A 57,197-nucleotide genomic window follows, 5' to 3' on the forward strand; every position below is an offset into this window, starting at 1 on the left:
CCGTCCACCACCGCGCAAAAGGTCCGGGCCCGCCGTGGAGGCAGGGGGGATGCCCAGAGCCGGCCATGGATGGCCGGCGGCCGGAACTGGGAGCAGGATGCGCATATTCCGGCTGGGCATCCCCCCTGCGTCCGCGGCGGGCGGCGCAAGCCCCAACGGTGCGCAAGCCCCAACGGAGCGCAAGCCCCGACAGAGCGCAAGCCCCAACGGTGCGCAAGCCCCAACGGAGCGCAAGCCCCGACAGAGCGCAAGCCCCTCAGTCCGCCAACAACTCCCTGGCCATCACGATCGCATCCTCGCGCCGACCCTTGTCGGCCGGGTAATAGCGCGGGCGCCGGCCGATTTCGTTGAAGCCTTCGTCTTCGTACAGGGCGATGGCCGCCGGATTCGACGGTCGCACCTCCAGGAACACCCGGCAGGCGCCGCGCCCGCGCGCGGCCTCCACCATCGCGCGCAGCAGCCAGCGGCCATGGCCGCGCCCCTGGCGCGCCGGGTCGATGCAGATATTGAGCACGTGGGCCTCGTCGGCGGCCACGCTCAGCACGCCGTGGCCGATGAAGGCCCCGCCTTCAAGCAGCACCCAGGCCGGATAGCCCGCAAACAGGCAGTCGCGGAAGATGCCGATCGACCACGGATACGGATAGGCACGGAGCTCGACCACCATCACCGCATCGAGGTCTTCGATGCGCATCGGCCGCATGACCGGACGCTGCACCGCGTCGGCCACCACCACCGCGCTCATCCCGGCAAGGCCCCGCGGCGCAGCGCACGCAGCCGCGGCCACAGCGCGCGCTTGGCTGCGGGATCGGCACGCAGGGCGGCCAGCGGCGGCAGGCTGCGCAGCAGCTCGGCGGCGCCTTCGGAACCGGGCCCGCGCCCGGCCGCACGCAGCAGCGCATGGGCCAGCGGATCTTCAGGCACCAGGTCTTCCGCCCGCGGCGCGCGCGCGTAGACCTGGTGGCCGAGGGCCTCCAGCACGTCGCGCTGCCAGGGATCCCATGCCACCGCCTTCACTCCACGCGCGCGCCGCGGCGGCCGCGCAGGCGCCATAGCCACGTCACCGGGCCCGACAGCGCATAGAGGCCGAGCACCGTGAGCAGGGTTTTCGGCGGGTCGATCCACAGCGCGATCAGCGCCGCCACGATCAGCAGCGTCGAGAAGAACGGCACCCGGTCGGCACCGGGCCCGCTGCCGCTGCCCTTGAAGCTGGTGTAGCGGAACATGCTGACCATCAACAGGCCGCTCAGCACCGTCACCGCCAGCGCGACGTAGCGCATCGACTCACCGCTGAGATCGAGGCTGTGCATGGTCCACACCGAACTGGCCACGATGCCGGCGGCGGCCGGGCTGGCCAGGCCGATGAACCAGCGCTTGTCGACCGTCCCCACCTGGCTGTTGAAGCGCGCCAGGCGCAACGCGGCGCAGGCCGCGTACAGGAACGCCGCCAGCCAGCCGACCTTGCCCAGGGTGCTGCCGTCGAGCTTCATCGCCACCAGCGACCAGTGGTACATCACCAGCGCCGGGGCCATGCCGAAGCTCACCAGGTCGGCCAGCGAGTCGTACTGCATGCCGAAGTCGCTCTGGGTATTGGTCAGGCGCGCCACCCGGCCGTCCAGGCCGTCAAGGATCGCGGACACGAAAATCGCGATGCACGCCGCCTCGATCCGCCCCTGCGACGCGGCGATGATCGCGAAAAAGCCCGCGAACAGACCGCCCGTGGTGAACAGGTTCGGCAGCAGGTAGATGCCGCGGGCGCGGCGCGGCGGCAGGGGATTCGGGTCCATGGCCGCAAGTGTACCGCCGCCACGGCCCCTGCCGCGGCGCGCCGCCCGGTCACACAACCGCATTGCTCCGCTTGCGCCGGCGACGCCCCGGTGCTGCAATCGCGGGTCATCGCCCCCCAAGGCAGGAGTTCCACATGCACCGCATCGTCCTCGGCGCCATCCTGGTGATCGCCGCCAGCCCGGTCTTCGCCCAGCAGACCGCCGGCGAGGTCTTCCAGTGGAAGGACGCCAACGGCGTCACCCACTACTCGCAGACGCCGCCGGACAAGGGCAGCTACGAACACCGCCTGATCACCTCATCGGGCACCGCGGCGCCGACCACGTCGTCCGAACCGGTCGCCGCGGCCGAGAATTCCAACTGCACCGCCGCACGCGCCAACATCACCGCGCTGCAGGCCGAGGGCGACGTGATGCAGGACACCGACGGCGACGGCAAGCCCGACACCGTGCTCGACGCCGACCAGCGCGCCAGCCAGCTGGAGCTGGCCCAGGCCGCGATCAAGGCGTACTGCACGCCCTGACCGTCCCGGGCGCGCACCGACATGCAGACCCGCTGGGCCATCGTCGCCGGCCTCGCCGCCGGGATCGCGGTGGCCTGGTGGTTCTCGCGCGAGGCGCCCGAAGCCGCCGAGGCGCGACGCGAACGCGCCGACCAGGCGGCGGCGGCCAGCTACGAGGCCGCGCGCCCGGTGCTGTATCGCTGGACCGACGCCGCCGGCGTGGTGCAGGTGACCCAGGAGCCGCCGCCGCGCGGCCGGCGCTACGAGAAGGTCGACATCCAGCCCCGTGACGGCATCGAGGTCGACGGCCGCAGGCAGTAGGCCCGGCGGCGAAGGACACGGGTGGGCGGCGACGCGCGTGCTGCATGGCACAATCAGCGGCCAAGCCACCACACCGATGATGCCGCCGATGCGCCTGTCGCAGTTCCACCTCCACACCGAAAAGGAAACCCCGGCCGAAGCCGAGCTCATCAGCCACAAGCTGATGCTCAAGGCGGGGATGATCCGCAAGCTTGCCGCCGGCATCTACACCTGGTCGCCGCTGGGCCTGCGCGTACTGCGCCGGGTCGAGGCGGTGGTGCGCGAGGAAATGGACGCCGCCGGCGCGATCGAGATGCTGATGCCCTCGATCCAGCCGCGCGAGCTGTGGGAGGAAACCGGGCGCTGGGAGAAATTCGGCGGCCAGCTTTTGAAGATCCGCGACCGCAAGGACGCCGAGTACGCCTACGGCCCCACGCACGAGGAAGTCATCACCGATTTCGCGCGCCAGGAGCTGGCCAGCTACAAGCAGCTGCCGGTGACCTTCTACCAGGTGCAGGCCAAGTTCCGCGACGAGATCCGCCCGCGCTTCGGGGTGATGCGCGCGCGCGAGTTCCTGATGAAGGACGCCTATTCCTTCGACGTCGACGCCGAGGGCATGGCGGCTTCGTACGCGAAGATGCACGCGGCCTACACGCGCATCTTCACCCGCCTGGGACTGCGCTTCCGCGCGGTGCTGGCCGATACCGGTGCGATCGGCGGCGACGCCTCGCAGGAATTCCACGTGCTGGCCGACTCCGGCGAGGACCTGATCGCCTGGTCCGACACCGGCCGCGACGACGCCGCAGGCTATGCCGCCAACGTCGAGACCGCGCGCGCATCGGCACCCGGTCCGCGCCCGGCAGCGGCCGCGACGATGCGCGACATCGATACCCCGACGCAGAAGACCTGCGAGGCCGTGGCGGAGCTGATGGGCATCGCGCTTGCGCACACGGTGAAGTCGGTCGCGCTGATGGGCCACGATGCCGAAGGCCGCGACCAGTTCGTGCTGGCGCTGGTGCGCGGCGACCACGAGGCCAACGAGATCAAGCTGGCCAAGGTCGCCGGCCTGGGCGACTACCGCATGGCGACCGAAGCCGAAATCCTGGAGCACCTGGGCTGCGAGCCCGGCTTCCTGGGCCCGGTGGCGCCGGCGAAGCCCGTGCGCGTGGTCGCCGACGTCGAGGTCGCGGCGATGGCCGACTTCGTGGTTGGCGCCAACCGCCCCGGCCTGCATATCGCCGGGGTGAACTGGGGCCGCGACCTGCCCGAGCCGGACCTTGTCGCCGACATCCGCAGCGTGGTCGAAGGCGACCGCGCCGAGGACGGCGGCACCCTGCGCATCATGCGCGGCATCGAGGTCGGCCATATCTTCCAGCTCGGCGACAGATACGCCCGCGACATGGGCTGCACCGTGCTTGACGCGGCCGGCAAGGCCGCGGTGCCGATGATGGGCTGCTACGGCATCGGCGTGTCGCGCATCGTCGCCGCGGCGATCGAGCAGAACCATGATGCGGCCGGGATCCTGTGGCCCGAGGCGATGGCGCCGTGGACGGTCGCGGTGTGCATCATCAATCCGAAGAACGACCCGGCCGTGGCCGGGGCCGCCGCCGCGCTGCACGACGAACTCGCGGCCAAGGGCATCGACGTGGTGCTGGACGATCGCGGCCTGCGCCCGGGCCCGATGTTCGCCGACATGGAGCTGATCGGCATCCCGCACCGCGTGGTGGTTTCCGCGCGCGGCCTGGAGGCCGGCACCTTCGAATACCGCGCGCGCAATTCGGCGGAGTCGGAAAACCTGGACCGCGACGCGCTGCTGGCCCGCCTGGCACCCTGAGGCCGCGAACTCCGGCAGAATCATCGCGGGCCTGCGCACGGGCATTCCCCGGATTATCAATACAGCCACGCGAAATAATGGCCGCGACACGTCGCGCCGATTATGATCATTGATTCGCCGCATCCCGGCACCGCCCCGCAAGATAATCGGAGACAGCATGGCAATCGACCTGAACACCCTCTCGGCGAAGGAACTCGACTCGCTGATCAACAAGGCGAAGAAGCGCAAGACCACGCTGAAGAAGCGCAAGCCGATCACCACCGTGCGTGCGCGCCTGAAGGCTGCCGCGACCGCCGAGGGCTACACGATCGAGGAGCTGTTCGGAACCGCATCCGGCGCGGCCGCCGCCGGCACGCGCGCGGCGAAGTCGACCCGCACGCCGCGCAAGACCGGCATCAAGGTGGCGCCGAAGTACCGCAATCCGGCCCAGCCGGAGCAGACCTGGACCGGCCGCGGCAAGCAGCCGCGCTGGCTGGCCGAGCAGGTGGCACAGGGGAAGACGCGCGAGGATTTCCTGATCGCGAAGTGAGGGTTTCCCGCGGGCTTGCCCCGATCCCCCGCTGCGCGGGGACTTCCCCCGCCTGCGGGGAATATGCCCAAGGGGCAGATGGGGGCAACGCGCGGGAGTGTCCCCTTACAGGCTCCGCCGCGCCGGCAGCAGCAGGTTGCCGAAGATCAGCCCGGCCACGATCGCCAGCAGGATATTGACCACCGCCAGCGCCGCGGTCTGGCCGACGACCAGGTCCTGCTGCTGCACCGACGTGATCAGCGTGCGCACGCTGGAGCTTCCGGGCACCATCAGGATGATGCCCGGCACCCGGACCACAGCGCCCGGGCGGTTGGCCCACTGCGCATAGCCGTTGCCCGCGGCGGTGATCACCAGCGCCGAGATGAAGATCCCCACCTCGCTGCCCCAGGCCTGCCCGGCAAAACGCGACACCAGGTAGCCGGTGGCCGCCGCTGCGGCCACCAGCAGGTAGTCGCGGGTCTTGGCGCGGAACAGCACCGCGAACGCGAACGAGGCCAGCCCCAGCGCGCACCATTCCACCCAGTCCGGCTGCGGCCGCCAGGCGCGCACCTGCGGTTCGATGCCAACCATGCCCGCGGCCCCCAGCGCCACCATGGTGCCCACGGTGAGCATCAGCATCGTCGCCACGGCGCCGGAAAAGCGCGCAGTGCCGGACATCAGGTGCTGGCTGGTCAGTTCATTGACGGCGTTGGTCAGCGCCAGGCCCGGCATCAGCACGATCAGCGCTGAAATGATCACGGTATTGAGGTTGAGCGGCGCCACGTAGGCCGCCACCAGGATGGTGATCGACGCGGCCACCATCGCGCTGATCGCATCGCCGGCTTCGCGCAGCCGAGGCCGCGTGCGCGCGGCCACCTGCAGCAGCCCGATGACCAGGCCGACCATCGCCGTGGTGGCGATATCCAGCCACGGCAGGCGCAGCAGGCCGCCAACGCCGGTGGCGACCATGCCGAATCCCAGCACCTGCATCAGGTTCTGGCGCCCGCTCAGCGGCCGATCCAGGGCGCGCAGCGCGGCGTGCCCCTCGCCCAGGCCCACGTTGCCGGCAACCACGTCCTCGACGATGGAGTCGACGTCGCAGAGCCGGCCGAGGTCGTTCTCGCCGGGCGCCATCCGGATCACGCGCGTGGTGTCGCTGTCGCCGGGCGGACGCATCGGGTCACTGAAGGACAGCACCATGCCGGTGGGGTTGGTCCATGGCTCGCACTCCAGGCCGAGCTTCTCCGCCACCATCTCCAGCGACGCTTCCAGGCGCGGGCCGGTAGTGCCATAGGCATGCAGGTGCTCGGCCAGTTCGACCATGAAGGCGATGCGGGGAGCGTAGGCTTCCTGGGGGATCGGGCGTGACATGTGCAAAGGATGGCACGCGCGCAGCGCTTCGTGTTCGGTATCCTCGCGTGCAGTCCTTACCGACAATCAGCCTGTCCGCCCGATGCCCGCCGCTACCGCCAGCCCACCGACGCTCGCCCTCGAGGGCGACACCCTGCGCCTGTCGGGCGGCTGGACGCTCGACAATGCCGGGGCGGTATCCGCGGCACTGGGTGGCGCGCCCGACGGCGCGGTGACCGTGGATGCCACCGGCATCGAGCGCCTCGACACCATGGGCGTGCTGCTGCTGCTGCGCTTCGCGCACCGGCGCGGCCTGGCGGACGATGCGCTGGGATTCCGCGAGGACCACCTGGCCCTGGTCGCCGCGATCGAGGACGTGGCCGACGACCGCCCGAAGAAGCGTCGCGAGTACGGCGTCGCGGCGGCGCTCGCGCGCCTGGGCGAAACCATGCATCACAACGGCCGCGAGATCGTGGCGCTGGTGAGCTTCTTCGGCGAAAGCCTGGCCAAGATCGGGCGCATCGTGCGCCAGCCGCGGCGCCTGCGCCTCACGTCCACCGTGCACCACATGGAGCAGGTGGGGCTGGACGCGATGCCGCTGGTCGCGCTGCTCTCGTTCATGGTCGGCGCGGTGATCGCCTTCCTCGGCGCCACCATCCTGGCCGACTTCGGCGCCTCGATGTTCGTGGTGGAGCTGGTCGGCTTCGCCTTCCTGCGCGAATTCGGCGTGCTGCTGACCGCGATCCTGCTGGCCGGCCGCACCGCCAGCGCGTTCACCGCGCAGATCGGGGTCATGGTCAGCCGCGAGGAGGTCGATGCGATCCGCGCCCTCGGCCTGGACCCGATCGAGCTGCTGGTGATCCCGCGGCTGCTCGCGCTGCTGCTGATGCTGCCGCTGCTGACCTTCATCGCCATGGTCTCCGGCCTGCTGGGCGGCATGGCGGTGGCCGCGTTCGAGGTCGGCATCCCGCCGCAGGCCTTCATCGTGCGGCTGCAGGACACCATCGAGCTGCGGCACTTCTTCGTCGGCATGTCGAAGGCGCCGGTGTTCGCGCTGGTGATCGGACTGATCGGCTGCCTCGAGGGCCTGCAGGTGGAGGGCACCGCACAGTCACTGGGCGAGCGCACCACGTCCAGCGTGGTGCAGACGATCTCTCTGGTGATCCTGCTCGATGCGGCAGCCGCGATCTGGTTCATGCAGGTGGGCTGGTGAGCGCCGACGACGCCATCGTCCGCGTGCGCGGACTGGTCAACCGCTTCGGTGCGCAGGTGGTGCATGACGGCCTCGACCTGGACGTGCGCCAGGGCGAGATCATCGGCGTGGTCGGCGGTTCGGGCAGCGGAAAATCGGTGCTGATGCGTTCGATCATCGGTCTGCGCACGCCCAACGCCGGCACGATCGAAGTGCTCGGTGTCGATGCCCGCGCCGACAACGCCACCAGCCGGCTGCATATCGAACGCAACACCGGCGTGCTGTTCCAGGATGGCGCGCTGTTCTCTTCGCTGAGCGTGGGCGAGAACGTCGAGGTGCCGCTGAAGGAGCACCATCCCGGGCTGGCCGACGGCCTGCGCCGCGAGCTGGCCCTGCTCAAGGTCAAGCTCTCGGGGCTGCCGGCGGACGCGATCGACAAGCTGCCCTCCCAGCTCTCCGGCGGCATGCGCAAGCGCGCCGGGCTGGCGCGGGCGCTGGCGCTGGACCCGCCGCTGCTGTTCCTGGATGAACCCACCGCGGGGCTCGACCCGATCGGCGCCGCGGCCTTCGACAATCTGATCCTCACCCTGCGCCAGGCCCTCGGGCTGACGGTGTTCATCATCACCCACGACCTGGACACGCTGTACGCTATTTGCGACCGCGTCGCGGTGATCGCCGACCGCAAAGTGGTGGCCACCGGCAAAATCGGGGACATCGAACGCCTCGACCACCCCTGGGTGCAGGAATACTTCAATGGCCCCCGCGGCCGAGCGGCACGAGAGGCGGGCCAACGCGCCGCCGTGGAACCCTGATCGATGGAAACCAAGGCCAACTACGTCCTCATCGGCGCCTTCACCCTGGCGGTGGCAGTGGCCATGCTGCTGTTCGGGCTGTGGGCGGCGAAATATTCCAGCGACCGCAACTGGCAGGCCTACCACGTCGTGTTCGACGAGCCGGTCACGGGCCTGACCGAAGGCGGCACGGTGCAGTACAACGGCATCGCGGTGGGCACGGTGGACTCGCTTTCGCTGGCGCCGCAGGATCCCCGCCGCGTGGTGGCGCGGATCCGGGTCAATGCCGAGGTTCCGGTGAAGGTCGACACGCGCGCCAAGATGTCGATCGCCGGGCTCACCAGCGCGCCCTTCATCCAGCTCACCGGCGGCAGCCCGGAAGCACCGCGGCTGTTGCCGCAGGACAAGGATGACGTCCCGGTGATCCTGACCGAGGCCTCGGCGCTGCAGAACATCGCCGACACCGCCAACCGCCTGGTGGCGCGCCTGGACCAGGTGCTGAGCGAAGAGAACGTGGAGCGCATCGCCAACACGCTCGAGCACATCGAAGGCATGACCGGCGCGGTCGCCGGCCAGCGCGAAGACCTGGCCGCGCTGATCACCAACACCCGCGTGGCCAGCGAGAAGCTGATCGAGGCCGTGGAGACCTCCAACCGCGCCATGTCCGGGATCGACCGCGAGCTGGTCCAGAAGCTGCCGGGCATGGTCGCGCAGCTGGAATCCACGCTGGCACGGGTCGACTCCGCCGCAGGCAGCGCCGACGCGATCCTGGGCGAGAACCGCAACGCCATCAACAGCTTTGCCAACGACGGCCTGGCCCAGCTCGGACCCACGCTCGGCGAGCTGCGCTCGCTGGTGCGCGACCTGCGCCGGATCAGCGACCGCTTCGATTCCAACCCCGCGCGCTACCTGCTTGGCCGCGACGCACCGAAGGAGTTCGAACCCGAATGAAGCCGACCACCCTCCTTGCCCGCGGCGCCATCGTTGCCGCGGCGCTGGCACTGGGCGCCTGCTCCATCCTCGGCGGCGGCGAGCGCGAACGCGGCGCGATCTTCGCGCCCGACCCGCGGGTCGCGGCCGACCCGTCGTGGCCACGCGTGGACTGGCAGCTTTCAATCAATCCGCCAACGGCGGCGCGCACCGTCGACACCTTCCGCATCGCGGTGCGGCCCACGCCGGGCGAGCTCCAGGTGTACGGCGGCGCCAGCTGGGCGCGCGCGCCTTCGGACATGGTCGAGGAAGTGATCCTGCGCACGCTGGAAGATTCCGGGCACGCCCCCGGCGTCGCACGCCGCGGCAGCGGCATCGCCCCCGACTACCGGCTGCTGCTGGACCTGCGCCGCTTCGAGGCCGACTATGCCGGCCGCGCCGTTCCCAGCGCGACCATCGAACTGCACGCAAAGCTGCTGCATGCGCGCGCGCAGGGCATCACCGCAGCCCGCACCTTCACCATTGCCGAGCCCGCGGCCACCACCGACGTGGCCAGCGTGGCCGAAGCCTACACCCGCGCACTGGAAGCCCTGGGCCGCGACGTCGCCGCCTGGACCCTCGAAGCCGGCGAAGCCCACGAAAACACGCTCCCCCAGTAGGAGCAGCTACAGCTGCGACCGGGATATCCGGATACAACCGGGATATCCGGATTCAACCGGAATATCCGAATATGCGACCGCGATATCCGGATATGCCAGCGATCGCAGCTATAGCTGCTCCTACAGGAGGGCCTGCCACAGGCCCGGGTTTGCCGCCTGCGCGCGCAGCCGCGACAATCCGTGCATCACCACACGGGCCGCCCGCATGAATCCGCAAGCAGATCCCAATGCCACCGTCGAGGTGCCCGAGCCCGAGCGCGACGTCATGGAGTACGACGTCGTCACCGTTGGCGCCGGCCCCGCGGGCCTGGCGTTCGCGATCCGGCTCAAGCAGGTCAACCCGGACATCTCGGTCTGCGTGATCGAGAAGTCGAGCACCATCGGCGCCCACATCCTGTCGGGCGCGGTGATCGAGCCCGGTCCGCTGGACGCGCTGCTCCCCGGCTGGCGCGACAACCCGCCACCGGTCTGCATTCCGGCCGCCGATGACGAGCTCTGGTACCTGACGAAGGATGGCGGCCGCAAGTTCCCGATCGTGCCGCCCGGCATGCGCAACCACGGCAACTTCATCGTCAGCCTGGGCGCCATGTGCGCCTGGCTCGCGCCGCAGGCGGAAGCCCTGGGCGTGGAGATCTACCCGGGCTTTGCCGCCGCGCAGACCCTGCACGCCGACGATGGCAAGGTCATCGGCGTGCGCATCGGCGACATGGGCGTTGCCCGCGACGGCTCGGAGAAGCCCGGCTATACCGCCGGCATCGACATCCACGCGAAAGTCACCGTGCTCGCCGAGGGCGCGCGCGGCCACCTGACCAAGCGCCTGGTGAAGCGCTTCAGGCTCGATGCCGACAGCGATCCGCAGGCCTATTCGATCGGCATCAAGGAGCTCTGGCAGCTGCCGGCCGGGCGTGCGAAGCCCGGGAAGATCGTGCACTCGCTCGGTTGGCCGGCCGACAACGCGACCTACGGCGGCAGCTTCCTGTACCACCTGGACAACGACCAGGTCGCGCTGGGCTACGTCAGCGGCCTCGACTACAGCGACCCCGATTTCAAGCCATGGGAAGCCTTCCAGCAATGGAAGAACCATCCGACGGTGAAGCCGCTGCTCGAGGGCGGCAATATCCTCTCCGCCGGCGCGCGCGCCATCGTCACCGGAGGCTGGCAGTCGCTGCCGAAGGTCGAGATGCCCGGCGCATTGCTGATCGGCGACACCGCAGGACTCCTCAACGTGCCCAAGATCAAGGGCACCCACCAGGCGATCCGCAGCGGCATGCTGGCCGCCGAACACCTGGCCGCGGGCGAGCTGGCGCCGGAAGGCTATGACGCCAAGCTGCGCGACTCCGACGCCATGCGCGAGCTGCGCGCCGTGCGCAACATCAAGCCCGGCTTCAAGAAAGGGCTCTGGTTCGGACTGGCCAACGCCGCGCTGGAGACCGCCGTCGGTGGCCATACGCCGTGGACGCTCAAGGTCACCCCGGACTGGTCATCGCTCGACAAGCTCGGCACCCGCGTGCAGCCCGAGCGCGACTGGGGACAGCGCGAACTGGCACCGCGCGACCGCCTGGCCGGCGTCTACTTCGCCGCCACCGAGCACGACGAAGACCAGCCGGTGCACCTGCTGGTGCACGACACCGAAGTCTGCGTGACCCGATGCACGGTGGAGTACGGGAATCCCTGCACGCGCTTCTGCCCGGCCGGCGTGTACGAGATCGTGGACGATCCCGAGGGCCCCGCGGGCACCGGCAAGCGGCTGCAGGTCAACGCCGCCAACTGCGTGCACTGCAAGACCTGCGACATCAAGGATCCCTACGAGATCATCACCTGGGTGACGCCGGAGGGTGGCTCGGGGCCGAACTACCAGAATCTCTGAGCTCAGCGCGCGGGCTCTGCCTGGCGCGGGCCGGCGGCCTCGGCCAGGTCCGGGTGGCTGGCGCGGAACCGCGGCGAAAACAGGTTCAGGCGATGCTCCACCAGCATCGCCATCAGCGCGATGCGCGTCGCCTCGGGGCGGACGCAGATATCGATGCCGACCGCGCATGGATCCGGCGGCGTGCGGGGATCGCGGGCCACCGCCGCCATGTCGCGCGCCATCACCACATAGGCCGCGCGATACCCGGGCAGTCGCTCCCAGGCATGGACCGCCAGCGCCGCCTGGGCCGCCAGCAACAGCAGCGCCACGCAGGCGGCGACCGCGGCACCGCGCACGCTGCGCAGGGCCCCGGGCGCCAGCGCCATCAGCAGCAGCGCCACGATGCCGAGCTGGTAGAAAACCGCGTAGCGTCCCTGCTCCAGGAATTCCGCGCCGCGCACGAACACCCGGCCGTAAAGTATTCCGGCAACCATGGCGTAGAACAGCAGCATCAGCGCCACCGCGACGAACCAGGTGGCGCCGGGGCGCAGGCGTAGCGCCCGCCACCAGAACCAGCCGTGTGCGATGGCCACCAGCACCGCCAGCGCGATGCGCGCCGCCTCCCATCCGTCGCCGAACGCCGTGCGCAGCGTTGCCGCAGGCACCAGGCCCATGGTGAGCGGAGTCACCAGCCACTGCCAGGCATCCCGCCATTGCGCGGCCAGGCCTGTCACGCGCTCGGCCAGGCCGACGTTGAAGTCAGGATTGGTGGTGCCCCTGATTTCGCCGAATGCCATGTAGATGCCGCGGCACACAAGCAGCACCAGCGCCATGAGGACGACGACCCGTATCGCGTCGCGCATGCGCCCTTCCCGCGCACCCGCGAAAAGCAGCGCCGGCGCGACCGCCGCGACCAGCAGCACCGCCGAGTCGTCGCCGACGATGCCTGCGGCCGCCGCCGCCAGCAGCATCGGCCAGGCGGTGCGGTCGCGGTAGGCAAGCCACGCGGCCGCGAGCGTCGCGAAGCACAGCAGATAGAAGGCGTGCGCCATGGTGACCATGGGGTAGACGTAGACATCCGCCGTGGCCGGCGACACCTGGACGGCGACGATGGCGGCCAGCAGCAGCGCTGCGGCGCAAGGACCCATGGCATGCGTCGCGGCCTGGCGCCGGTCCCGGAGCACGATCGCGCACAGCAGCAGCCAGCCGCCTGCCGCGCAGGCCAGGCCGAACCAGGACTCGAGCCGGAAATCCAGGCCGAACCAGCGCGCATTGGCCAGCATCAACAGCTTGTTGAGGGGCTGGGCATGGTCGACGCCGGCGCGCTTGACCAGGAAATCGCCGAAGCCCGCGCCCTCTTCCAGCGCCACGCGCAGGAAGGTGTCGATGAAGGTCCAGTTGTCCGAATACACCAGCGGGTTCGCCATCCGGCCGGCGAACGCGAACGCGTTTACAAGCATCGCCAGTGCGAGCATCCAGGGCAGCGCGCACAGGATCCGGCCTGGCCGGGAAACGGGAGCTGGACTCGGCGCCATGATTTTCGCGTCATGCGTCCTTCGGCCCGGGAGTATAGCGGCGCGCCACGACCCGGGCATGTCCAAGGCTCCCGCGTTGCGGCACTATTGCAGGCATGCCCGGACCCTTCCGCCAACCGACGCTCAGCATCGTCTCACCCGTCTACGGTTGCGCAGGCTGCCTGGAGGAACTGGTGGAACGCAGCAAGCGCGCGTTTGCCGCATCCGAGCATCTCGAGATCCTGCTGGTCGACGACGGCAGTCCGGACGATGCATGGCAGCGGATCGATGAACTCGCACGCCTGCATCCCGAAGTGCGCGGCCTGCGCCTGTCGCGCAACTTCGGCCAGCACGCCGCGATCTACGCCGGCCTTGAACATGCGCGCGGCGCGCATGTGGTGGTCATGGACTGCGACCTGCAGGACCAGCCCGAGGAGATCCCGGCGCTGCTGGCGCGCGCGCGCGCCGGCACCGACGTCATCCATGCGCAGCGCAGCGCGCGACGCGACGGAATCGGCAAACGCCTCAGTTCATGGTGCTTCTACCGTGTCCTCGCGTGGCTGACCGGCGTCCCCCAGGACCACCGCGTGGCCAATTTCGGCGTGTATTCGCGCCGCGTGGTCGAGCTGCTGCTGTCCATGCCCGAGAGCGACCGCTGCTTTCCGCTGATGGTGCGCTGGACCGGCCTGCCTTCGGAATCGGTTCCCGTCGCCCATGCCGCACGCGGGCACGGGCGCAGTGCCTACAGCCTGCGCAAGGCCGCGCGACTTGCCCTGGGCGTGGCGCTCTCGCATTCGGACAAGCCGCTGCGCCTCGTGGTGAAGGCGGGCATGGCGGTGTCGCTGTTCGCGTTCGGCGTGGTGCTGGCAGCAGTCTACTTCTGGGCCAGCGGCCGCACCGGCGTTGCCGGCTACACCAGCATCATCGCGTCGATCTGGCTGCTGTGCGGCATCCTGATGTTCTGCGTGGGCGTGGTGGGCATGTACGTGGGCCAGGTGTTCAAGGACGGCAAGCGTCGCCCCGCGTTCGTGGTGGAGCGCGAGCTCAACCCGCCGCAGCCCGGCGATGCTTGAGCAGTCCACGCTCGCGCGTTCGGCGCTCGACAGCGCGCGCTTCGGCCTGGAGGTCTGGCGTGCCGCGCGGCTCGACGGCTCCCCGCTTGCCGAACTGCTCGACAGCACCGCCGACGTTGCCATCTACCGCCTGCCGGTGGGCACTTCAGCCCCTGTCCGCGCGCTGGTGGCGCACGGCTTCGACGTCATCGATGCCGGCGTGCTGGTCTATTACACGCTCGACCTCACCGGCTGCATGCCACGGCCGGTGATGAACCGCGACGTCACGATCTCGCTCGCCTCCGAGGATGACGACGAAACCCTGGGCATCCTGGTCGAGGACAGCTTTCGCGACTATGCCAGCCACTACCTCGCCAATCCGCTGTTCGCGCGCCCGCTCGCGCTGGCCGGCTATCGCGAGTGGGCGATGCGCCACCGCAGCGACGGACGCACCACCACCTGGATCGCGCGTCGCGACGGCCGCGCCATCGCATTCGCCAGCTGCGAGGCGGACCCGCAGGCCGGTATCGCGAACGGCAGCATCTATGGGGTCCTGGGCTCTGAATCCGGCGGCGGCCTGTTCTCCGACCTGATCCGCCACACGCAGGCCCACTACCAGCGGCTTGGCTTCCGCGAGATGCGCATGTCCACCAAGGTCGACAACTTCGCGGTGCAGAAGGTGTGGGGTCGCGAGGGCTTCCACCTGTATGCCGCCTTCGACACGCTGCACGTCAACGCCATGCTTGGCGCCGCGGCTCGACCCGTGGCCACGCGGCGCTATGCGCCGGGCGCGGCGGCCACGGCTACGGACGGACAGCTGTCCGGGGCGGAGTTCGCGGCGCTCGCGTCGCAGGCCGCAGGCACAGCGCTGGTGCCGGTTTCGCAGTCGACCCTGCAGTTGGCAGGCATCAGTCCCGCAAGCGGCCATGTGCTCACCGTGCGCGCAGGCTGGCCGTCGACCGAGGGCACCCTGCGGGCGAACGCTTGGCTGCACGACGAGCATGGTCGCGCCTGTGCGTTCTCCCAGGCCTGGTGCGCGGCAGGATGAGCACGCGCGGCGGTGGTTTCGATACCGCGTACTTTCCCAGGCTGGCCGCGCTTGAGGCCGGCAACTTCTGGTTCCGGGCGCGCAACCGCCTGCTGCTGCGGCTGCTGGACCGCCACGGTGGCAGCGTGCGCGACTACCTGGAGGTGGGCTGCGGCACCGGCTTCGTGCTCTCGGCGGTCGCCGCCCGCTTCCCGGGATGGCAGGTCACGGGCAGCGAGTACCTTCCCGGCAGCCTGCAGTTCGCGGGCCAGCGCGTGCCCCGGGCCGGGCTGCTGCGCTTGGATGCCCGCGCCCTGCCCTTCACCGCGGCCTTCGATGCCATCGGCGCCTACGACGTGCTCGAACACATCGACGACGACCTGCTTGCGCTGCGCAGCCTGCGCCAGGCGCTTCGGCCCGGCGGCATCGTGGTCCTCAGCGTTCCGCAGCACCCGTGGCTGTGGAGCAGGCAGGACGATGCCGCGCACCACGTGCGTCGTTACGCCCGCGGCGAACTCGAGGGCAAGCTGCGCGAGACCGGCTTCGAACCCGCGTGGAGCAGCAGCTTCACCGCGCTGCTGCTTCCGCTGATGGCGCTTTCCCGGCTGCGCCCGCAGCGCGCGGACGCGGAGCACGATGCATTGGCCGAACTCGCCCTGCCGCGCCCGCTGGATGCCGCCTTCGAGTGCGTGATGCGCGCAGAAGAAGCCCTTCATGCCATCGGTCTGCGCTTCCCGGCGGGCGGCAGCCGGGTGGTGGTCGCACGCCGCGGAGAACCCCGATGATCCCGTTCAACCGCCCCTGCATGACCGGCGACGAGCTCGCCAACATCGCCGCGGCGCACTCCGCCGGCCACCTGTCCGGCGATGGCGCCTTCACCCGTCGCTGCCACGCGTGGCTGGAGCGCGAGACCGGCGCGGCACGGGCGCTGCTGACCCATTCCTGCACGGCCGCGCTGGAGATGTCCGCGCTGCTGGCCGATGTCGGTCCGGGCGACGAAGTGATCATGCCGTCCTACACCTTCGTCTCCACCGCCAACGCCTTCGCGCTCCGTGGCGCGACGCCGGTATTCGTCGACGTGCGCGAAGACACGCTCAACCTCGATGAAACCCTGGTCGAAGCCGCGGTGACGGCGCGCACGCGCGCGATCTGCGTGGTGCACTACGCCGGAGTGGCCTGCGAGATGGACGCCATCCTCGACATCGCCGCGCGCCACGGCCTGCTGGTGGTGGAGGATGCAGCCCAGGCGCTGATGTCGCGCTATCGCGGCCGGCCACTGGGCAGCCTGGGGGCGCTCGGTACCTTCAGCTTCCACGAAACCAAGAACGTGATGTGCGGCGAGGGCGGCGCGCTTCTCGTCAACGACCCGGCGCTGGCCGGGCGCGCCGAGATCATCCGCGAGAAGGGCACCAACCGCGGCCGGTTCCACCGTGGCGAAGTCGACAAATACACCTGGTGCGGCCTCGGTTCGTCCTATCTTCCCGGCGAGGTCACCGCCGCCTTCCTTGCCGCCCAGCTCGACCACGCCCGCGAGCTCACCGATGGCCGCCTCGCGCTGTGGCGGCGCTACCACGACTGGGCCGATTCGCACGAGCGCGCCGGGCGCGTACGCCGCCCCGTGGTGCCCGAGCACTGCGAGCACAACGCGCACATGTACTACCTGCTGGCGCCCGACGCCGCGGCGCGCGGCCGGATCCTGGAATCGCTGCGCGCCGACGGCGTGCTCTCGGTGTTCCACTACGTACCGCTGCACTCGTCTCCCGCGGGCGCGCGCCTCGGCCGGGCGCACGGTGGGCTCGAAGTCACCGACGACATCGCCGCGCGGCTCTTCCGGTTGCCAATGTGGATCGGCCTGGATCCACACATGGACCACGTGCTGGAAGCCGCCGACCGCGCCCTGCGCATGCTGGGCTGACGCGTGGTGATGGCGCCGCCCGGGGTTGCCCCATCGACCGGCAAGCGCGCGTGGCTGCGCGAGATCCTGGTCCTGGCGCTGGTCGCGCTGGCGGTGTTCGCGATCGCGCGCGTGCACTACGCCGGCCAGACGCTTGCCCGCGGCCCCGACCAGGCCGACATGCTGCTGGCGTTCTTCAACGAAGCCAGTCACGCCATCGAGGAGGAAGGCCTGCTCGCGGCGATGTATACCGAGCGCGTGCGTGCCGGCGAGTCGAACTGGTCGAACCCGAACTACCACATGCTCTACCCGCTGTACTTCAACTGGGCGGGCGCGGATGCCTCGCCGGAGGCGACCCTCGACCGGCTCAACTTCATCATCATGCTGCACCTCGCGCTGCTTGGCGCAGGTACGTACGCGCTGGCCCGGGCGCTGGGCGTTCGCCCGGTGCCGGCCGTGGTGGTGGCACTGGCGATCCCCTGGTTCCCGGCGGTGCGCGCCGCCGCCGGCTGGCCCCACATCATCGCCGGCATGGCGTGGGTCCCCTGGCTGCTGGCGGCGCAGGTCCGCCTGTACCGGGGATCGGGCTGGCGCCGGCAGGCACCGGTGGCGCTGCTGCTGGCGCTGGCCGCCATCCTGCTGGTGTACGCGCATCCGGCGCAGAACCTGGTGCTCGCGGCCTGGGCCTCGGGCTGGACATGGGTGCTGGTGGGCGCGCAAGCGGCAGCCGCGCGCGACGCCAGGGCGCTGCGCGCGCTGGCCGCGACCAGCGCCTGGATCGCGGCGGCGGCGGCGGTCGTGTTCGCCGCCAGCTGGCCCTACCTGTCCGAAATCCTGGCCTTCCACGGTCGCTCCATCCGCTGGCTGGGCGAGGCCGGGGGCCACGTCATCGGCCACCAGCCGGTACCCGTGGCCGCGCTGCGGCACCACGCGCTGGCCCCCTCCGACGCCAACCTGCTGCTGTCGTTCGAGTACCGGCGTGGCATCGGCAATGCCTATCTCGGCGCCGCGGTGATGGTGGCGGCGCTGTGCGTGTTCGCTCGCCACCTGCCGGCAACGCCCGCCATCCGCTGCGCACGCGCGATGCTCGTCTGCGGCCTGTTTGCGGTGGCATCCTGCTTCGCGCCGCTGGCGCCACTGCTGGCGACGCTGCCGCTGGCCAACCTGGTGCGAGAACTCATCTGGTGGTCCTGCCTGGCCGTAGTGCTGCTGCTGCCGGTGGCGGCACTGGGCCTGCAGTCCCTGCGCGAGCGCGCCCCGCCCGCGCCCGCACGCGACGGCTGGGCCTGGCTCGCGGCGCTGGCCCTGGCGGCCGCGGGGGCAGCCATCGTGGCCTCCGGCACGACCTACCGGCTCGGCGCCCTGGTGGCGCTGCTGCTGGCGTTCGCCGCGCTGGCCTGGTGCATGCGTGGCCGCCGTGGCGGCCAGGTCCCGTTCGTGTTCGCCTGCTCGCTGCTGTTCTTCGCCACCGTCTGGGCACCATTCCGGCACAACATCGCGTTCGCGTACCACGACGCGATGCTGTTCCATCCCGACCGCGTCCAGGCGCATGCCGATGCCGCAGCCCTCGCGTCGCGGCTTGGCGGACTGGACCAATACCGCTTCCTCCTGGGCTCCGGCGTCGAGAACGCCCACCTGCTCACGCACGCCTGGACCGTGCATGGCTTCCGTTCGATCCACGGTGGCATCGGCCCCGCGGAATACACCAAATACCAGCTGCTTTCACAGGCCAATCCCGCCGTGTCGGCGCTGTTCGGCGTCCGCTGGTCGCTCTGGCCGGAAGATGTTGCGCGGCCGGGCGATGAGTTGCTGCGCCCGGGCCTGGTGCTGCGTACCGATCCGCAGGCACTGCCGCGGCTGTTTTTCCTGTCCTCGGGCGTCGAGGTTGTGGGCTCGCCGATCGCGGAGCTACGGCGCCTGGGCAGCGCGTCACCGCTGCGCGCGATGGTCCGTGCCGGCGACCTGCCCGCTGGATTCGACGCGGATGCACATGCCGGCAACGGACGACTGGACGGCGAAGTCACGATCAGCCGGAACGACCGCACGCTGCTGGAGGCGACGGTCCAGGTCCCGGGCCAGGGCCTGTTGATCCTCAACGAGGACCCCGCCGCCCGCTGGCACGCCACCCTCGACGGCCGGCCGGTGGCGATGTTTCGCGTCAACGGCTACCAGTCCGCGATCGCCATACCCGGCGCCGGTCTTAATTCAGTGCGCATCGAGCGCCCTGCGCGGCTGCTGGGGGGCGCCGGCCGCGTGCCGGCGGACTAGCGCGCGGCGCCTGGCCCGCGCGCCGCCGCGCAGATCTCGCGCGCGGTCACCAGCCGGCCGCTGCCGTCGGGCTCAAACGCGAGCACGGGCAGTCCTTCCATCGCACAGGCCTGCAGAGGCGGCGCAACCGAAAGCCGCAGGTCGTGGCGCGCCCTGCCACCCCCGACAGGATTCTGGTAGCAGGGCGTGGGCCCCGGCGCGAACACCACCCAGCGCTGGTCGAAGCCGCGCTTGCGGTGCAGGAACAGGGTGCCATTGCCGCACCAGGGCGATGGCCCTTCGAAGCCATGCAGCCCGACAAGCGCCGCATCCCCGAGCTCCGCACGAACCGATTCGAGCAGTTCGAGCATGCGCCTGTTGACGGATTCGCCCGCCGCATAGCGCTGGGCAAGCGAAAGGCGTGCATCGTGGTGGGCCCATGCCGCCAACAGCGCGACCAGGAGTGCGGCCACGAAGGGCACGGCACGGCCATGCCGGCGTCCGCCGGCCCGCGACCACTGCCAGTACCCCAGCGCGACCGCAAGCATCGCCGCCATCCACGGCAGCCACGCATAGGCGCGATACCCGGGCATGTTGTTTGGAATCAGCGCGTACGGCAGCGCCAGCGCCAGCACGGTAGCGGCGAACCAGAGCACCCGCAGCCTCAGGGCCGGGACGAGGCACAGCGCCGCGCACGCAGCGGCCGACAGCAGCGTGGCCACACCGGTGTAACCGATGAACAGCTTGCGCAGCGCACCCAGCAGCGCCGCCGGAGCCAGCTCCACCGCGTACGACGCGCTGCTGGTGTCCGGCGAGAACAGCCCGGCGACGAAGGGATTGCGATCGTATGCGCTCCAGGCCATCGAGCCGCAGGTGATCGCGACGAACAGCAGCGACAGCACCAACCGCGCGCGCACTGCCAGGCGGCCCCGTCGCGCGTCGCCCGCATCGCCCGCGCCGCCCGCGTCGCCCGCGTCGCGATCCAGCATCCACAGCAGGACCAGCAGCAGCAGCGGAGGCAGCAGGAAGTCCTCCTTGGCGAACGCACTGGCCAGATAGGCCAGCGCGGCGAGCAGGCAGGGCCACAGCCTGCCGCCACGCCAGCCGCGCCACAGCAGCAACAGGCTGGCCAGACCGAAGCCGTGCGACACGAGGTTGGTCATCAGCCCGAGGTACTTGCCGTGCTCGAAGGCGCCGGCATGGCTGAACAGCACCACGCCGCACACCGCTGCCGGCAGCATGCCGATGCCGACGCCGAACACCTCGCGCAGGAGCAGCAGCACCAGCCACGCGACCATCACGGTGGACGCGGCGAGGATCACGTAGCTCGCCACCTGGCCGCAGGCCGCCGCCAGGAAAATGATGTTGGTCGACACCGGGCGCTTCCAGTTCCAGCCCATGTCGGCAAGCGAGCCGGCCAGGAAGGAGAAGTCGTCGGGGTAGTAGGGGAACGGGCTGTTGGGCGTCAGTCCGAATGCGAACGCCAAGTACGCCGCGGCCAGCACCAGCAGCAGCCAGCCCGCGTGCAGGCCCTGCGCGGCATGCGTGCCGATGTCCACCTTCCCCTGTCGCATCGTGTCCTCGCCGTCGGCCGGCCCCGGCGGATCATAGCTTGCAACCTGGTCGTGGCCCTGGCCGTGCTGGCCCCGGGGGCATCCAATGGGGTTCTGGCAGAATGCGGGATCACCGTTCCGGCATGACGCATGCAAGTCGAACCCGTTCCGCTCAACTCGCTGGCCCGCCATGTCGCACCGCTGCGCGCCAGGCTTCTTGCCGCGATGGAGTCGGTCCTGGACAGCGGCCACTATGTACTCGGTGCCGGCGTGGAAGCATTCGAAACCGGGTTCGCGGAGTACTGTGGCACCGCGCACTGCGTTGGCGTGGCCAACGGCAGCGATGCGCTGGAGCTGGCCTTGAAGGCGACGGGTGTCGGCCAGGGCGACCGCGTGGCGATGGCGGCCAACGCCGCGATGTACGCAGCCACTGCCGCCCTGGCCTGCGGGGCGGAACCGGTGTTCGTCGATGTCGGCGAAGACGCGACGCTGGACCCGGCCGCACTCGAACGCGCCTGCGACGAAAGCCACCCGGTGCGCGCGGTCGTGGTCACGCATCTTTACGGTCGCCTTGCGCAGATGGACCCGGTCATGGCGACCTGCAATGCACGCGGCATCGCCCTGGTCGAGGATTGCGCGCAGGCCCACGGCGCGCGCGCGCGCGACGGCCGCCGGGCCGGCGCATTCGGCAACGCAGCGGCCTTCAGCTTCTACCCCACCAAGAACCTCGGCGCCCTCGGCGATGCCGGTGCGGTGACCAGCCGCGACCCCGCGGTCGCGTCGCGCGTGCGTGCGCTGCGGCAGTACGGCTGGGAGCGCAAGTACGTCAACGCCGCCAGCGGCGGCCGCAACAGTCGCCTCGACGAACTGCAGGCGCGGGTGCTTTCGGAAAAGCTGCCGCTGCTGGACGGCTGGAACCTGCGCCGGCGCGAGATCGCCAACCGGTATTCGAATGGCATCCGCAATCAGGGGATCACGGTGCCCGGGCCAGCTGGCGAGGAGCATGTCGCACACCTCTACGTCGTGTACTGCGAAGCTCGCGACCGGCTCCGTGCACATCTCGCGGCGGCCGGCATCGCCAGCGACGTGCACTACCCCCTGCCCGACCACCGGCAACCCTGCTTCGGCGCACGACATGCCAAGCTGTCGCTGCCGGTCACCGAGCGCCACGCGCGCACGGCACTGTCCCTGCCCTGCTTTCCCGAACTGACCGATCGCGAGGTCGAAAGGGTGATCGACGCATGCAACCGCTTCTGATCCCGGCGCTGAGCGTGGTCGTGCCGGTGTACGGCAACGCCCGCTCGATCCCGCGACTGCTGCAGGCGCTGGCCGGGCTGGCACGCGAGGTGGACGGCGGCTTCGAAGCGGTATTCGTGGTCGATGGCAGCCCGGACGACAGCCACGCCCTGTTGCGCGAAGCGCTTCCCGGCGCCGGTTTCAACGCACAGCTGGTCGAGCTGACGCGCAATTTCGGCGCGTTCCCGGCGATCCGCGTTGGCCTTGAGCGCGCGCGCGGACGCGTCATCGCGGTGATGGCCGCCGACCTCCAGGAACCGCCGGAGCTTGCGTCCTGCTTCCTGGAAGCGCTGCGCGACGGCCAGGCGGATGTCGGGTTCGGCATTCGCGACGGCCGCGAGGACCCGGCGGCTTCCCGGCTCATGTCGACCCTGTTCTGGTCCCTCTACCGCCGCCTGGTCATGCCCGACATCCCCCGCGGCGGCGTCGACATCTTCGCCGTGACCTCTGATTTCCGTGACCGCCTGCTGACGCTGCAGGAGTCGAACACGAGCCTTTTGGCACAGCTGTTCTGGCTCGGTGGCCGCCGCGTGTTCCTGCCCTATTCGCGCCTGCGCCGCGAGCATGGCCGCAGCGCCTGGACCCTGCGCAAGAAGCTCCGCTATTTCTCCGACAGCGTGTTCGCCTTCAGCGACCTGCCGGTCCGGATCCTGTTTATGACCGGCGCCCTGGCCCTGGTCACGGCCGTGCTGCTGGCGGTGGTGGTGCTGATAGCCCGCGTTTCCGGATGGGTCACCGTGCCCGGCTATGCGGCAACGGTGTTCACCATCCTGTTCTTCGGCGCCATCAACACCCTGGGTCTGGGCGTGGTCGGAAGCTATGCCTGGCGCGCGTTCGAAAACACCAAGGCACGTCCGCTGGCCCTGGTGCACTCCGAGGAAACATTCGAGGGCGATGATTGATGGACCATTTCGTACATCCCAACGCGCTGTGCGAAAGCGATGACATCGGCGCCGGAACCCGGATATGGGCCTTTGCCCACGTGCTCCCAGGCGCGCGCATCGGGCGCGACTGCAACGTCTGCGACGGCGTGTTCATCGAGGGCGACGTGATCGTTGGCGACCGCAGCACCATCAAGTGCGGCGTGCAGCTCTGGGACGGCGTGCGCCTTGGCGACGACGTCTTCGTCGGCCCCAACGCCACCTTCAGCAACGACCCGTTCCCGCGCAGCCGCAAGCGCCCGGAGCGCTACAGCGAGACCGTGGTCGAGGATGGCGCGTCGATCGGCGCCAATGCCACCCTGCTCCCGGGCCTGCGCATCGGCCGCGGAGCAATGATCGGCGCCGGCGCGGTGATCACGCGTTCGGTGCCGGCGAACGCGATCGTGGTTGGCAACCCGGCGCGCATCGTGGGCTATGTCTCCGATGTCGACGGCGGCCGTATCGATGCGCAGGCCGACGATGCCGGCACTGCGGCGGCCAAGGACTCCAGAGCCGACTCCCGCGACGCGGGTGGGCATCAGGCCTCGCCCGGGAATGCCGGCCCTGGCGTCCAGCACGGCGACGGCGGTGCGCGCCTGCACCGCATGCCGCGCTTCATCGATCTGCGTGGTTCCCTGTCGGTGGGCGAGTTCAACGTCGACCTGCCCTTCGCGCCGCAGCGCTATTTCCTGGTGTTCGGCGTGCCATCGCGCGAAACGCGGGGTGAGCACGCACACCGCGAATGCCACCAGTTCCTGGTCTGCACGCACGGCTCGGTGCGGGTGCTGGCCGACGACGGCCACTACCGTCGCGAATTCCTGCTTGATTCGCCCGACAGCGGCCTGCACCTGCCGCCGATGACCTGGGGCACGCAGTTCCAGTACTCGCCCGACGCCGTGCTGCTGGTGTTTGCTTCCCAGGCCTATGACGCCGCCGACTACATCCGCGACTACGACGAGTTCCTTGCGCTGGTCGCGGCCCGCCGGCCATGAATGGCATGCTTTCCGCGCTGCGCGGCAACGGCGGCACCGCCGTCCTGCTGCGGTTCGTGGCCGTCGGCGCGGTCAATACGTTTTCGTGCCTGGTGGTGTACTGGCTGTTTCTGCCGTGGCTGCCGCCGCAGGGCGCCTATGCGGCCAGCTTCGTCTTCGGCGTCTGCTTCGGCTACCTGCTGCACAGCCGCTATGCGTTTCGCGCCCAGCGCAGCTGGCGCAGCTTCGCGGCGTGGCCGCTGGTCTGCCTGGCCGGCTGGGCCGTGGGCGCGGGCGTGCTGGAACTCGCCATCGGCCCGCTTGGCATCGATCCGCGCGTGGCACCGCTGCTGTCGGTAGCGGCCAGCGTCCCGGTCACCTTCCTGCTCGGACGCCGCGTGATGGGCCCCCGCGCCGCCCGCGGTTGAGCGCCCGCGCCGCCGCATTCGCACACGCGTCCGCCGCCGGCTAAAATCACGGGGTTCCGCCCTTTCTCCCCCAAGGACTCACCGCAACGATGAAGATCCTCGTCGGCTACAAGCGAGTGGTGGACTACAACGTCCGCATCCAGGTCAAGCCGGACGGCTCCGGCGTGGTCACCGACGGCGTCAAGCTGTCGGCCAATCCCTTCGATGAAATCGCCCTGGAAGAGGCCCTGCGCCTGCGCGACAAGGGCATCGCCACCGAGGTCGTGGTCGCCACGATTGCTCCTGCCGACGCCCAGGCCCACCTGCGCAACGGCCTGGCCATGGGCGCCAACCGGGCCATCCACGTCGTGACCGAGGCAGGCCAGGACGTGCAGCCGCTGGCCGCCGCGCGCGCCCTGCTGAAGCTGGTCGAGAAGGAATCGCCGGACATCGTGATCCTCGGCAAGCAGGCGATCGACGACGACGCCAACCAGACCGGGCAGATGCTGGCCACCCTCTGGGGCCGCCCGCAGGCGACGTTTGCCTCCAAGCTCGAGGTTGCCGACGGCAAGGCCACGGTCACCCGCGAGGTCGATGCCGGCCTGGAGACGCTGGAAATCGACCTGCCGGCGGTGGTCACCACCGACCTGCGCCTCAACGAGCCGCGCTTCATCAAGCTGCCCGACATCATGAAGGCCAAGTCCAAGCCGATGGAGTCGATCGCCTGGGCTGACCTCGGCGTGGAAGAAAGCCAGGGGCTCAAGACCACGCAGCACGCCGCGCCCGCGAAGCGCAGCAAGGGCGTGATGGTGAAGGACGCGGCCGAACTCGTTGCCGCACTCAAGGACAAGGGGTTGCTCTGATGGCCAAGGTTCTCATCGTCGCCGAACACGCCGACGGCAAGCTCAACGGTTCCACCGCCAAGTGCGTGTCCGCCGCGCAGGCGCTCTCGCCGGAAGCCATCGACATCGTGGTGCTCGCCGCCGACCCCGCCGCGGTCGCCGCCGAGGCCGCGCAGATCGCCGGCGTCAGCCGCGTGCTCACCGTCGCCAATGATGCCAACGCCAACGCCATCGCCCAGGTGCTGGCGCCGCAGATTGCGAAGCTGGCCGAAGGCTACAGCCACGTCTTCGGTCCCAGCTCCACCTTCGGCAAGGATCTGATGCCCTGCGTGGCCGCCTTGCTCGGCGTGCCGCAGGTGTCGGACCTGATGTCGGTTGAGGGCGAGCACAGCTTCAAGCGCCCGATCTACGCCGGCAACGCCATCGTCACCGTCGAGGCGCCCGCCGACCAGACCGTGGTTGCGACGGTGCGCACGGCCTCGTGGAAGGAAGCCGGCAAGGGCGGCAGCGCCGCGGTCGAGGCTGCGAGCGTCGAGGCTGCGCTACCGACGCACACCCGCTTCGTCGGCCTGGCCGCGGGCAGCTCCGACCGCCCCGACCTGCAGAGCGCCAGGCGCGTGGTCTCCGGCGGCCGCGGCGTGGGCTCGGCGGAGAACTTCGACGTCATCTACAAGTTCGCCGACAAGCTGGGCGCCGCCGTGGGCGCCTCGCGCGCCGCGGTCGACGCCGGCTACTGCCCCAACGAGATGCAGGTCGGCCAGACCGGCAAGATCATCGCCCCGGAGCTGTACGTCGCGATCGGCATCAGCGGCGCGATCCAACACCTCACCGGCATCAAGGACGCGGGCACGATCGTTGCGATCAACAAGGATGCTGATGCCGCGATCTTCGAGATCGCCGACATCGGGCTGGTCGGCGACCTGTTCCAAGTGCTGCCGGAGCTTGAAAAGGCGCTTTAGGGTCGCGCTGGGCGGCGGCTCTCCGCACTATTCGCGGCGGCATCCTCGGACGCCGCCGCTTTTTTTCCTGGGTCAGGGACCAACCAGGTCGAACTGCCAGGAGCCGTCGATTCCGGTGCGCCCCAGCGCCGTCGCACGATTGGTGAGGTAGGTCTGGAGTTGGCCTGCGCCGTCGAGCACGTGCACTTCAGTCGTGGGCCCGCCGTTCTTCCTGATCACATACAGATCAAGCCTGCCGTCACCATCGTAGTCGCCGAGCTTGAAGTCCCAGTCGTCCAGGTGTCCGGTACGGCCCAGGGGGGTCGAGCGCTGCAACAGGAAACGCTGGAACCGGTTCGCGCCGTCGAGGATGTGGACCTCGGTGCGCCCGGCAGTGCCATTCCTGCGGATGCCCCAAAGGTCGGGCACGCCATCCCCGTTGTAATCGCCCACTTCGAACTTCCACGCCAGGTCGCTGCCGGTATTGGCTTGCGCGGTCGCGGTCTGGAGAAGGAACGAGCGATACCTGTTGGCGCCGTTGAGCACGTGTACTTCGGTGCGTCCCGACGAACCGACCTTCTTGATGGCATAGAGGTCCAGGATGCCGTCGTTGTTGTAATCCGCGAGATCGAACATCCATGTATTGCCCAGGTTCGCCCCGATCAACGTGGGAACCTGGAGAAGATAGTTGGAATAGTTCGTTGCGCCGTTCAGGACATGGACCTCTGTATAGCCCGAAGAGCCGAACTTCTTGATGGCATACAGATCGACAATGCCGTCGCGGTTGTAGTCTCCGGTACGAAATGCCCAGGCATAACCACTTCCGCTCTTGCCAAGCGCGGTCGGCAAGTTTCTGGTGAAGCTGGAATAGTGAGCGATTCCGCCCAGAATATGCACCTCGGTGCTGTTGGTACCATTGCGCCGGATCGCGAACAGGTTCGGCCGCAACGGTGAGGGAGCGACGACCGAGTTACGAAACCCCGCGATGATCGGAGTCGTCGCCCTCAAGCTCCTCGCATTGTCGGTCTCGTTCGCGACCCCGCACGGGCGGCCGCCGCAATAGGTCGACTGCGGGTTGGAGAACACGCGCCACGCGGCCTGCCCCGCGTCGCCGTACGCCATCACGGTATAGAAATTGCCGCCCGCAGCCGTGGTCTTGAGGCCGAACGACCAAGGGTAGCGCCCGTAAGTGGTGGCTTTTTTCTCTTCGTCCCAGGCGGCCTCTTCGTCGTGCTGGGAGCCCAGATTGTGGCCGATCTCGTGGACCAGGGTCTCGTCGCGGCAATAGTGGCCGTTGTCCGGTGCCTGCATGCCATTGGAGTCGCTGATCACCGAGTAGCCGAACCTCTCATGGCCCTGGACGATCGCGGACTGATCGCCACCGATGAGCCATGCGATACCGCAGCTTCCATGGTCACTGTCGCGGAAGCGGCGGACCAGTGACACGAGGTCCGCGCCGTGCGTTTCCCGCGCGTTCCGCAGAGGCTGCAGGGAGGCCGGGATCGATACGTTGCTGGTGCCGTCGCTGCCCGTGAGTTGCTCCAGAGCGGTCTTGTTAGCGCCGGTATCCGTGTAGTTGACCTGCAGGGTACTCACCAGGCGCAGGCTCACCGCTACATTGCTGTTGATGAAGGCCTGGTTGCCCACGGTGATGATGTGGTTCAACCGGGTTTGCACCTGCGATGCGCCGCCGAGCATGCTGACCACGCCGGGTGTGTAGCCCAGGAGTACGTCGATGGTGGTGTCGGCTGCTGCGGCTGCCAGCATCGATGCCGGGGCGGCGGCGGCCAGCTCCGTGGCGGTAGCCGCCATCGCCTGTACTTCCGGGGAATCGGGCAACCGCGGAGGCACGCGGAAGTCCGGCGGAGCCAAGCCCTGCCGTATCCGCTGCTGAAGTGGCGAGAGCATGTCGCTCGCGGTGCTGGCCATCCATGTCTGGCCGGCGTTGGTGGTCACGCGCAGGGTGTCGTCCTCGCCATAAGGCAGCACGCCGAACACCGCCTTCTCGCCAAACGTCAGGATGCCCTCGATTCCGTGCTCGTCGCGCCCGATCCAGCTCCAGTCGCCGCTGGGATGCTCGACATGGCGCTGGTATTCCAGCTGTACCGGGCGGCCGTCCGGGCCCGTGAGGCGCAGCGTACCGGTGCCGATTGCATCCAGTGCATGCGCCTCGCTCACCCGTACCGGGTAGAAGGTATGCGCGCCGCGGCGCTGGATCGAACGCACGCTGTCATAGCCGACCAGTTCGCCGCGATCCGCGTATCCGGCAATCGCGTCGGCGTCGCGACCAGTCCGCAGCGCCAGCAAGGGATCGTGCATGTCAGCCATGGCGGCGCCACCGGTATCCGCGTTGGCGCTTGCGTCGATGCTGGACCCGGCAGCCGCCTCACCGATGCTTCCAGCCTCGGTGGACGACTCGGGAGCGCAGGCGGCCAGCAAGGCGACGGCCAACACGGTCAGGATGGGCGGTAAGCGAGAGATCATGGGGCCGCTCCGGGAACAGGAATTCCAAGAGTACCTCTGTCCGGGACCGCGTGCAGCGACCGTTGCCCGCTGGAGCGGCGCCCGTCACGCTGCGCAGGACGGAACGCCGAACCCGTCTCCCTTCGAAGGCCTGCCTGGCTCAGCCGGCTGTGGTGAACCCGACGCCGGTCCGCTCGCGCAGCTCCGCTTCCGTAATCCCTTCCGCGGTCTCGACCAGCACCAGTCCTTCCGGGGTGACGTCGAACACTGCCATCTCGGTGATGATCCGACTGACCACGCCCACGCCGGTCAGCGGCAGCGTGCACTCCGGCAGGATCTTGGGTTCGCCCTTCTTCGTGCAGTGCTCCATCAGCACCACCACGCGCTTGACCCCGGCCACCAGGTCCATGGCGCCACCCATGCCCTTGACCATCTTGCCGGGCACCATCCAGTTGGCGAGGTCGCCCTTGTCGGTGACCTCCATCGCGCCAAGGATCGCCAGGTCGATGTGGCCACCGCGGATCATCGCGAAGCTGTCATGGCTGCCGAAATAGCTCGCGCCCGCGCGCGCGGTAACGGTCTGCTTGCCGGCATTGATCAGGTCCGCGTCCAGCTCGTCTTCGGTCGGGAACGGGCCGATGCCGAGGAGGCCGTTCTCGCTCTGCAGCCAGACGTCCACGCCGTCGGGGATGTGGTTGGCCACCATGGTTGGCAGGCCGATGCCGAGGTTGACATACATGCCGTCGGCGAGCTCGCGCGCGGCGCGCGCCGCCATCTGGTCGCGGTTCCAGGCCATTACTTGTCTCCTTCGCGCACGGTGCGCTGCTCGATGCGCTTCTCGGGCGAAGCGTTGACAACGATGCGGTCGACGTAGATGCCAGGCAGATGGACGTGGTCAGGATCGATATCCCCCATCTCCACCAGTTCTTCGACTTCGGCCACGCAGACCTTGCCGGCCATGGCGCAGGCAGGGTTGAAGTTGCGTGCGGTCTTGCGAAACACCAGGTTGCCGGCCTTGTCGGCCTTCCATGCCTTGACCAGCGCCACGTCGGCGACCAGGGCGGTTTCCATCACATAATTCTTCCCGTCGAACTCGCGGGTTTCCTTGCCCTCGGCAACCACGGTGCCGTAACCGGTGGCGGTGAAGAACGCCGGGATCCCGGCACCACCGGCGCGCAGGCGCTCGGCCAGCGTGCCCTGCGGATTGAATTCAAGGTCGAGCTCGCCGCCCAGGAACTGGCGTTCGAACTCCTTGTTCTCCCCCACATAGGACGAAATCATCTTGCGGATCTGCCGGGTTTCCAGCAGCTGCCCGAGGCCGAAGCCATCAACCCCGGCGTTATTGGAGATCGCCGTGAGATCCTTCACGCCCGAATCGCGCAGCGCGGCGATCAATGCTTCGGGGATTCCGCAAAGGCCGAACCCGCCCACGGCGAGTGTCTGACCATCGGCGATCACTCCTGCCAAGGCGGCCGCTGCGTCCGGAAAGCACTTTCCGTCCGGCTTGGATGCTGATGCTGATCCAGTCAAGGTTTGCTCCGGGGAACCTGTGTGAGGGCACGATGGTACTTCGGACACCTCGTCGGCTGCACTGCCCATTGGTGCTAGGGTCCCCGTCGGATCGCCTACCTGAAAGGCTCACGCTAGAATGTCGGCCTGCGCCCGACCCGGCTGTTCCGCCGCCGTGACCTGCCTGCCACTACCGGACAGCACATGCCACCCCTGTCATCATCGACTGCGGATCGCCAACCGCACGCCGCCCTCGACCGCAACAGCCGACGGGTGAAGGCTGAAAAAATCGTCGCGATCATCGGCAGGGACAGGTTCAGGCAGGCGCGCCGCGTACTCGAGGTGGGCTCGGGCTCAGGCGTCATCGTCCACCAGCTTGCCGAGATCAGCGGTCACGGATGCGAAGTGCATGGCGTCGACGTCCACGATAGCCGGGTGGAGTCCTCCGGTTACGAATTCACCCTCGTGGACGGCACCGCGCTTCCGTTTGCCGATGGATACTTCGATGTGGTCGTCAGCAATCATGTCATCGAGCACGTCGGTGATCGGGACGCCCAACTTCATCACCTGCAGGAGATCCGCCGGGTGCTGGCGCCCGGTGGAATTGCCTATCTCGCCGCTCCCAACAAATGGCGACTGATCGAGCCGCATTTCAAGCTGCCGCTACTTTCCTGGTTGCCACGGCCGCTGGCTGACCGCTACGTGCGAGCGACTGGCAAAGGCGTCCATTACGACTGTGACCCGCCAAGCCATGCGCGAGCGCAGCAGCTTTTTGCACAGGCAGGTTTCATCGTGTCGGGATGCACGCTCCAGGCCGTGCGCGAGACGCTGCGCATCGAACTCCCGCCTGCCCTGTCCAGGATCGCGCTGCGGTTCGCGGCCGATTGGGTTGCGCGGCCCCTGATGCCGCTGATGCCCACCTACGTGTTCCTGCTGCAGACGTCGGCGGCTGCCCCGCCTGCGGCGTAATAAGCCACTCTCCCAGACGCAGACGCCCGACTGTCATGTATCTATATTTTTCGACCACGATGTATCCGCGCAACGCCAGCGATTTCCGAGGGGTGTTCATGCGCAACGTCCTGTTCGCCCTGGCACGCACGCCCGGCGTTCGCGTGGTCGCATTCACCCCACCAGGAGAGCTTCCTCCAAGGGTCGTGCAGGCAGCAACCGCGGAAGAAAGCGAATGGCTGGGCAGCTTGGTCGAGGCAGGCGGTATTTCACACGCGATGCGCAGCGGCGGCGTGCGCGCCCTCTTGGCTCCCGTGCGAATGCTGAAGATGCTGGCGCAAGGTTTCCGCCGCCATCCGGAGGTCGATGCGTACCACATCAATTGGCTGCAATCGGCCATCCCGCTACCGAGCGACGGCAAGCCGGCGCTGGTCACCGTGCTGGGCAACGACCTTCGGCTTCTGCGTCTGCCCACGGTCGCCTGGTGGATACGCCGTGCGCTACGCGGACGCCCGGCGGCGATCTGTCCCAATGCCCAATGGATGGTCGAGCCGCTGCAGCGGGCGTTCGGCGATATCGCGTACGTGGAAGCGGTGTCGTTCGGCATCGACCCGCACTGGTTCGGGATCCGCCGGGAGCCGCCTAGCGACGCACCGCAGCGTTGGCTCGCAGTTTCACGGTTGACCGTTGAGAAGCTTGGTCCCTTGTTCGAATGGTCCGCGCCCATGTTCGCCGACGGCCAACGCGAACTGCACCTGTACGGGCCAATGGAACAGGAGGTCGAGATTCCATCGTGGGTCCACTACCACGGACCTGCCGCACCGTCCCAGCTCGCGGAGGAGGTGTTTCCCCATGCCACCGGACTGTTGACTCTCAGTCGGCATGCAGAAGGCAGGCCGCAAGTGATGCTTGAGGCGATGGCGGCCGGGTTGCCGATCATTGCGTCCCGGACGGAAGCACATTCCAGCCTCGTCGACGACGGCGTGACCGGCATGCTCGTCGAGGACGAGGCTGGATTCGCTGCGGCGCTGCATGCGCTGGAGGATCCGGAACGCAACCACGACGCTGGGGCTGCCGCGCGCGCGCGCGTTGCCTGCGATCCCGGCACCTGGGATGACTGCATCGGTCGATACCGGACTATCTACGCGCGCTTGGGCGTGGCGGGCGATGGCAATGATTGATGCTCGTCCCGTACTTGTTCTGGGCGCCGGCGGTTTTGTCGGCCACGCACTGTGCACGGCACTCGCAGCAGCCGGCACGCGGGTGATAGCCCTTGGCGGAGGACGCTCCCCGCCCGGATCGGGCATCACCCACCACCCGGGCCGGGTCGATCCCTCCGATGGTTTTGCAGAGCTTCTCGACTCCGCCGGCTCCATCGTCCATTGCGCGACCGCAAGCACGCCGGGAAGCACGGCCGGCGCTCCCCTGCGTGAACTCGAGGGCAACCTGAGGCTCACCGTCCGTATGCTGGAACTGTTGCATGCACGACCCAGACCTCTGCTCTACTTGTCTTCCGGCGGTTCGCTCTACGCAGAGGGTGAAACGCCCGCGCACGAGGCGTCACAGGTGCGCCCGCGCTCATACCATGGTGCGGGCAAGCTCGCAGCCGAAAGTTTCATTGGTGCGTGGAGCGCCCAGACCGGTGCGAGCGCCGTCATCCTGCGACCGTCCAACATCTACGGCCCTGGCCAGTCGGGACGCGCCGGCTTCGCGATCATTCCCACGGCGTTCGATCGCATTCTACGCGACGAGTCGTTGGCCATCTGGGGTGATGGCAGCGCGCGTCGCGACTATCTCTACATCGAAGACCTGATGCGACTGTGCATGATGGTGCTTTCGCGCCCGATGCGCGAAGGCGTGACTATCCTCAACGCAAGCGCAGGCGCAAGCACGCCACTCAACAAGCTCCTCGAAATCATCGAATCCGTCACCGGTGGCGCCTTGCGTCGTGAATACCAGCCATCGCGCGCCGTCGATGCGCCAGCGATCGATATGGATGCGTCGCTGGCAGATCGGCTTTACGGATGGCGCCATTGCCACAGCCTGGCTGACGGGCTGGCCAAGACATGGGCGTGGTATCGCACGGAGCACGGGGCATCGTGACCCGTCTCCGGCAACTCACCGGCAGTGCCGATCCGTGTTGAAGAAGGGGCTCAAAGCCGCTGGCATCGTCCTGGCCATCGCCGCACTGGCGTACTTCGGGCGCCATGCCTGGCGGACGCTGGAGGGCCAGGATCTGTCCGTACTGACGGAAGGACCCGGACTAGCGGGCATGTTGCTGCTTGTGTTGCTTTACACGGCGTCGCTTGCCACTACCTCGGCTGCGTGGCTCTGGCAGTTGCGGGCGCTGGGGCAGCCGGCCAGCTATGCATGGACGACAAGCGTCCTCGCCGTGACACAGTTTGGGAAATACCTGCCGGGTAACGTCGGGCAGCACATCGGCCGCGTCGGTCTTGCGGTTGGTGCAGGCGTCCGCCTGTCCGCAGCGTTGTTGACCTTGGGCTACGAACTGCTCATCGCGATCGTCGCGGCCGCGCACCTGGGCGCGGCGGCCGTCCTTCTATGGCCGCCCGCGGCTTTTGCCGGAGCCTCTTGGCTGAACTACCGCTGGCCTCTCCTGGTGACTGTCACCTTGGGCGCGTTGGCCGGGTTGCTGCTTGCACCGCGGCTGGTAGTCTTGCTGTTGCGTATGCGCAGCCCGGCATCCCCGGCCGTTGAGGCCTCTTCGTTTCGGCTGGACCTACGTGCAATCGCGGGCAGCTACGTAATGTACCTCAGCAGCCTGTTGGCGATCGGGCTTGGGCTGTGGGTCCTGGCGCTGGCCCTTCTTCCCGGAGACGTCGCGATGCCCACGCCGCTGTTCTTCGTTGGCGCGTTCGCGGTCTCGTGGATCGCAGGTTTCGTGGTACCCGGTGCTCCGGCCGGCCTTGGCGTGCGGGAGCTGGTACTGACCGCATGGCTGGGTGATGCCCTTCCCGCGACTACGGTGGTGGTACTGGTGCTGGCGCTGCGGGTAGCAACCACGATCGGCGATGCGATCAACTTCGGATGGGGATCCTGGGCACTGGCAAGAAGACGCACGGACCCGATGCGCGAGCGCGGTTGAGCAAGATACCGGCCCTCCAGGCATGTCACTCCACAGGAGTGTCCGGCTTCACACGCTGACGCCGGGCCAACAGCACGCTTAGTATCCCGATCCCGAAAAAGGTCACTGCCAGTCCTGCCCATAGCCGGGGCGGCACGTAGCGGAATTCAACCTCGGTGCGGCCCACCGGAACCGCCACGGCTGGCATAACCCCGTCGACGAGCTGAAACGCAACACGTTCGCCGTCTACGCTCGCCTCCCAGCCTCTCTGGTATTGCATCGGGACGACCAGGTGCCCTGCACGCGTCGACTCCACATCGACACGAAAACGCGAAGGGCGATAATCAACCAGCCGCGCCTTGCCACCCTCCAGACTATCCAGGATGTTACCCAGGTCGGATGTCCAGTACGGGCCGCTCAGGCATCCGGAATTGCGCAGCGCCACGACTGTGCGTCCCTCCGCAAGCACCTCCGTCGACCCGTCAGGCGGCCCCAGCACCGTGTACGTCAAGCTCCCCGGGAACTCCCGATCGCCGACACGGACATGCCCGGGGGCGTCCTGGAGCCGCCATGCCGTAAGCCTGCGGTTGCGTGGACCCGGGTGATATACCATCGCGAACTCGTGCGAACCCGCAGCCAGCGTGACCGGCCCGAAGAGAAACGACGCCATGGCATTGTCCACGACGTCTGCCGCGGGCTTCTCGACCCGAGATACGACCTGGCCACCGGTTCGCAGGGTTCCCTCAATGGTGCCGTCCAGATCACGTGCGTGATAGGTCGCCAACCTGACCTGCACCGCTGCAACGATGGCGTCGGCACCCAGGGTGAAAGGCTGAACCACTTCGGTGCCGTTGATCGGTGCCAGAGCGGCCGGGCTTCCTTGCACCTCTTCAAGGATCTTGACGCGGCCATCGCTTCCGGTCGGAAACAGTGCATAGCAAAGACCCGTGATGTCGGCCAGCTCGCCGTCAAGCCGGAACCCGGAAGCGGAAATGGCCGTCGCGGTTGGCGAGGTGAACGGCTCGTCCGCCATCCCCGCCAGGACCGCTTGCAGGGCGGGTGAGCGCAGTGCGTGCGCATACCATTCGCCCAGGCCCACGGCACCAAGCGTTCCGGAGATCAGAAAGAGCCTGCTGTCCTGCGCGACATATTCGAACGGACCGGCTGCCTGCCGCACGGCTTCGATCTGGGGACTGTGCGGATAGAAGAGATGGGCCGGAACCGGTCCGTTGTAGCGGCGGAAGCGCTCCCCCAGGTCCCATGCCTGTCCCAGGCACGCAGCAATCCCCACAGCCACTGCGAGTCCTCGCCAACGAACACGTCGCAAAATACGGTCCAATGCGACCGCTGCCAACAGGATGATCCCCAGGTCGAGCAACAGGATCGCCCGCGTCCAGAGGTTGTTCGACAACACCGGCAAGTGCCCGCCGATCTCGCGTGGGAGAAGGCCAAACACGAGCATTCCCCCGGTGGCGAGGCAAATCGCACCGGTGATTGCGATCGGATTACGCCGGCGTCGTACCAGCGTGATCAGCCCCAGAACCGCCAACGGCAGAGCCAGGATCCCCACGTACATGCTCGTCTCGACGTCGAGGTTGTCGCGGCCCCAAGGCAGACCGAGCAACCGTCCATGCTTCGCCAACGTGAGGCTGCTGCCGTAGGAGCGCCCCCCCAGGTCGATCGCCTGCAACTGCGATGCCAGCGTGAAAATGGGTATCGCCACCAAGGTCAGTCCGAGCGCCAGGCCTCCTGGCACCGCGAGCATGCGTCCGATCCGTCGGCCGGTTGTTTGACTGGGCAGCATAGCCACGGAATGAACCAGGGCAGCGCCCAGCCCGATGGCGACCACGAAGGGGAAACCGCCCAGGAACATCATCGCCGTCGCCACCGCAATTCCGACCAGCGCTCGTGTCGTGCCTGTTGCCATGTACCGGTCTACGGCAAGCAGCAGCCATGGGATCCAGACAGCGGTATGCGTATGCGGCCAGTACAACCAGGCGGTCATGAAACCGCATGCGATGAAACTGAAGCCGGCGAACAGCGCGGCGTAACGATCGCAATGGCGCCCCACAAGCAGATGCATGCCCAGGCCGCCCCACGCCAGCGTGAGCAACATGCACAGGTAAAATCCAATGGCAGGATCGGAGCTGGCCGCGAAGGCGGCAAATCCGATCGTGAGATGTGCATTGGCAGGGTTGAGGATCTGAGCATTCCCGCCCGCTACCAGAGGATTCCACAGTGGCAACTCTCCTCGCCGGAGTTGGCGACGCGCTTCCAGCCAGTTCGGCAGCTGTGCGTCGAGTACGTCCGAGCGCGCACCGTGCCGGACCTGCACGTCTTCAGTGCCCGTCTGCCAGCCTGCATAGCTCCCCAACAGGTCGAAGGGGCCCACCGTCTCCCCGCGAAGAGGGTTTGCGCCCAGCAGGAGGGCCACGATAACGAGGTAGGCCAGCGCCCAGCCGGCCAGGCGCAGCCGGCGGCGCCGTCGATCGGACACCTCGGCCTGACCGGAATGCATGCCAACCTTTCCCGCTGCCACGCCACTCATGGCGCGATCCCGACTGTTGCCCGCAAGTCGCAATAGGTTCCAGTGCGTGGCTCTGTCAGTACGACAAGTTCATAACGGCCCGGGGGAAGGCCACCGATGCGCACGGATACATTGAACCCCGAGTTCGCCAATGCCTTGCTTCCAAGCACGCTCGCGACGTCGGGCCGCGAGCCGTTGGCTGAGAACGTTACCGCATGGCTGGAGCCCTCGCCGCGAAACACCAGCACCGGCGAAGCCGGAACGCGCCTTTTTGCATCACCAACCCAACCGCTGAAAAGCACACCGGCCCCTCGACCAAGAGTGACTTCACGCTCACCGCGGCCATTGATTGCATCCAGCGCACAGACGCCCCCTTCGACTGCGCCTTCGACTTCGGTGTAAGCAGAGGTTGCGACGTAGTCGAGAGCCATGTTCACCACCGATTGGGAGCCGCGCGCGACATCCGGGATTGCATTGCTCGGTATCGATTCGGGGGCATCCTCCTGGCAGGCCGCCAACGTACACATAGCGATTCCAGCAGTAGCGAGAAGAGAGTGCAGGGACATCTGCTGGTCCAGAGATGAGTGAAAACACCTGCATGATAGAATCGCCGCCGGTCCAGTGGCCACCCATGTCCGCAGACCTTTGCTGGTGACAACGTGGCACGGTGGGCGCACTAGGCGCTTGCAGGCCTTCTCCGCGCGTTTACCTTATATAGACCCCCATGAAGCTGATCATCCAGATCCCTTGCCTCAACGAGACCGGAACCTTGGCGATCGCCATCGAGGCGCTGCCGAGTGAGGTCGTCGGCTTCGACACGGTGGAATGGCTGGTCATCGATGACGGCTCGACGGACGGTACCTCCGAACTCGCACGCCAGCTCGGGGTCCACCACGTCGTACGCCATCCGGTCAACCGCGGTCTGGCCGAGGCCTTCATGACCGGGATGGATGCATGCCTGTCGCTCGGCGCCGACGTCATCGTCAACACAGACGCCGACAATCAGTACGAGGCGCGTGATATTCCCAGGCTGACCGCGCCGATCCTAGCCGGCGAGGCGGACATGGTTATTGGTGCTCGGCCCATCAGCGAGACCGAGCATTTCTCCTGGATCAAGAAACAGTTGCAACACCTTGGCAGCTGGGCCGTGCGCGTGGCAAGCAAGACCGACGTCGCCGATGCGCCCAGCGGCTTCCGCGCGATCTCGCGCGATACGGCGATGCGGCTCAACGTGTTCAACCCCTACACCTATACGCTGGAGACGATCATTCAGGCCGGGCAGAGCAACCTGCGCGTGGTATCGGTGCCGGTGCGCACCAACGCGGACCTGCGTCCATCGCGGCTCGTGAAGAGCATCTCCAGCTATGTGCGACGCTCTCTGGTGACGATTTTCCGGGTGTTCGTCACCTATCGTCCGCTGTTCTTCTTCTTCTGGATGGCCACGCTGCTGGCCGTGCCGGGCGTGCTGATCGGGCTGAGGTTCATCTATCACTACGTGAATAACCAAGGCAGCGGTTACATCCAGTCGCTGATCCTGGCGTCGCTCCTGCTCACCCTCTCGGCGCTAGCCGGCATGTGCGGACTGCTGGCGGACCTGATCGCCACAAACCGCAAACTGCAGGAACGGGTTCGCGTGGAGTTGCTGCGGACCCGACTTGCGAAGGGAGACCCCGTCGTGTCCGCCACCCGGCCTCGTGCACCGGCGAATTAGGTCTAAGGCCTAGCTGTGATCTCTCAGTAGGTTGTTCATCCGGGGCATCTCTGGAAGATGGGGGTTACGAGGCCAACCCAGCCCCCAAGAGCCCCGGATGAACCTGCATAAACATGCCCGTCTTACGCCTCGCGGTCCAGCCCTGCTTGTCGAGCGGGTGATCGACCATGGCCTGCGGGTCGAGGAAGCCGCACACGCAGCCGGGGTCAGCGTCAGGAGCGCCACAAATGGTTGTATCGCTTCCGTGAAGAAGGGCAACTGGCCTTCATAACCGCTCGTCCCGACCTCTGCAATCTCTATCGGCCACACCGCCGGCGCTGATCGAACAGGTGGTCACGCTGCATCGCCAGCACCAGATCTACCGTCAGATCGCGCTGGCCTTGCCCGTCGGGCTGAGCACGATTGCCCGGCTGATGCGTTGCGCGAGACTGCACCGGCTGGCCAAGCTTGAGCCAGCGCGGCGCGCCCCGATAACCGCTACGAATACCCGCGCGCCGGCGACTTGCTGCACCTGGACATCAAGAAGCTGGGCCGGTTCTGGCGCCCTGGCCATCGGGTCACGGACGATCGCCAAGGCGCGCCCGACGGCGCAGGCTGGGAGTTCGTCCACTTGGCAATTGACGATCACTCCCGGGTCGCCTTCGCCACCATCGAGAACGACGGACGTGGCTCCAGCGCGTGCCGCGCACTGCTGCAAGCACTGCGTTACTACCGTTCTCTGGGCGTAGGCTTCCGTCGGGTCATGACCGATAACGGCGCCTGCTACAAAAGCAGGTGGTTCCGCCGACTCTTGCGGCGCTTGGGCCTGCGCCATCTGCGCACCCGCCGTTAACGCCACTTACCAATGGCAAGGCCCAGCGCTTGGTCCAGACCACCTTGCGCGAATGGGCCTATGCCAACTCCTACGACAGCTCAGACCAGCGTGGACAAGCCCTTCCCCTCTGGCTGCACCAGTACAACTGGCATCGACCGCATGCCAGCCTCGGCTACAAGCCCCCAATCACTGGCCCCCAGCTTCCGCTGAGCAAAGTCATGGGTTTACACACCTAGCCGTTCCGCTTGAGTACGGCCACGCGCGTGGCCACGTCCGGGTACGGCGTGTCGTCCACAACCGGCGCGATCGCCTCCCATACCGTCTGTGGCGAGAAGCGCTCACGGATGAAGTCCTGCCCAGCCTTCGATGCCTGCATCCACCATGTGTCATCTTCGACCGCACGCAGGATCGCGTCTACCAGCCCCGCGGCACCATCGGCCACCGCCAGGCAGGTGGCATCGCCGAGGCCCTGCGCGCCCACCGGAGTGGTGACGCAGGGCACGCCCATGCGCATCGCCTCGAGCACCTTGCCCTTCATGCCGGCGCCGAACCGCAGCGGCACCACGGCCGCGCGCGCGCGCGCGTAGGCGGCAACCAAGTCGGATTCGGACACGGCACCGGCGACCTCGATATCGTCGTCTGCCAGCGAGAGCATCCGCTCGTCAGGATCGGCGCCGATCACAACCAACCGCAACCCCGGCCGTTCGCGCCGCACCAGCGGCCAGACTTCTTCGGCGAACCAGGTGATGCCATCGGCGTTGGGGGCATGTCCGAAGCCGCCGACGAACAGCAGGGTATCGCGACCGGACAGCGTCTCCTCCATCAACCCGGGCAGCAACGGCGGCGGGTCGTAGGCGAACAGGGGAATGGTCGTGGCGTCACCACGCGCGCCGTTCGCACGCTGCCACTCCCTGACGACCGCGGTTTCTTCCACCGACGGATACAGGACCAGGTCGACGGCCCCCCAGATGCGCTGCTCCAGGTCCTGGATCATCCTGACCTCCAGGCCAGCGCCTTCGCCACCGGCCACCTCGCGCGCGCGCTGCAGGCGCAGGTAATGCACATCGTGCCCGTAATACAGGACCGTGGCATCGGAATGTCGGCGGACATCGTTGATCATGTCGCCGGCCACGTGTGGGCGGCTGAGCACGACGTAGTCCAGATAGCGTCCGTTGGCCTGCATCCAGGCTTCGAACCCACGCCCGCCGGTGCCGTTGCCCACCACTTCGATGCCATGCATCGCCAGCAGGTCCAGGTGACGCTTGTCGTCCTCGCGCTGGTGGCTCCAGAACTTGACCTCGAGTCCGCGCAGCCAGAGCAATCGCATGAGCTGCCACATCGCCCGCGATCCGGCGTCGGCATCGGTGTGCGGCGGCAGGGCATCGACTATCAGGACCGTCTTCTTGAGCTGGGCCCGGCTGCGGGCAAGGAACACGTGCTCCCCCGGCGCCATCTGGGCACGCTGCAACTCGCCAGCCCAGCGCTCGCGGAACACCACCTGGTTCCGCACCTGCCAGGCCTTGCCTCCCTCAGTGGCGTCCGTGCCATGCGACAGGCCCTCCTGGTGCACGACCACAGACGCGGGCTGGTAATAAGTGCGCATCCCCTGCTCGCGCAGGCGGAACGCAAGATCCGTGTCCTCGTAGTACGCCGGCGCATAGCGCTCGTCGAAGCCGCCGAGCTCGCGGAACACGCTCGTGCGCAGCATGACGGAGGCGCCCGACACGTAGTCCACTTCGCGCACTGATGCATGCGCGGGATCGGTCGCATCGCCGCCGCGGCCGACGTTGCAACCGTTGCCGTCGGACCAGACGATCGCACCCGCCTCCTGCAGGCGGCCGTCCGGGTACACCAGCATCGAGCCGGTCATGCCGCAGTCGCCGAAGAGGGCGAACGAGCGCAGCAGCGCGTCCAGCCAGCCAGGCCTGACGACCGTGTCGTTGTTGAGGAGGTGGACGTACTCGCCCCGCAGCAGGGGCAGCGCGGCATTGACCGAGCGCAGGAAGCCGAGATTCGCGTCGTTGCGCTGGTAGCGAAGACCGGGGACGGTCGCGAAGCGATCCATCTCGACATCGCCGGAAGCGTCCTCGACCAGGACGATCTCGAATGGGACACCCGCACCCACATCCCGGATCGACTCAAGGCAGGCGCGAGTCTGATCGAAGCCACCGTAGGAGGTGACTAGGATCGATACCAGCGGTGCCTCATGCTCATCGAAGGCCAAGCCGAACAGCGGGAGCCCGGCACGCGACGGCAGCACCGCGACAGCATCGCCGGCTCCTGTGTTCACCGCCGCCAGTCCGGATTCAAGCATCGACGCCCAAGCTGCATCCTCACGTGCCAGGCGCTCCGCCCTGGCGAGCTCATGCCGCGTCGACGCCAACGCCTGGTTTGACCCGGCCAGTTCCGATTCGAGCGCGGCGATCCGCAGGTTCGCCTGATGGTGGATGGTGGCCAGCGACTGCAGCTCGGCCAGCACGTTGCCTGTCGCTCTGTTCCTGGCATCGACCAGTGTGTCGTATTCCGCGATGGCATCGGCGAAGGCGCCGGTACGCAGCTGATCCACCGCCGCCGGGGGAACGACGACGATCTCGTAGATTTCGTTGGTTGGCAAAGCCATGCGCGCAAGCTCGCGCATGCTTCCGGAATCGATCGCCACCACGCACGCCGAACCGAGCTCGCCGGCATCGGCGTTCCGGCTGCGGCTGAGTCCCGTGTAAAGCATGCCGCCAATACCGAATGCCAGGCCTCGCACATAGCCATCCAGCTCAAGCGCCCCGACCGCCTCGAACCCGCGGTAGCTGCGCAGCGTCCGCGCCTCCGAGTCGCACAACCACAGGAGGCCTCCGTGCGACACCAGCGAATGCGGCTGGGACAAGCCGGTCACCAGCACCTCGCCGGTTTCGACGTCAAAGACTTCCCCCGCCCCGCGCGTGGCGCCCTTGTAGCCTCTGTGCGTGGCGAAGCGCCCGAACCTTGTGGCCAACAGGCGGCCTTCGTGCATGCACACCGAGTTGATGTGCTGCGAATCCTCCTCGCCCGGGAACGCCCAGTTCCGCAGGGTGGTGAAATCCGCGTCCAGCTCGAGGATCGCGTTGGTCTGGGTCGCGACGACGTGGATACGGTCGCCGTGCCGACGGACGTCGTGGAGATCCAGGGAGCGGTCTGCCAGCTTCACCCGTATCGATTCGCCGCCGCGCAACCAGCGCAGCTCGGCGATGCCTTCGGCCTGCCTGGCCAGCAACGCGCCGGTCGGCACGAGCGACATCCCGACCGTGTCCACCCGTGACCAGCGCTCGACTCCGGTCGGCCCCAGCATGAACACGCCGCCTCCATTGACCGACGATACCAGCAGGCGCTCGGCGGGCCAGCCGCTCACTGAATCACCCGGATCGCTCCGGTGCGCGCTTCGAATCCAAAACCCGCCTCCATGTCGGCAACGCCTTCGGCGTGGTTGAGCTCGCCGGTCACCGTGAGTATCAGCACGTCGGTCCTGCGGTCGATGGCATGGATCTCATGGCCGTCCTCGTCCAGCTGCGATACGCCGACGGTCACGAAATACTGCCCGCGCAGCATGGCGCAGCGGAGGCTGAACTCCGCGATAAGGGTCGTTCCGGCATCGCAGCGATACAGCTCGCCGCGCGAAACCATGGTGTTGGAGCTGTAGACCACCACCCCGGTGACCGTGAGCACGCGGAGGCCGAAGATCAGGCGATCCAGCGCCTCGGGCGCGTGGTAGCGCACCAGCATGCGGAACGGCTCGCGCGCGGGCACCATGGGCCCGTTGCCGTGCCCGCCCACCACCATGCAGTCCACGGTCCGCATGCGCCCGTCGCCGAGGCGTGTCTCGTCGCGGTTGTATCCGGGTCGCGTCGCCATCAGCTCGCGCCGGCCCGCAGCCATGAAGGCCTGGATCTCTGCACGGTCCAGGTCCGCCTGCGTGGCCTCCAACTCTGTATCCGTCCCTGTCGTGGCGCCTTCAAGCACTGATTCGTCGGCCGCAGGCGCCGCGTCATCCTGCAGTTCGCCAAACACCACTTTCAGGTACTGCTTCACCGCCGGCTGCGTATCGCCGTCGAACACCAGCCGCCCGCCGTCCAGAACGATGCCGCGGTCACAAAGCTGCAGGATCGAGTCGACCGCATGGGTGACGAACAGCAGCGTGCAGCCGCCTTGGCGCATCTGCTCGATCCGCTTGAAGCATTTGCGCTGGAAATAGATGTCGCCAACCGAGAGTGCTTCGTCCACGATCAGCACGTCAGGATCGGTGTGCACGGCGACCGCGAAGGCGAGGCGCATGAACATGCCGCTCGAATACGTTTTCACCTGCTGCTCGACGTGGCTGCCGATCTCGGCGAAGGCGAGGATCTGGTCCATGCGCTCGTCGATCTGCCGCTGGCTCAGGCCAAGCAGGCTGGCATTCATGCGCACGTTCTCGCGCCCGGTGAACTCGGGGTTGAAGCCGGCGCCGAGCTCGAGCAGCGCCGCGATCCGCGCCGACACCTGCAGCTCGCCACTGCTGGGCCGGAGGATCCCCGCGATGATCTGCAGCAGGGTCGACTTTCCGGAGCCGTTGCGGCCGATCACGCCGATGCTTTCGCCGCGGCGGATGTCGAGATTGATGTCGTGCAGCGCATGGAACTGCTTCACTGGCCTCAGCGACGGCGCCAGCACATGCAGCAGTTGCTGGTAGGGCTTGTCGAACATCGGGAACGACTTGCCGATGCCGCGCAGTCGAATGACCGTCTCAGACGACATCGGCGAACCCCCGGCTGCTGACCCGGAACCAGGCGTAACACAGGTACAGCACCACCACGCTGACCACGCCGCGCCAGGCCAGGCCGGTCCAGTCAGGCAGCCGTCCCCACAGGGCCACTTCACGCACCTGGTCGATGAAGAACGTCAGCGGATTGAGCTGGAACACGAGCTGGTACTTTTCGGACAGTGCATCCACCGGAATGATCGCCGAAGACAGGAACAGCAACGCCGTCACCACCACCGGCATGGCCTGGCTGAGGTCGCGCAGGTAGACGCCCAACGAAGACAACAGCCAGCCCATTGCCACCGCCAGCAGTGCCAGTGGCAGGACAACCACGGGAACGAGGAAGATCCATGGCGAGAACGTGCCCGCCAGCATCGTCGCCAGCACCGCGAACACCAGCACGTTGGCCAGCAGGTGGAATCCGGCCGAAAGCATGACCGTCCACGGCAGGATATGCAGCGGGAACACGATGCGCTTGACGTAGTTCGCATTGTCGACCATCAGCCGCGGCGAGCGGCCGAGGCATTCCGCGAAGAAGCCGTGCACCATGATGCCGAGGAACAACACCACGCCGAACGGCGCCTCGCCCCCTGATGCCTGTTTCCAGCGACTGCCAAGGATTTCACCGAAGGCAATGGTGTAGATCAGCAGCATCATGAGCGGACCCAGCAGCGACCACAGCAGCCCGAAGGTGGCGCCACGGTAACGGCCAAGGATGTCGCGCATGACCAGTTCGCGGGTGAGGTCGCGATAGCGCCCCAAAGCTGAGAAGGGCGCGAATATTCGCGCCCGCCACTGCTCCCGCCCGCGCCTCTGGACGACAGGATCAGACATCGCCGCAGCCGGCTGCCATCACTCGATCACCAGCCTGGTCCGCAGGTCGCAATATGCGGACGTCTCCGGATCCATGACCACGGACATTGCGTAACTCCCGGCGGGGATGGTGGCCATGTCGACCCGCAGGTTGAACCCGGCGCTGGCGAGCGCATCGGTGCCCAGCGACGCGGCCACGTCGGGCCGGCTGCTGCCCGCGACCAGTTGCAGGGCGTGGCTGTCGGCACCATTGCCGAACACGAGCAGCGCACCCGTTGGCACCTGCTTGGCCGCATTGGCCGCCCAGCCACCGAACACCGCGCTGCCGCTGCCCGCCAGCGTCACCACTTCGCCACGTTGGCCGTTGGCGGAATCAAGCGCGCAGAACCCGACCTGCGGGGCATCGGCGGCCATCACGTACGGGGCCGGCACGACGTCCGACGCCGGCACTGCCGCAGCCGCAGCCGGTGCCGGCGGGGGGGCATCGGAGCCGGGGGCGGGGGCGGTCTGCGGATCGGCGCCGCAGCCCGCGACGAGCATTCCCGCGGTGATCAGGGGCGCCATCAGGATCATCTTGTTCATAATTTTTCCAGAGAGTTGGGGCGTGTATCGGAAGCCGTAAGACGCGGTCAGCTGCTGCCGGAGCGCAACGGCGGCGCGGGCCAGATCGTGCGGGGGGGGAAGGCCAGCTGGTACAGCTCGTCGTTCACGCTGAGGTTGTTGTTGTAGGCGGGATCGTACTGCAAGGCCTCGCCCCAACGGTCGCGCATGTAGACCACTTCGCCGTTGAACCTGGACATTTTCTCGGGGGATGTCTCATACCCGCGGGTTGCGGACTCGTGGTGGTAGAGCTCGGCGAACGGCGTCCAGATGTTGCGATAGCCGGCTTCGCGTAGTCGCAAGCAGAAATCGACATCGTTGAACGCCACGTCCAGCTGCGGGTCCAGCCCGCCCACGTGCTCATACGCCGCGCTCGTGACCACCAGGCAGGCAGCGGTCACCGCGCTCAGTTCCTGGGTCAACCGCGCACGGCTCATGTGCCCGGGGTGGCCCCGCGCAAAGCCCGAGTAGGCGTGCGCGGCCACGCCGTGCGCACCGACGATGACCCCGGCGTGCTGGATGGTGTCGTTGGGGTAGTACAGCATGGCACCGACGGCACCCACGCCCGGCCTGCACGCATGGCCGACCATCTCATCGAGCCAGTCAGGGCTGATCACCGTGATGTCGTTGTTCATCAGGCACAGCACCGAGCCGCGCGCTTCGACTGCCGCGCAGTTGTTGATCTTCGAGTAGTTGAACGGCTGGTCGTACTTGATGATGCGCACGCGAGGCTCGTCGGCAAGCGTCGCGAAGTAGTCCAGCGTGGACTTCGCGCTCGACTGGTTGTCGACGATGATGATTTCGTAGGAGGCGTACGTGGTCCTGGCGATCACCGAGTCGATGCATGCACGCAGCAGCTCCACGCCGTCGCGCGTGGGGATGATGATGCTCACCAGGGGCGCCGGGTCGGGCACGGCATAGCGCACGCGATAGTTGCCACGCTGCCCCGGGATGTCCTCGACGCGGCCCGTGGATCCGACGCGCTCCAGGTGCTCGGCGATGGCGCGCAGGCCGGCATGGTGGGCGTAGTCCTTTTCCTGCGGGGCAAGCGCGGTGGAGCCCTCGATCGCCCGCCAGTGGTAGAGGACCTTGGGGATATGCCCGATCTGGTCGGGCCGCACGTTTTCAATGCACCGCAGCGCAAGGTCCCAGTCCTGGCTGCCCTCGATGCCTGTGCGAAAGCCGCCGACCCCGCGCACAAGGTCGGCCTCGTAGGCACCGAGGTGACTGATGCAGTTGTGCGAGAGGAACAGGTCGTAGTTCCAGTCGGACTTCATATACGGATCGTAACGGCGCCCGTGCGCATCCATTTTGTCTTCGTCGCTGAACACCAGCTTCCACTCGGGGAAGCGGTTGATCGCAGCAGCGAGTTCGGACAGGGCAAGCGGATGGAGTTCGTCGTCATGATCGAGCAGCACCAGCCAGTCACCGGTGGCGATTTCGATCGCGCTGTTGGATGCGGCCGAAATGTGGCCGTTCTCCGGCCGGTGCACCACCTTGATGCGCGAATCCCCGGCGGCGAAGGCATCGAGCAACTTGCGCACGTGCGGCGAGGGCGAAGCATCGTCGGCAAGGCAGAGCTCCCAGCGGCCGTAGGCCTGCGCCCGGACGCTGTCAATGCACTTGCGAAGCCAGTGCTCCGACGTGTTGTAAACCGGGACGATGATCGAGAACAGCGGCTGCACGGGGAGCGCGGCAGCTTGATCGCGCGCGGCGGCGAGCACGTCGGGCGTACAGGCATCGTAGAGTTCAAGCCACGTCTGGTATCCCACGCGGGCACTGCCCTCGGGAGCGCGCGCGTACAGGGAGTAAAGCCGCCCCGCGAAGGCGGCCGGCCCGCCGGACAGGAACTGCGCGCCGAGACCCGCGAACCAGCGGAACCTTTCCCCGATGCCGACCGGTGCCCGCAGCAGTTCACGCAGCATCCAGGCCGCCGCTTCGCGACGTCCTGTCCTGCGCAGCCGCAGAGCCTGGAGGCGGAACCTGCACACGGCCACCGCCGGGTCGAAACGCAGGCGGCGCACGTCGTTGGTGAACAGCACCAGGGCCCGCATCCGGCCGTTGCCGGCGTCACGCAGGGGCACGTACACCTTGTGCCGCTCGAGCTCCGGATCGCCGTAATCAGGATAGAAATAGCTCCACATGTCCGGGCCCTGGAGCCGCTCCATGACCACGTCCACCTCGTACCAGCCGGCCTCGAGGCCGTCTTCAGGCAGCAGGCAGCGGAAACTCGGGTCGTTGCCTACCGCTTCCCAGCGGCCGTCGCCGCCCAGGCTTCGCAGATGGTTCGTAGGCTGGATCCCGAGCTCGATCGCACCCGTTGCCGGGGCTGCCAGCTCTTCATGTTCGGTCATTGCGTCTTCCATGGTCTGTCGATATCGCCATTGACCAGAGTGGTCACTTCCATGCGGGCCAGCCAGTGCTGCAGTCCCCGGCGCGGCGGCGAAGCAAGTTCGTTCGCCGCGCCGTGGCGCAGCGAAAGGTTGGGGTTGTAGGCGGGGTCGTCTTCGAGCACAGGGCCCCAGCGATCGATCATGAACATGACCTCCGAGTGGAAGCGCTGACGCTTCTCCTCGGTGTCTTCGCTGCCCCGGCTCGCGGATTCGTGGTGGTAGAACTCGGCGTGGGGGGTCCAGAGATTGCGGTAGCCTGCCTGGCGCAGGCGCAGGCAGAAATCGATGTCGTTGAAGGCGACCATGAGGTCCTCGTCCAGGCCCCCGACCTCGAGCCAGGCCGCCTTGGACACCACCAGGCACGCCGCGGTCACCGCACTCATGTTCTGGGCCAGCGCCGCCCTAGATTCCAGGCCGGTGCTGCCGCGCGGCTGCCGCGAGTAGACGTGGCCGGCAACGCCGCCAAGGCCGACGACCACCCCGGCATGCTGGATGGAGTCGTCGGGGTAGTAGAGCATCGCGCCAACCGCACCAATCCCCGGGCGCAGGGCATGTGCCGTCATCTCGTCCAGCCAGTCCGGGGAAAGGACCTCGATGTCGTTGTTGACCAGCGCAAGAATGTCGCCGCCGGCCTCGCCGGCCGCGAAATTGTTGATCGCCGAATAATTGAACGGATGCGCGTAGCGCAGCACGCGCACTCCCGGCCGCGACTCGAGCGACGCCAGGTATTCGAGGGTATCCACCTCCACCGACCCGTTGTCGACAACCAGGACCTCGAAGTCGGGGTAGGTGGTGAGGGAAAGGACGCTCTCGATGCAGCGCCGCAACAGATCGACCCGGTCGCGGGTGGGGACGATGAGGCTCACCCTCGGCGGCTGCGCGGGCAGCGGCCAGCGGACGTGGGCGCCCCGCCCGGCCGGCTCGATCGCAAGCACGCGCTCGGCAAGGTGTTCGCGCAGGGCCGACCGGCGCGCTTCGGCGACGGCTTCAGGATCGAGACCACTCCCCGCGTCCGGCCAGTGCGAGAGCACCATGGGCACGTGGACCGGCCCGCGATCGCTGCCAGCGAGGGACCGCAAGGCGAGGTCGGCGGCCAAGGCAGGCGCATGGTCGGCGCGGAAGCCCCCGGCCTCGCGCAGCAGGCCGATGTCGAACAGCGCCGTATCAGCCACGTAGTCATGGGACAGGAACAGGTCGGGGTTCCACGCCGGGCGGAAACCGGGCGAGTGGCGACGCCCCGCTCCATCAAGCCGGTCGCAGTCGGAATAGACCATGCCTGCATCGGGCTTGCCCGTAACCGCCTGGGCGAACGCCATGAGCGCATGTGGCGCGAACACGGGCGCACCCTCGATCACGCCAAACCAGCCTCCGGCCGCGACATCCAGCGCCTGGTTCCACGTCCCGGCACCATCCGCCGCCCCCTGGATACGGCGGATGCGGGTGCTGGCCGCAACCGCGGTCTCGACAGCGGCGCGCATCGGGCGCGTCAGCGCCTCGTCATCGCAGGCGAGCAGGAGTTCCCAGTCCGGATAGCACTGCGCCAGCAGCGACGCGACGCAGGCCTGCACCAGGTCATGGCGCTCACCGGACACCGGGAGCAGAAGGGAAAACAGGGGCCGTACCGGCATCGCGCCGACCACGCCCCGCAGGGCAGCCATGGCCTCCGGCGACAGTGAGTCATGCAGCCCGATCCACTCGGCGTACGATCCCGGCGGTTGTCGCAGGCTGTCGGCTCCGCCACCGAGCAGCCACCCGGATGCCGCCGCGGGGCCTTCCAGACGCGCCAGCGCCACACCCTGCGTGAGCACATCCACCGCCGAGTCGGGAAATGTCTTTGCATCACGCGCCAGCAGCTCAAGCAGCAGCGCGCCGGGTTCAAGGGACTCGAGTTCGAACCGGCCCAGGCGAAAGCGCCCGGCCTGCTCGCTGGGGTCGAACCGCAGCGGCCCGACGACGTTCCCGACCGAGGCCATCGCGCCCCAGCGCCCGGTGCCCTCAGGCTGGAGCTCGATCCGCCCTGCTTCCGTCCAGCCCTCCCCGGTATCGAGGTAGACGCAAGGACGCTGCAAATGGTCTCCGTCCAACTCGACGCTGATGCGCAAACCACCGCTGCGCCCGCCAGGAAGCGGGACCATGAAATGTGGATCGTCGCCCGTGGCCAGCCACCCGTCGTTGCCAAGCGGCTGCAACTGGTTGAGAGGCGTGCAATCGAGTAAAGCGCTGCGCCCGGCCTCAAGCGCGCGGGATGCCGCGCCAGTCATCTGCCACCTCCGCGAAGACGGCGCAGCCAGCGACGCCAGAACACGTTCTCCACTGCATTGGTCACGCGGTCGATCCGGGTCCGGAGATCACCAAGCGCTTGACCAACCGCTTCTGCGTCACGCGACGCCGCCTCGCGGCCTTCCACGGCGGCGACCTCGGCGCTGGAGCCGGCCCTGGCCGCCTCCTCGAGGGTCGCCATCAGCGCGGCCGTGGCCCGGGACTGCTCCTGGATTGCCGCCAGCACCGAGGCGGTGGCCTGCGACTGTTCCTGGGCCGCATTGGCGGCCGCGGCCGCCAATGCGGCAAGCTGCTGCACCAGGCTCTCGATCCGCGCATCGCGCGCAGCGTTCGCCGACGCAAGCCCATCCATCCGGGTTCCCAGGCTCGTCCGCGGAACCCCGGCATCGTGCTCGACGCCGACGGTGTCCTCAAGGCCGCCGATCCGGGCGGACACCAAGGCAAGCATGCGCTCGAGCCTCAAGGACGCAGCGCGATGACCCTCCCGGTCGCGGGACATGCCTTCAACGACCTGCGCGAACGCATCCGCCGCCAATGCACCATCGGTATCGCGTCGCAGCACCAGTTCAACGTCACGGTCCTGGGCGCCGGCCTCGACAACCAGACCGCGGACATCGATCTCCACCGCCGGGCGGCCACGGCTGCTCGCAAAGCGGATGGCGTCCGGGACGGACTGGTCGACGCGCTCATGGGCCGACACCACGCGACGCTGGAGATCACGCACCGCCATGCCAGCATAGGCAAGATGCGGGATGAAGTAGCTGCCGGGGACGGCCGCGGGCTCAAGCAGTATGAAGTCGATCGGCTCAGCGGGCAGCCTGAAGCCCAACGTCACGCCGTCATCGACCGCCACTACCGTGCCAGCCACGCTGCGCTCCTCCGCATGGCCCTGCCCCGCCAGCCGGTACCCCAGTCGCGGAGCAGAAGCGCCTTCGGGCAGGACGCCGGCGACGGCAAAAGCGAGCATCGACGGCAGACCCGCCGCATCGTCCGGCGCCGGACCCGCGCCTTTGTTCATCGCCCGCCGGTGCCCAGTGCCGCATCAAGGTCTGCCCGCAGGTCGGCGAGATCCTCAACGCCCACGCTGAAGCGCAGCAGGTTGTCGCCCATCCCCAGCGCCGCGCGGCGCTCGGCCGGGACCGAGCCGTGTGTCATCACCGCCGGGTGGTTGACCAGGCTCTCCACGCCACCGAGCGACTCGGCCAGGGTGAACAGCCGCAGTCGCTCGCAGACCTGCCGGGCGCCGTCGAAACCGCCCTTGATGCGCACAGAAACAATGCCGCCGCCGCCATCCATCTGTCGCGCGGCCAGCGCCTGCTGTGGATGCGAGTCCAGGCCGGGGTAGATCACCCCTTCGACCGCCGCATGCCCCTGCAGGTATTCCGCCAGCGCCAGCGCATTGTCACAATGCGCGCGCATCCGCAGGTGCAGCGTCTTCAAACCACGCAGCGCCAGGAAGCTGTCGAACGGCCCCTGCACCGCACCCACCGAGTTCTGCAGGTAGACCAGCTTTTCGCCGAGTTCGGCATTGTCACCCACCACCACCATGCCGCCGACCATGTCGGAGTGGCCGTTGAGGTACTTGGTGGCCGAGTGCAGCACCAGGTCCGCACCGTGCTCGAGCGGACGCTGCAGGATCGGCGAGGCGAACGTGTTGTCGACCACCATAATCAGGCCGCGCTTGCGTGCGATCGCGGAGATCGCCTGCAGGTCGACGATCTTCAGCATCGGGTTGGTCGGGGTTTCCACCCAGACCATGCGCGTCTTTGGCGTGATCGCGGCTTCGAAGGCCGCCGGATCGGTCAGGTCGACGAAGCTGAAATCCAGGCCCGCGCTGCGCCGGCGCACGCCTTCGAACAGGCGGTAGCTGCCGCCGTACAGGTCGTCCATGGCGATCACATGATCGCCGCTGTCGAGCAGCTCGAGCACGGTGGAAGACGCCGCCAGCCCGGACGCAAACGCAAACCCGCGGCTGCCGCGCTCAAGCCCGGCCACGCAGCGCTCGTAGGCGAAGCGGGTGGGGTTGTGGGTGCGGGAATATTCGAAGCCCTGGTGGACGCCGGGGCTGGACTGGGCATACGTGGACGTGGCGTAGATCGGGACCATCACCGCGCCGGTGGAAGGGTCCGGCGACTGTCCGGCATGGATCGCCCGGGTGCCGTGGCCCCATCGGGCGAGGTCCGCGCCCGCCTGGTCGTGATCGTCCTGCATGCCTGTATTTCCGCTGGAAAAGACCGCCAATTGTAACACTCGGCCACTCGGCCACCCGGCCCCGGCGGGCCGGAACTGACCCGCGGGTGACCCTTTCCGGCCTCAGCCAGCCCGCCGGCGCAGCCAGTTCAGCAGGTCGATCCGGGTGATCAGCCCCAGGAACCGGTCGCCATCGGTCACGATCGCCACCTTGCCGGCATCGAACACCGGCAGCAGGGCCTCGACCGGCGATTTCACGTCCAGCACTTCAAGCTTGCTGACCATCGCCGTGGATACCGGGTCGCGGAAGCGGGCTTCGTCGCCATAGACGTGCAGCAGCACGTCGGACTCGTCGAGGATGCCGGCCAGGCGCTCGCCGTCCATCACCGGCAGCTGCGAGATCTCATACAGCTTCATGCGCTGGTAGGCGGTGACCAGCAGGTCGCCGGGCGCCAGCACCACGGTGTCCTTCTGGCTGTAGGGGCGCAGGATCAGGTCGCGCAGGTCGCCATGCTGCTCGCGCTCGAGGAAGCCGTTGTCGAGCATCCAGTAGTCGTTGTACATCTTCGACAGGTACTTGTTGCCGGTATCGCAGACGAACACCAGCACCTTTTTCGGCGTGGCCTGTTCGCGGCAGTACTTCAGCGCCGCGGCCAGCAGGGTGCCGGTGGAGGAGCCGCCGAGGATGCCTTCGGTCGCCAGCAGCTCGCGCCCGGCGAGGAAGCTCTCCTTGTCGCTGATCGCGTAGGCCTTCTTCACCCGGCTGAAGTCGGAGATGGTCGGCAGGAAATCCTCGCCGATGCCTTCGACCATCCAGCTGCCGGATTTCTCGCTCAGCGTGCCCTCGTTGATGTATTCGGTCAGGATCGAGCCCACCGGATCGGCAAGGATCATCTCGACTTGGGGCGCGTGTTCGGCAAAGCAGCGCGACAGGCCGCTCATGGTGCCGGAGCTGCCGCAGCCGAAAACCACGGCATCGACGCCACCGACCTCGGCCATCTGCCGCAGGATCTCGGGCCCGGTGCCGAACTCGTGCGCGGCCGGGTTGTCGGGGTTGCCGAACTGGTTGATGAAATAGGCACCCGGGGTCTCGCGCGCGATGCGCTCGGCCAGGTCCTGGTAGTAGTCGGGGTGGCCCTTGGCGACGTCCGAGCGGGTCAGCACGACCTCGGCGCCCATGGCCTTGAGGTTGAAGATCTTCTCCCGGCTCATCTTGTCCGGGACCACCAGCACCAGCTTGTAGCCCTTCTGCTGCGCGACCAGCGCCAGGCCGATGCCGGTGTTGCCGGCGGTGCCTTCGACCAGGGTGTCACCGGGCCTGATGTCGCCGCGCTTCTCGGCGGCCTCGATCATGCTCAGGCCAATGCGGTCCTTGATCGAACCGCCGGGGTTCTGGCTTTCGAGCTTGAAAAAGAGCTCGCAGACGCCGGCATCCAGGCGCTGTGCCTTGACGATGGGCGTATCGGCGATGAGTCCGAGGACGGATTCGTGGATCGGCATGTCGGGCGACCTGTCAGTGCAAGACGGGGCGCCGATTATCGCATCGCGCGCAAACGCGCGTGCGCCGTGCGGGGCCTGTGGCAGGCCGCAAATGCGGGCGGCGGCGACCGACGAGGATGGGCGCCGCCGCCCGCGACAGCTTTTCAACCTTGTTACGTGGGGGATGCAGCGATCAGTGATCGAGCGCCTGGTACATCGTGGACAGGCGATCCTTGGCGGCAAGCTTCTCGCGCTTCATCCGCGACAGCGTGGTGTCGTCCATCGGCAGTACGCCGAGCTCGGCGTCCAGCACCTTCTTGTCGAGTTCCTTGTGGTGGTGGTACAGGCGCCTGAACTCGGGATTCTTGCTGAACAGCGCGTCGAGTTCCGTCTGGGGTTGCCCTTCGAACATGGAGACCTCCTTCAGCCTGGCCCGCGCATGCGTGCCGCGCGGGCATGCAAAAACGCCCCGGGCCTGGAGGCACGGGGCGTGTCGAGTGGAACGGCAGTGGCAGCACACAGACACGGCCCCTCGGGAACCTCCGCGGGAGCTTGCCCGCGGCGACGTTCCCATTGGAGCCGCTGCTGTCCGTCACGATGCCGTCCCTTCAGCGAGGCGGCGCCGCGTGGCGGAACCGGCCTCTTGATTCGACCCTACTCTTCCCCGGCAGGGGCGGCAAGGGCGCGGGTCGCGCCCTTCCGGACCGGGTCCGGGGAAGGTTCAGGAAGGGGTCCGGAACGGCCTCCGCACTGCGCCGGCGCGACCCCGAACGCGCTCAGCGCGGCTCTTCGAGGGACTTCAGCAGCTCGGCTTCCTGGCGTTTGAGCTCGGCCTCGCGCTCGCGGGCCGCCCGCAGGCGCGCGGCCTGGGTGCTGGCGACATCGTCCAGGACGCCCTCGGCGCGCTGACGGGCGCCGGACTCGATCTCCGCCTCGAGCCGCAGGCGCTCGGCCTCTTCAGCCTGGATCTGCGCCTGGATGCGAAGGCGCTCGGCTTCTGCGCGCGCGCGCGCGGCGTCCTGGCGGCTGGCCTCGACCAGGAGTTCGCTGCGCTCGCGGTCCAGACGCTCCACCTCGCGCCGGGACAGTTCGGTCGCGGCGGCGATCTCCGCGATCTCGGTCCGCCACTCGGCCACGTGTCGGGCATCCGTCCGGGCCTGCGCCCCGCGTGCAGCAGCCAGGGCATCGACTGCCTGGCGCGCGCGCAGGCGCTCGTAGGCCGCCAGGGACCGGCGTTCCGGGTCTGCGTCGAGTGCAAGCAGGCGGGCATCGAGCGTCGCGCGGCCTTCGTCGGCGGCCGCCGCGTGCGACTGCTGGGCCAGGGCTGAAGCCGGCAGCAGAAGGGCCGCGAGGGCCGCGGCAAGCACCAGGCGGCTCATCGCTGCTCCCCCATGCCCAGGCTCCGGCGCAGCGAAGCGACCTCGGCGCGGCGCTGGGCCAGGGTGGAATCGACCTGCGCCTGTGCGCTGCGCGCGCTGGCAAGGTCGGCCGAGGCCTCCGACAGCCCCGCGAGGGCGCGGGCATCGCGCTCCTTGCCGGCGGTCATGGCCGCCTGGGCCCGGCTCAGGGCGGTGCGGGCCCGGTCCAGGTCCTGCGGGGCGTACTGCTGGGCGTCGGCCGCATCGGCGCGTGCCACCGCCTCCCGGGCGGCCGAAAGCTCGGCCGTGGGCGGCGGCAGGGTGGCGCAGCCGGCAAGCGCGACCGCAAGAACGAGACATGCGCCATGCAGGCGGATTTGGAAGTGTGCGAAGCTTGTGCGCATAAGGGGGCCGCCGCGGGGAAAGGGGACGCACGGCCATTGTCAACAGCATCCGCCCGGATCGCAAACATCCGGTGCGGCGCGACAGGGGAATCCCACGATGGACATCGGCTATTTCCTGAAGCTGATGACGGAGAAGAACGCCTCCGACATGTTCCTGACCACCGGCGCGCCGGTGTACATCAAGGTCGAGGGCAAGCTCTATCCCCTCGGCAATACCGGCCTGCCGCCCGGCATGGTCAAGAAAATCGCCTATTCGCTGATGGACGAGGGCCAGGTGCCGCAGTTCGAACGCGACCTGGAGCTGAACATGGCGCTGTCGCTGCAGGACTCGGGGCGCTTCCGCGTCAACGTGTTCAAACAGCGCGGCGAAGTCGGCATGGTGATCCGCGCGATCCGCAGCGTGATTCCATCGATCGAGGAGCTGCAGCTGCCGCAGGTGCTGAAGGAGATCATCATGGCCCCGCGCGGGCTGGTGCTGATCGTCGGCTCCACCGGCTCCGGCAAGTCGACCACGCTGGCGTCGATGATCGACCACCGCAACAGCACCACGGCGGGCCACATCCTCACCATCGAGGATCCGATCGAATACCTGCACCGGCACAAGAAGTCGATCGTGAACCAGCGCGAGGTGGGGCTCGACACGCACGCCTTCCACAACGCGCTGAAGAATGCGATGCGCGAGGCACCCGACGTCATCCTGATCGGCGAGATCCTGGACGCGACCACGATGGAGGCCGCGATCGCCTTCGCCGAAACCGGTCACCTGTGCCTGGCCACGCTGCATTCCAACAACGCCGACCAGACCATCGAGCGCATCCTCAACTTCTTCCCCGAGGCCGCGCACAAGAACGTGCTGATGAACCTGTCGCTCAACCTCAAGGCGGTGGTCAGCCAGCGCCTTGTGGTGGGTACCGACGGCCGCCGCATGCCGGCGACCGAGGTGCTGATCAACACACCGATGATCCGTGACCTGCTGCGCCGCGGCCAGGTGCACGAAATCAAGCAGGCGATGGAGGAATCGCTGGAGGAAGGCATCGAATCCTTCGACCAGTGCCTGTTCCGCCTCTACAAGGACGGCCGGATCGAGCGCGAGACCGCGCTGCGCGCCGCCGACTCGCGCGACGGCCTGGACCTCAAGTTCCGCCTCTCCGAAGGCGGCGACGGCGAGCACGACCCCTACGCCGAGATCTTCGACACCGGCGAGCGCTGAGGCAGCCGGCGAGCTGTGGGAGCGGCCATGGCCGCGATCGCCGCTATAGCGGCTCCCACAAGGGACGCGCTGATGTAGGAGCGGCCATGGCCGCGATCGCCGCTATAGCGGCTCCCACAAGGGACGCGCTGATGTGGGAGCGGCCATGGCCGCGATTGCAGTGCCGCTTCCCCGCCGGTGCGCGTCAGCCTACCGGTGCGTCGGGCTGCCGCTCCGGCCGCGCCGCGTCGAAGGCCGGCAGCGCCAGGCAGCGTCGTTCGATGCGGTCGATGATGGGATACCTGGCCATGTCGATG

The 57,197-nt window shown here is 68.0% G+C and carries 50 protein-coding genes and 1 pseudogene (1 of these 51 running past the window's edge); 27 read left to right on the forward strand and 24 right to left on the reverse strand.

Translation table 11 applies throughout. The features are described from left to right. Window positions 1-256 precede the first annotated feature (256 nt). From rimI to pssA, 3 genes are read right to left on the reverse strand one after another with little or no spacing between them, the layout of a single operon-like run. Window positions 257-742: a ribosomal protein S18-alanine N-acetyltransferase gene (gene rimI / locus WCD84_RS08280; protein WP_343255002.1), complete on the reverse strand. Its 486-nt coding sequence runs from the start codon at window positions 740-742 to the stop codon at window positions 257-259. Beyond that, window positions 739-1,005 (reverse strand): hypothetical protein, encoded by a 267-nt coding sequence (locus WCD84_RS08285; protein ID WP_343255074.1) that lies wholly within the window; start codon window positions 1,003-1,005, stop codon window positions 739-741. Before WCD84_RS08285 ends, rimI begins: the two co-directional genes overlap by 4 nt. Window positions 1,006-1,010: 5 nt before the next feature. Next, on the reverse strand, window positions 1,011-1,784 hold the full coding sequence (gene pssA, locus WCD84_RS08290; RefSeq protein ID WP_343255003.1) for a CDP-diacylglycerol--serine O-phosphatidyltransferase: 774 nt from the start codon (window positions 1,782-1,784) through the stop codon (window positions 1,011-1,013). A 134-nt stretch (window positions 1,785-1,918) separates the two neighbouring features. Here pssA and WCD84_RS08295 point away from each other — a divergent pair, with 134 nt between their 5' ends. The 4 genes from WCD84_RS08295 (at window position 1,919) to WCD84_RS08310 (ending at window position 4,947) form a co-directional block, all read left to right on the forward strand. Then, a complete protein-coding gene (locus WCD84_RS08295) occupies window positions 1,919-2,305 on the forward strand; it encodes a DUF4124 domain-containing protein (protein ID WP_343281050.1) in 387 nt (128 codons plus the stop codon). Window positions 2,306-2,326: 21 nt separating this feature from the next. After that, complete coding sequence (locus WCD84_RS08300) at window positions 2,327-2,605, forward strand: DUF4124 domain-containing protein (RefSeq protein WP_343255005.1); 279 nt, start codon at window positions 2,327-2,329, stop codon at window positions 2,603-2,605. 88 nt (window positions 2,606-2,693) lie between these two features. Further along, window positions 2,694-4,418 carry a proline--tRNA ligase gene (locus tag WCD84_RS08305; RefSeq protein ID WP_343255073.1) on the forward strand — a complete coding sequence of 575 codons (1,725 nt, stop codon included), beginning with the start codon at window positions 2,694-2,696 and terminating at the stop codon, window positions 4,416-4,418. 157 nt (window positions 4,419-4,575) lie between these two features. Then, on the forward strand, window positions 4,576-4,947 hold the full coding sequence (locus WCD84_RS08310) for an H-NS histone family protein (RefSeq protein WP_343255006.1): 372 nt from the start codon (window positions 4,576-4,578) through the stop codon (window positions 4,945-4,947). A gap of 105 nt (window positions 4,948-5,052) precedes the next feature. Here WCD84_RS08310 and WCD84_RS08315 read toward each other — a convergent pair whose 3' ends face one another. Continuing rightward, entirely contained in the window at window positions 5,053-6,303 is a 1,251-nt protein-coding gene (locus WCD84_RS08315) for a threonine/serine ThrE exporter family protein (RefSeq protein ID WP_449280087.1), read from the reverse strand. Between the two features lie 76 nt (window positions 6,304-6,379). On the opposite strand from WCD84_RS08315, the gene WCD84_RS08320 reads away from it, so the two are divergent. The 5 genes from WCD84_RS08320 to WCD84_RS08340 all read left to right on the forward strand — a co-directional run bounded on the left by WCD84_RS08320 (window position 6,380) and on the right by WCD84_RS08340 (window position 11,715). Then, window positions 6,380-7,489, forward strand: a complete 1,110-nt coding sequence (locus tag WCD84_RS08320) for an ABC transporter permease (RefSeq protein ID WP_343255008.1) — start codon at window positions 6,380-6,382, stop codon at window positions 7,487-7,489. Next, on the forward strand, window positions 7,486-8,280 hold the full coding sequence (locus tag WCD84_RS08325; protein ID WP_343255009.1) for an ABC transporter ATP-binding protein: 795 nt from the start codon (window positions 7,486-7,488) through the stop codon (window positions 8,278-8,280). The genes WCD84_RS08320 and WCD84_RS08325 overlap by 4 nt, the downstream gene beginning before the upstream one ends. 3 nt (window positions 8,281-8,283) lie before the next feature. Beyond that, on the forward strand, window positions 8,284-9,210 hold the full coding sequence (locus WCD84_RS08330) for an MlaD family protein (protein ID WP_343281052.1): 927 nt from the start codon (window positions 8,284-8,286) through the stop codon (window positions 9,208-9,210). Further along, entirely contained in the window at window positions 9,207-9,848 is a 642-nt protein-coding gene (locus WCD84_RS08335; RefSeq protein ID WP_343255011.1) for an ABC-type transport auxiliary lipoprotein family protein, read from the forward strand. The genes WCD84_RS08330 and WCD84_RS08335 overlap by 4 nt, the downstream gene beginning before the upstream one ends. Window positions 9,849-10,053: 205 nt before the next feature. Further along, window positions 10,054-11,715: an electron transfer flavoprotein-ubiquinone oxidoreductase gene (locus WCD84_RS08340; protein WP_343281053.1), complete on the forward strand. Its 1,662-nt coding sequence runs from the start codon at window positions 10,054-10,056 to the stop codon at window positions 11,713-11,715. Between the two features lie 2 nt (window positions 11,716-11,717). Here WCD84_RS08340 and WCD84_RS08345 read toward each other — a convergent pair whose 3' ends face one another. Continuing rightward, a complete protein-coding gene (locus tag WCD84_RS08345; protein WP_343281054.1) occupies window positions 11,718-13,154 on the reverse strand; it encodes a hypothetical protein in 1,437 nt (478 codons plus the stop codon). Window positions 13,155-13,324: 170 nt separating this feature from the next. On the opposite strand from WCD84_RS08345, the gene WCD84_RS08350 reads away from it, so the two are divergent. Genes WCD84_RS08350 through WCD84_RS08370 form a run of 5 tightly spaced genes read left to right on the forward strand, consistent with a single transcriptional unit; the run spans window position 13,325 to window position 19,449 of the window. Then, window positions 13,325-14,281, forward strand: a complete 957-nt coding sequence (locus WCD84_RS08350; protein WP_343255014.1) for a glycosyltransferase family 2 protein — start codon at window positions 13,325-13,327, stop codon at window positions 14,279-14,281. After that, entirely contained in the window at window positions 14,274-15,308 is a 1,035-nt protein-coding gene (locus tag WCD84_RS08355; RefSeq protein ID WP_343281055.1) for a GNAT family N-acetyltransferase, read from the forward strand. The genes WCD84_RS08350 and WCD84_RS08355 overlap by 8 nt, the downstream gene beginning before the upstream one ends. After that, window positions 15,305-16,072 (forward strand): class I SAM-dependent methyltransferase, encoded by a 768-nt coding sequence (locus WCD84_RS08360; RefSeq protein WP_343281056.1) that lies wholly within the window; start codon window positions 15,305-15,307, stop codon window positions 16,070-16,072. The genes WCD84_RS08355 and WCD84_RS08360 overlap by 4 nt, the downstream gene beginning before the upstream one ends. Beyond that, window positions 16,069-17,202 carry a dTDP-4-amino-4,6-dideoxygalactose transaminase gene (gene rffA / locus WCD84_RS08365; RefSeq protein WP_343281057.1) on the forward strand — a complete coding sequence of 378 codons (1,134 nt, stop codon included), beginning with the start codon at window positions 16,069-16,071 and terminating at the stop codon, window positions 17,200-17,202. Before WCD84_RS08360 ends, rffA begins: the two co-directional genes overlap by 4 nt. A gap of 9 nt (window positions 17,203-17,211) precedes the next feature. Then, a complete protein-coding gene (locus WCD84_RS08370; protein ID WP_343281058.1) occupies window positions 17,212-19,449 on the forward strand; it encodes a hypothetical protein in 2,238 nt (745 codons plus the stop codon). Here the strand turns inward: WCD84_RS08370 and WCD84_RS08375 are convergent. Beyond that, complete coding sequence (locus WCD84_RS08375; RefSeq protein WP_343281059.1) at window positions 19,446-21,002, reverse strand: hypothetical protein; 1,557 nt, start codon at window positions 21,000-21,002, stop codon at window positions 19,446-19,448. The genes WCD84_RS08370 and WCD84_RS08375 overlap by 4 nt on opposite strands. A gap of 129 nt (window positions 21,003-21,131) precedes the next feature. Between WCD84_RS08375 and WCD84_RS08380 the strand changes: the two genes are divergently transcribed. From WCD84_RS08380 to WCD84_RS08405, 6 genes are all read left to right on the forward strand, one after another. Beyond that, window positions 21,132-22,238, forward strand: coding sequence for a DegT/DnrJ/EryC1/StrS family aminotransferase (locus WCD84_RS08380; protein ID WP_343255020.1), 1,107 nt, complete (start codon window positions 21,132-21,134; stop codon window positions 22,236-22,238). Next, window positions 22,223-23,179 carry a glycosyltransferase family 2 protein gene (locus WCD84_RS08385; protein ID WP_343255021.1) on the forward strand — a complete coding sequence of 319 codons (957 nt, stop codon included), beginning with the start codon at window positions 22,223-22,225 and terminating at the stop codon, window positions 23,177-23,179. Before WCD84_RS08380 ends, WCD84_RS08385 begins: the two co-directional genes overlap by 16 nt. Next, a complete protein-coding gene (locus WCD84_RS08390) occupies window positions 23,179-24,189 on the forward strand; it encodes a WxcM-like domain-containing protein (RefSeq protein ID WP_343281060.1) in 1,011 nt (336 codons plus the stop codon). The genes WCD84_RS08385 and WCD84_RS08390 overlap by 1 nt, the downstream gene beginning before the upstream one ends. Continuing rightward, complete coding sequence (locus WCD84_RS08395) at window positions 24,186-24,596, forward strand: GtrA family protein (protein WP_343281061.1); 411 nt, start codon at window positions 24,186-24,188, stop codon at window positions 24,594-24,596. The genes WCD84_RS08390 and WCD84_RS08395 overlap by 4 nt, the downstream gene beginning before the upstream one ends. Before the next feature lie 89 nt (window positions 24,597-24,685). Continuing rightward, window positions 24,686-25,438, forward strand: a complete 753-nt coding sequence (locus WCD84_RS08400; RefSeq protein ID WP_343255024.1) for an electron transfer flavoprotein subunit beta/FixA family protein — start codon at window positions 24,686-24,688, stop codon at window positions 25,436-25,438. Then, window positions 25,438-26,376 (forward strand): electron transfer flavoprotein subunit alpha/FixB family protein, encoded by a 939-nt coding sequence (locus tag WCD84_RS08405; protein WP_343281062.1) that lies wholly within the window; start codon window positions 25,438-25,440, stop codon window positions 26,374-26,376. The genes WCD84_RS08400 and WCD84_RS08405 overlap by 1 nt, the downstream gene beginning before the upstream one ends. A 72-nt stretch (window positions 26,377-26,448) precedes the next feature. Here WCD84_RS08405 and WCD84_RS08410 read toward each other — a convergent pair whose 3' ends face one another. The 3 genes from WCD84_RS08410 to WCD84_RS08420 all read right to left on the reverse strand — a co-directional run bounded on the left by WCD84_RS08410 (window position 26,449) and on the right by WCD84_RS08420 (window position 30,417). After that, complete coding sequence (locus WCD84_RS08410) at window positions 26,449-28,839, reverse strand: reprolysin-like metallopeptidase (protein WP_343281063.1); 2,391 nt, start codon at window positions 28,837-28,839, stop codon at window positions 26,449-26,451. Window positions 28,840-28,978: 139 nt separating this feature from the next. Further along, on the reverse strand, window positions 28,979-29,614 hold the full coding sequence (locus WCD84_RS08415; protein WP_343281064.1) for a CoA transferase subunit B: 636 nt from the start codon (window positions 29,612-29,614) through the stop codon (window positions 28,979-28,981). Next, on the reverse strand, window positions 29,614-30,417 hold the full coding sequence (locus WCD84_RS08420) for a CoA transferase subunit A (protein WP_343281065.1): 804 nt from the start codon (window positions 30,415-30,417) through the stop codon (window positions 29,614-29,616). Before WCD84_RS08420 ends, WCD84_RS08415 begins: the two co-directional genes overlap by 1 nt. 114 nt (window positions 30,418-30,531) lie before the next feature. On the opposite strand from WCD84_RS08420, the gene WCD84_RS08425 reads away from it, so the two are divergent. From WCD84_RS08425 to WCD84_RS08440, 4 genes are read left to right on the forward strand one after another with little or no spacing between them, the layout of a single operon-like run. Next, a complete protein-coding gene (locus WCD84_RS08425; RefSeq protein ID WP_343281066.1) occupies window positions 30,532-31,296 on the forward strand; it encodes a class I SAM-dependent methyltransferase in 765 nt (254 codons plus the stop codon). 59 nt (window positions 31,297-31,355) lie between these two features. Then, window positions 31,356-32,456: a glycosyltransferase family 4 protein gene (locus tag WCD84_RS08430; RefSeq protein ID WP_343281067.1), complete on the forward strand. Its 1,101-nt coding sequence runs from the start codon at window positions 31,356-31,358 to the stop codon at window positions 32,454-32,456. Further along, on the forward strand, window positions 32,443-33,378 hold the full coding sequence (locus WCD84_RS08435) for an NAD-dependent epimerase/dehydratase family protein (RefSeq protein ID WP_343281068.1): 936 nt from the start codon (window positions 32,443-32,445) through the stop codon (window positions 33,376-33,378). Before WCD84_RS08430 ends, WCD84_RS08435 begins: the two co-directional genes overlap by 14 nt. Window positions 33,379-33,415: 37 nt before the next feature. Then, entirely contained in the window at window positions 33,416-34,381 is a 966-nt protein-coding gene (locus WCD84_RS08440; protein ID WP_343281069.1) for a lysylphosphatidylglycerol synthase domain-containing protein, read from the forward strand. A gap of 25 nt (window positions 34,382-34,406) precedes the next feature. Here the strand turns inward: WCD84_RS08440 and WCD84_RS08445 are convergent, their stop codons facing one another. Next, complete coding sequence (locus WCD84_RS08445) at window positions 34,407-36,908, reverse strand: YfhO family protein (RefSeq protein WP_343281070.1); 2,502 nt, start codon at window positions 36,906-36,908, stop codon at window positions 34,407-34,409. Further along, window positions 36,905-37,453, reverse strand: coding sequence for a hypothetical protein (locus tag WCD84_RS08450; RefSeq protein WP_343281071.1), 549 nt, complete (start codon window positions 37,451-37,453; stop codon window positions 36,905-36,907). Before WCD84_RS08450 ends, WCD84_RS08445 begins: the two co-directional genes overlap by 4 nt. A 158-nt stretch (window positions 37,454-37,611) precedes the next feature. On the opposite strand from WCD84_RS08450, the gene WCD84_RS08455 reads away from it, so the two are divergent. Beyond that, window positions 37,612-38,598 carry a glycosyltransferase family 2 protein gene (locus WCD84_RS08455; protein ID WP_343281072.1) on the forward strand — a complete coding sequence of 329 codons (987 nt, stop codon included), beginning with the start codon at window positions 37,612-37,614 and terminating at the stop codon, window positions 38,596-38,598. A gap of 97 nt (window positions 38,599-38,695) precedes the next feature. Continuing rightward, a pseudogene (locus tag WCD84_RS08460) lies at window positions 38,696-39,648 on the forward strand (IS481 family transposase). Here WCD84_RS08460 and WCD84_RS08465 read toward each other — a convergent pair. The 12 genes from WCD84_RS08465 to WCD84_RS08520 all read right to left on the reverse strand — a co-directional run bounded on the left by WCD84_RS08465 (window position 39,645) and on the right by WCD84_RS08520 (window position 55,691). Beyond that, on the reverse strand, window positions 39,645-42,791 hold the full coding sequence (locus WCD84_RS08465) for a glycosyltransferase (RefSeq protein WP_343281073.1): 3,147 nt from the start codon (window positions 42,789-42,791) through the stop codon (window positions 39,645-39,647). The pseudogene WCD84_RS08460 and the gene WCD84_RS08465 sit on opposite strands and share 4 nt — an antisense overlap. After that, window positions 42,788-44,170 (reverse strand): ABC transporter ATP-binding protein, encoded by a 1,383-nt coding sequence (locus WCD84_RS08470; RefSeq protein WP_343281074.1) that lies wholly within the window; start codon window positions 44,168-44,170, stop codon window positions 42,788-42,790. The genes WCD84_RS08465 and WCD84_RS08470 overlap by 4 nt, the downstream gene beginning before the upstream one ends. Further along, window positions 44,160-44,936: an ABC transporter permease gene (locus WCD84_RS08475; RefSeq protein ID WP_343281075.1), complete on the reverse strand. Its 777-nt coding sequence runs from the start codon at window positions 44,934-44,936 to the stop codon at window positions 44,160-44,162. The genes WCD84_RS08470 and WCD84_RS08475 overlap by 11 nt, the downstream gene beginning before the upstream one ends. Window positions 44,937-45,026: 90 nt before the next feature. Further along, complete coding sequence (locus WCD84_RS08480) at window positions 45,027-45,569, reverse strand: hypothetical protein (protein ID WP_343281076.1); 543 nt, start codon at window positions 45,567-45,569, stop codon at window positions 45,027-45,029. 47 nt (window positions 45,570-45,616) lie between these two features. Beyond that, window positions 45,617-47,941 (reverse strand): glycosyltransferase family 2 protein, encoded by a 2,325-nt coding sequence (locus WCD84_RS08485; protein WP_343281077.1) that lies wholly within the window; start codon window positions 47,939-47,941, stop codon window positions 45,617-45,619. Continuing rightward, window positions 47,938-50,049: a glycosyltransferase family 2 protein gene (locus WCD84_RS08490; RefSeq protein WP_343281078.1), complete on the reverse strand. Its 2,112-nt coding sequence runs from the start codon at window positions 50,047-50,049 to the stop codon at window positions 47,938-47,940. The genes WCD84_RS08485 and WCD84_RS08490 overlap by 4 nt, the downstream gene beginning before the upstream one ends. Window positions 50,050-50,237: 188 nt before the next feature. Then, complete coding sequence (locus tag WCD84_RS08495) at window positions 50,238-51,278, reverse strand: hypothetical protein (RefSeq protein WP_343281079.1); 1,041 nt, start codon at window positions 51,276-51,278, stop codon at window positions 50,238-50,240. Further along, window positions 51,275-52,471 (reverse strand): trans-sulfuration enzyme family protein, encoded by a 1,197-nt coding sequence (locus tag WCD84_RS08500; protein WP_343281080.1) that lies wholly within the window; start codon window positions 52,469-52,471, stop codon window positions 51,275-51,277. The genes WCD84_RS08495 and WCD84_RS08500 overlap by 4 nt, the downstream gene beginning before the upstream one ends. Before the next feature lie 102 nt (window positions 52,472-52,573). Then, on the reverse strand, window positions 52,574-53,950 hold the full coding sequence (locus WCD84_RS08505) for a pyridoxal-phosphate dependent enzyme (RefSeq protein ID WP_343281081.1): 1,377 nt from the start codon (window positions 53,948-53,950) through the stop codon (window positions 52,574-52,576). Window positions 53,951-54,122: 172 nt separating this feature from the next. Next, entirely contained in the window at window positions 54,123-54,341 is a 219-nt protein-coding gene (locus WCD84_RS08510; protein WP_343255042.1) for a YdcH family protein, read from the reverse strand. Between the two features lie 364 nt (window positions 54,342-54,705). Next, window positions 54,706-55,308 (reverse strand): hypothetical protein, encoded by a 603-nt coding sequence (locus tag WCD84_RS08515; protein ID WP_343281082.1) that lies wholly within the window; start codon window positions 55,306-55,308, stop codon window positions 54,706-54,708. Beyond that, complete coding sequence (locus tag WCD84_RS08520; RefSeq protein ID WP_343281083.1) at window positions 55,305-55,691, reverse strand: DUF4398 domain-containing protein; 387 nt, start codon at window positions 55,689-55,691, stop codon at window positions 55,305-55,307. The genes WCD84_RS08515 and WCD84_RS08520 overlap by 4 nt, the downstream gene beginning before the upstream one ends. 97 nt (window positions 55,692-55,788) lie before the next feature. Between WCD84_RS08520 and WCD84_RS08525 the strand changes: the two genes are divergently transcribed. After that, window positions 55,789-56,901 (forward strand): PilT/PilU family type 4a pilus ATPase, encoded by a 1,113-nt coding sequence (locus WCD84_RS08525; RefSeq protein ID WP_343281084.1) that lies wholly within the window; start codon window positions 55,789-55,791, stop codon window positions 56,899-56,901. Between the two features lie 184 nt (window positions 56,902-57,085). Here WCD84_RS08525 and maiA read toward each other — a convergent pair whose 3' ends face one another. Next, a protein-coding gene (gene maiA, locus WCD84_RS08530) for a maleylacetoacetate isomerase (protein ID WP_343281085.1) crosses the window boundary here: on the reverse strand, window positions 57,086-57,197 show its end. 593 nt of this gene lie beyond the right edge of the window; only the last 112 of its 705 coding nucleotides appear in the window; its start codon lies off the right edge, out of view — the gene reads right to left on this strand; the stop codon is at window positions 57,086-57,088.

The sequence above is a fragment of the Luteimonas changyuni genome (assembly GCF_039548395.1).
GTDB lineage: Bacteria > Pseudomonadota > Gammaproteobacteria > Xanthomonadales > Xanthomonadaceae > Luteimonas.

Bases quoted from the DNA above. Each gene is read 5' to 3' on its own strand.
- WCD84_RS08380 (WP_343255020.1), top strand. From the start codon at position 21,132: ATGCAAGTCGAACCCGTTCCGCTCAACTCGCTGGCCCGCCATGTCGCA.
- WCD84_RS08375 (WP_343281059.1), bottom strand. From the start codon at position 21,002: ATGCGACAGGGGAAGGTGGACATCGGCACGCATGCCGCGCAGGGCCTG.
- WCD84_RS08300 (WP_343255005.1), top strand. From the start codon at position 2,327: ATGCAGACCCGCTGGGCCATCGTCGCCGGCCTCGCCGCCGGGATCGCG.
- WCD84_RS08500 (WP_343281080.1), bottom strand. From the start codon at position 52,471: ATGCAGGACGATCACGACCAGGCGGGCGCGGACCTCGCCCGATGGGGC.
- WCD84_RS08335 (WP_343255011.1), top strand. From the start codon at position 9,207: ATGAAGCCGACCACCCTCCTTGCCCGCGGCGCCATCGTTGCCGCGGCG.
- WCD84_RS08340 (WP_343281053.1), top strand. From the start codon at position 10,054: ATGAATCCGCAAGCAGATCCCAATGCCACCGTCGAGGTGCCCGAGCCC.
- WCD84_RS08405 (WP_343281062.1), top strand. From the start codon at position 25,438: ATGGCCAAGGTTCTCATCGTCGCCGAACACGCCGACGGCAAGCTCAAC.
- WCD84_RS08370 (WP_343281058.1), top strand. From the start codon at position 17,212: ATGGCGCCGCCCGGGGTTGCCCCATCGACCGGCAAGCGCGCGTGGCTG.
- WCD84_RS08480 (WP_343281076.1), bottom strand. From the start codon at position 45,569: ATGAACAAGATGATCCTGATGGCGCCCCTGATCACCGCGGGAATGCTC.
- WCD84_RS08345 (WP_343281054.1), bottom strand. From the start codon at position 13,154: ATGCTTGTAAACGCGTTCGCGTTCGCCGGCCGGATGGCGAACCCGCTG.
- WCD84_RS08385 (WP_343255021.1), top strand. From the start codon at position 22,223: ATGCAACCGCTTCTGATCCCGGCGCTGAGCGTGGTCGTGCCGGTGTAC.
- WCD84_RS08510 (WP_343255042.1), bottom strand. From the start codon at position 54,341: ATGTTCGAAGGGCAACCCCAGACGGAACTCGACGCGCTGTTCAGCAAG.
- WCD84_RS08320 (WP_343255008.1), top strand. From the start codon at position 6,380: ATGCCCGCCGCTACCGCCAGCCCACCGACGCTCGCCCTCGAGGGCGAC.
- WCD84_RS08350 (WP_343255014.1), top strand. From the start codon at position 13,325: ATGCCCGGACCCTTCCGCCAACCGACGCTCAGCATCGTCTCACCCGTC.
- WCD84_RS08390 (WP_343281060.1), top strand. From the start codon at position 23,179: ATGGACCATTTCGTACATCCCAACGCGCTGTGCGAAAGCGATGACATC.
- rffA (WP_343281057.1), top strand. From the start codon at position 16,069: ATGATCCCGTTCAACCGCCCCTGCATGACCGGCGACGAGCTCGCCAAC.
- WCD84_RS08400 (WP_343255024.1), top strand. From the start codon at position 24,686: ATGAAGATCCTCGTCGGCTACAAGCGAGTGGTGGACTACAACGTCCGC.
- pssA (WP_343255003.1), bottom strand. From the start codon at position 1,784: ATGGACCCGAATCCCCTGCCGCCGCGCCGCGCCCGCGGCATCTACCTG.
- WCD84_RS08435 (WP_343281068.1), top strand. From the start codon at position 32,443: ATGGCAATGATTGATGCTCGTCCCGTACTTGTTCTGGGCGCCGGCGGT.
- WCD84_RS08430 (WP_343281067.1), top strand. From the start codon at position 31,356: ATGTATCCGCGCAACGCCAGCGATTTCCGAGGGGTGTTCATGCGCAAC.
- WCD84_RS08455 (WP_343281072.1), top strand. From the start codon at position 37,612: ATGAAGCTGATCATCCAGATCCCTTGCCTCAACGAGACCGGAACCTTG.
- WCD84_RS08505 (WP_343281081.1), bottom strand. From the start codon at position 53,950: ATGCCGATCCACGAATCCGTCCTCGGACTCATCGCCGATACGCCCATC.
- WCD84_RS08525 (WP_343281084.1), top strand. From the start codon at position 55,789: ATGGACATCGGCTATTTCCTGAAGCTGATGACGGAGAAGAACGCCTCC.
- WCD84_RS08470 (WP_343281074.1), bottom strand. From the start codon at position 44,170: ATGTCGTCTGAGACGGTCATTCGACTGCGCGGCATCGGCAAGTCGTTC.
- WCD84_RS08295 (WP_343281050.1), top strand. From the start codon at position 1,919: ATGCACCGCATCGTCCTCGGCGCCATCCTGGTGATCGCCGCCAGCCCG.
- WCD84_RS08355 (WP_343281055.1), top strand. From the start codon at position 14,274: ATGCTTGAGCAGTCCACGCTCGCGCGTTCGGCGCTCGACAGCGCGCGC.
- WCD84_RS08330 (WP_343281052.1), top strand. From the start codon at position 8,284: ATGGAAACCAAGGCCAACTACGTCCTCATCGGCGCCTTCACCCTGGCG.
- WCD84_RS08495 (WP_343281079.1), bottom strand. From the start codon at position 51,278: ATGAACAAAGGCGCGGGTCCGGCGCCGGACGATGCGGCGGGTCTGCCG.
- WCD84_RS08420 (WP_343281065.1), bottom strand. From the start codon at position 30,417: ATGGGCAGTGCAGCCGACGAGGTGTCCGAAGTACCATCGTGCCCTCAC.
- WCD84_RS08485 (WP_343281077.1), bottom strand. From the start codon at position 47,941: ATGACCGAACATGAAGAGCTGGCAGCCCCGGCAACGGGTGCGATCGAG.
- WCD84_RS08415 (WP_343281064.1), bottom strand. From the start codon at position 29,614: ATGGCCTGGAACCGCGACCAGATGGCGGCGCGCGCCGCGCGCGAGCTC.
- WCD84_RS08410 (WP_343281063.1), bottom strand. From the start codon at position 28,839: ATGATCTCTCGCTTACCGCCCATCCTGACCGTGTTGGCCGTCGCCTTG.
- WCD84_RS08360 (WP_343281056.1), top strand. From the start codon at position 15,305: ATGAGCACGCGCGGCGGTGGTTTCGATACCGCGTACTTTCCCAGGCTG.
- WCD84_RS08310 (WP_343255006.1), top strand. From the start codon at position 4,576: ATGGCAATCGACCTGAACACCCTCTCGGCGAAGGAACTCGACTCGCTG.
- WCD84_RS08445 (WP_343281070.1), bottom strand. From the start codon at position 36,908: ATGAGTGGCGTGGCAGCGGGAAAGGTTGGCATGCATTCCGGTCAGGCC.
- rimI (WP_343255002.1), bottom strand. From the start codon at position 742: ATGAGCGCGGTGGTGGTGGCCGACGCGGTGCAGCGTCCGGTCATGCGG.
- WCD84_RS08515 (WP_343281082.1), bottom strand. From the start codon at position 55,308: ATGAGCCGCCTGGTGCTTGCCGCGGCCCTCGCGGCCCTTCTGCTGCCG.
- WCD84_RS08425 (WP_343281066.1), top strand. From the start codon at position 30,532: ATGCCACCCCTGTCATCATCGACTGCGGATCGCCAACCGCACGCCGCC.
- WCD84_RS08305 (WP_343255073.1), top strand. From the start codon at position 2,694: ATGCGCCTGTCGCAGTTCCACCTCCACACCGAAAAGGAAACCCCGGCC.
- WCD84_RS08520 (WP_343281083.1), bottom strand. From the start codon at position 55,691: ATGCGCACAAGCTTCGCACACTTCCAAATCCGCCTGCATGGCGCATGT.
- WCD84_RS08450 (WP_343281071.1), bottom strand. From the start codon at position 37,453: ATGTCCCTGCACTCTCTTCTCGCTACTGCTGGAATCGCTATGTGTACG.
- WCD84_RS08395 (WP_343281061.1), top strand. From the start codon at position 24,186: ATGAATGGCATGCTTTCCGCGCTGCGCGGCAACGGCGGCACCGCCGTC.